The sequence below is a fragment of the Rhodoblastus acidophilus genome (assembly GCF_900187365.1).
In the GTDB taxonomy this organism is placed as follows: domain Bacteria; phylum Pseudomonadota; class Alphaproteobacteria; order Rhizobiales; family Beijerinckiaceae; genus Rhodoblastus; species Rhodoblastus acidophilus.
The window spans coordinates 1-57,671 of record NZ_FYDG01000001.1 but is presented as its reverse complement, the minus strand read 5'-3'; the positions used below and the strand labels follow the sequence as shown (position 1 = coordinate 57,671).

General features: G+C 67.2%; 46 protein-coding genes. 27 read left to right on the top strand and 19 right to left on the bottom strand.

Features of this window, described 5'->3' with window-relative positions; genetic code table 11:
* Window positions 1–48: 48 nt before the first annotated feature.
* The 8 genes from CFB24_RS00235 to CFB24_RS00200 form a co-directional block, all read right to left on the bottom strand.
* Window positions 49–2,052 (bottom strand): DUF6212 domain-containing protein, encoded by a 2,004-nt coding sequence (locus CFB24_RS00235; RefSeq protein WP_088518566.1) that lies wholly within the window; start codon window positions 2,050–2,052, stop codon window positions 49–51.
* On the bottom strand, window positions 2,045–4,660 hold the full coding sequence (locus tag CFB24_RS00230) for a glycosyltransferase (protein WP_088518565.1): 2,616 nt from the start codon (window positions 4,658–4,660) through the stop codon (window positions 2,045–2,047). The genes CFB24_RS00235 and CFB24_RS00230 overlap by 8 nt, the downstream gene beginning before the upstream one ends.
* The gene (locus CFB24_RS00225; protein ID WP_088518564.1) at window positions 4,650–5,888 is read right to left on the bottom strand and encodes a glycosyltransferase family 4 protein; all 1,239 of its coding nucleotides are present in this window, start codon (window positions 5,886–5,888) and stop codon (window positions 4,650–4,652) included. Before CFB24_RS00225 ends, CFB24_RS00230 begins: the two co-directional genes overlap by 11 nt.
* Before the next feature lie 174 nt (window positions 5,889–6,062).
* Window positions 6,063–6,872 carry a glycosyltransferase family 2 protein gene (locus tag CFB24_RS00220; RefSeq protein ID WP_088518563.1) on the bottom strand — a complete coding sequence of 270 codons (810 nt, stop codon included), beginning with the start codon at window positions 6,870–6,872 and terminating at the stop codon, window positions 6,063–6,065.
* A 26-nt stretch (window positions 6,873–6,898) separates the two neighbouring features.
* Window positions 6,899–8,029, bottom strand: coding sequence for a hypothetical protein (locus CFB24_RS00215; RefSeq protein ID WP_088518562.1), 1,131 nt, complete (start codon window positions 8,027–8,029; stop codon window positions 6,899–6,901).
* Window positions 8,030–8,042: 13 nt separating this feature from the next.
* On the bottom strand, window positions 8,043–9,173 hold the full coding sequence (locus tag CFB24_RS00210; RefSeq protein ID WP_088518561.1) for a polysaccharide pyruvyl transferase family protein: 1,131 nt from the start codon (window positions 9,171–9,173) through the stop codon (window positions 8,043–8,045).
* Window positions 9,174–9,213: 40 nt separating this feature from the next.
* Entirely contained in the window at window positions 9,214–13,413 is a 4,200-nt protein-coding gene (locus CFB24_RS00205) for a glycoside hydrolase family 99-like domain-containing protein (RefSeq protein WP_088518560.1), read from the bottom strand.
* A gap of 127 nt (window positions 13,414–13,540) precedes the next feature.
* The gene (locus tag CFB24_RS00200) at window positions 13,541–13,948 is read right to left on the bottom strand and encodes a DUF6165 family protein (RefSeq protein WP_088518559.1); all 408 of its coding nucleotides are present in this window, start codon (window positions 13,946–13,948) and stop codon (window positions 13,541–13,543) included.
* Window positions 13,949–14,140: 192 nt separating this feature from the next.
* Between CFB24_RS00200 and CFB24_RS00195 the strand changes: the two genes are divergently transcribed.
* From CFB24_RS00195 to CFB24_RS00180, 4 genes are all read left to right on the top strand, one after another.
* A complete protein-coding gene (locus CFB24_RS00195; RefSeq protein ID WP_088518558.1) occupies window positions 14,141–15,307 on the top strand; it encodes a nucleotide sugar dehydrogenase in 1,167 nt (388 codons plus the stop codon).
* A gap of 205 nt (window positions 15,308–15,512) precedes the next feature.
* The gene (gene nirK, locus CFB24_RS00190) at window positions 15,513–16,916 is read left to right on the top strand and encodes a copper-containing nitrite reductase (RefSeq protein ID WP_244593230.1); all 1,404 of its coding nucleotides are present in this window, start codon (window positions 15,513–15,515) and stop codon (window positions 16,914–16,916) included.
* A 5-nt stretch (window positions 16,917–16,921) separates the two neighbouring features.
* Window positions 16,922–17,707 carry a formylglycine-generating enzyme family protein gene (locus tag CFB24_RS00185; protein WP_088518556.1) on the top strand — a complete coding sequence of 262 codons (786 nt, stop codon included), beginning with the start codon at window positions 16,922–16,924 and terminating at the stop codon, window positions 17,705–17,707.
* Window positions 17,707–18,276 (top strand): SCO family protein, encoded by a 570-nt coding sequence (locus CFB24_RS00180; protein ID WP_158255243.1) that lies wholly within the window; start codon window positions 17,707–17,709, stop codon window positions 18,274–18,276. Before CFB24_RS00185 ends, CFB24_RS00180 begins: the two co-directional genes overlap by 1 nt.
* Before the next feature lie 107 nt (window positions 18,277–18,383).
* On the opposite strand, the gene CFB24_RS00175 is transcribed toward CFB24_RS00180, so the two are convergent.
* The 5 genes from CFB24_RS00175 to CFB24_RS00155 form a co-directional block, all read right to left on the bottom strand.
* On the bottom strand, window positions 18,384–21,650 hold the full coding sequence (locus CFB24_RS00175) for an efflux RND transporter permease subunit (protein WP_088518554.1): 3,267 nt from the start codon (window positions 21,648–21,650) through the stop codon (window positions 18,384–18,386).
* 7 nt (window positions 21,651–21,657) lie between these two features.
* Window positions 21,658–22,836, bottom strand: a complete 1,179-nt coding sequence (locus tag CFB24_RS00170; RefSeq protein ID WP_088518553.1) for an efflux RND transporter periplasmic adaptor subunit — start codon at window positions 22,834–22,836, stop codon at window positions 21,658–21,660.
* Window positions 22,837–22,942: 106 nt separating this feature from the next.
* Window positions 22,943–23,200, bottom strand: coding sequence for a hypothetical protein (locus tag CFB24_RS00165; protein ID WP_141098297.1), 258 nt, complete (start codon window positions 23,198–23,200; stop codon window positions 22,943–22,945).
* 115 nt (window positions 23,201–23,315) lie between these two features.
* Complete coding sequence (locus CFB24_RS00160) at window positions 23,316–23,669, bottom strand: hypothetical protein (RefSeq protein WP_141098296.1); 354 nt, start codon at window positions 23,667–23,669, stop codon at window positions 23,316–23,318.
* A 149-nt stretch (window positions 23,670–23,818) separates the two neighbouring features.
* Window positions 23,819–26,032 carry a heavy metal translocating P-type ATPase gene (locus CFB24_RS00155; protein ID WP_088518550.1) on the bottom strand — a complete coding sequence of 738 codons (2,214 nt, stop codon included), beginning with the start codon at window positions 26,030–26,032 and terminating at the stop codon, window positions 23,819–23,821.
* A gap of 76 nt (window positions 26,033–26,108) precedes the next feature.
* Between CFB24_RS00155 and CFB24_RS00150 the strand changes: the two genes are divergently transcribed.
* The 3 genes from CFB24_RS00150 (at window position 26,109) to CFB24_RS00140 (ending at window position 27,756) form a co-directional block, all read left to right on the top strand.
* Window positions 26,109–26,534: a MerR family transcriptional regulator gene (locus tag CFB24_RS00150; protein ID WP_088518549.1), complete on the top strand. Its 426-nt coding sequence runs from the start codon at window positions 26,109–26,111 to the stop codon at window positions 26,532–26,534.
* A 158-nt stretch (window positions 26,535–26,692) separates the two neighbouring features.
* Window positions 26,693–27,052, top strand: coding sequence for a nitrate reductase cytochrome c-type subunit (locus CFB24_RS00145; RefSeq protein ID WP_088518548.1), 360 nt, complete (start codon window positions 26,693–26,695; stop codon window positions 27,050–27,052).
* Window positions 27,049–27,756 carry a NapC/NirT family cytochrome c gene (locus CFB24_RS00140; protein WP_088518547.1) on the top strand — a complete coding sequence of 236 codons (708 nt, stop codon included), beginning with the start codon at window positions 27,049–27,051 and terminating at the stop codon, window positions 27,754–27,756. The genes CFB24_RS00145 and CFB24_RS00140 overlap by 4 nt, the downstream gene beginning before the upstream one ends.
* A 28-nt stretch (window positions 27,757–27,784) precedes the next feature.
* On the opposite strand, the gene CFB24_RS00135 is transcribed toward CFB24_RS00140, so the two are convergent.
* Window positions 27,785–28,486, bottom strand: coding sequence for a Crp/Fnr family transcriptional regulator (locus CFB24_RS00135; RefSeq protein ID WP_088518546.1), 702 nt, complete (start codon window positions 28,484–28,486; stop codon window positions 27,785–27,787).
* A gap of 86 nt (window positions 28,487–28,572) precedes the next feature.
* Here CFB24_RS00135 and CFB24_RS00130 point away from each other — a divergent pair, with 86 nt between their 5' ends.
* Window positions 28,573–29,760, top strand: a complete 1,188-nt coding sequence (locus tag CFB24_RS00130; RefSeq protein ID WP_088518545.1) for an NnrS family protein — start codon at window positions 28,573–28,575, stop codon at window positions 29,758–29,760.
* Between the two features lie 22 nt (window positions 29,761–29,782).
* On the opposite strand, the gene CFB24_RS00125 is transcribed toward CFB24_RS00130, so the two are convergent.
* Window positions 29,783–30,028: a hypothetical protein gene (locus CFB24_RS00125; RefSeq protein WP_088518544.1), complete on the bottom strand. Its 246-nt coding sequence runs from the start codon at window positions 30,026–30,028 to the stop codon at window positions 29,783–29,785.
* Window positions 30,029–30,631: 603 nt separating this feature from the next.
* Between CFB24_RS00125 and CFB24_RS00115 the strand changes: the two genes are divergently transcribed.
* The 10 genes from CFB24_RS00115 to CFB24_RS00070 are packed head-to-tail and all read left to right on the top strand — an operon-like array spanning window position 30,632 to window position 43,349.
* A complete protein-coding gene (locus CFB24_RS00115; RefSeq protein WP_088519457.1) occupies window positions 30,632–35,860 on the top strand; it encodes a 2-oxoacid:acceptor oxidoreductase family protein in 5,229 nt (1,742 codons plus the stop codon).
* Between the two features lie 7 nt (window positions 35,861–35,867).
* The gene (rsxC, locus tag CFB24_RS00110) at window positions 35,868–37,217 is read left to right on the top strand and encodes an electron transport complex subunit RsxC (RefSeq protein WP_088518542.1); all 1,350 of its coding nucleotides are present in this window, start codon (window positions 35,868–35,870) and stop codon (window positions 37,215–37,217) included.
* Window positions 37,214–38,257 carry an RnfABCDGE type electron transport complex subunit D gene (locus CFB24_RS00105; protein WP_088518541.1) on the top strand — a complete coding sequence of 348 codons (1,044 nt, stop codon included), beginning with the start codon at window positions 37,214–37,216 and terminating at the stop codon, window positions 38,255–38,257. Before rsxC ends, CFB24_RS00105 begins: the two co-directional genes overlap by 4 nt.
* The gene (locus CFB24_RS00100) at window positions 38,254–38,955 is read left to right on the top strand and encodes an RnfABCDGE type electron transport complex subunit G (protein WP_206605475.1); all 702 of its coding nucleotides are present in this window, start codon (window positions 38,254–38,256) and stop codon (window positions 38,953–38,955) included. The genes CFB24_RS00105 and CFB24_RS00100 overlap by 4 nt, the downstream gene beginning before the upstream one ends.
* On the top strand, window positions 38,952–39,641 hold the full coding sequence (gene rsxE, locus CFB24_RS00095) for an electron transport complex subunit RsxE (protein WP_088518540.1): 690 nt from the start codon (window positions 38,952–38,954) through the stop codon (window positions 39,639–39,641). The genes CFB24_RS00100 and rsxE overlap by 4 nt, the downstream gene beginning before the upstream one ends.
* Entirely contained in the window at window positions 39,631–40,218 is a 588-nt protein-coding gene (locus tag CFB24_RS00090) for an electron transport complex protein RnfA (RefSeq protein WP_088518539.1), read from the top strand. Before rsxE ends, CFB24_RS00090 begins: the two co-directional genes overlap by 11 nt.
* A complete protein-coding gene (locus tag CFB24_RS00085; protein WP_088518538.1) occupies window positions 40,215–40,550 on the top strand; it encodes a hypothetical protein in 336 nt (111 codons plus the stop codon). The genes CFB24_RS00090 and CFB24_RS00085 overlap by 4 nt, the downstream gene beginning before the upstream one ends.
* A gap of 8 nt (window positions 40,551–40,558) precedes the next feature.
* Window positions 40,559–41,401 (top strand): FAD-binding oxidoreductase, encoded by an 843-nt coding sequence (locus CFB24_RS00080; protein ID WP_088518537.1) that lies wholly within the window; start codon window positions 40,559–40,561, stop codon window positions 41,399–41,401.
* Between the two features lie 20 nt (window positions 41,402–41,421).
* Entirely contained in the window at window positions 41,422–42,432 is a 1,011-nt protein-coding gene (locus tag CFB24_RS00075; RefSeq protein WP_206605476.1) for an FAD:protein FMN transferase, read from the top strand.
* A 17-nt stretch (window positions 42,433–42,449) separates the two neighbouring features.
* On the top strand, window positions 42,450–43,349 hold the full coding sequence (locus CFB24_RS00070) for an RnfABCDGE type electron transport complex subunit B (protein WP_088518536.1): 900 nt from the start codon (window positions 42,450–42,452) through the stop codon (window positions 43,347–43,349).
* Window positions 43,350–43,451: 102 nt separating this feature from the next.
* On the opposite strand, the gene thiE is transcribed toward CFB24_RS00070, so the two are convergent.
* A complete protein-coding gene (gene thiE / locus CFB24_RS00065; RefSeq protein WP_088518535.1) occupies window positions 43,452–44,057 on the bottom strand; it encodes a thiamine phosphate synthase in 606 nt (201 codons plus the stop codon).
* Between the two features lie 67 nt (window positions 44,058–44,124).
* Between thiE and thiM the strand changes: the two genes are divergently transcribed.
* The 8 genes from thiM to CFB24_RS00025 all read left to right on the top strand — a co-directional run bounded on the left by thiM (window position 44,125) and on the right by CFB24_RS00025 (window position 54,400).
* Window positions 44,125–44,943, top strand: coding sequence for a hydroxyethylthiazole kinase (thiM, locus tag CFB24_RS00060; protein WP_088518534.1), 819 nt, complete (start codon window positions 44,125–44,127; stop codon window positions 44,941–44,943).
* Window positions 44,944–45,073: 130 nt separating this feature from the next.
* On the top strand, window positions 45,074–46,033 hold the full coding sequence (locus CFB24_RS00055) for a Hint domain-containing protein (RefSeq protein ID WP_088518533.1): 960 nt from the start codon (window positions 45,074–45,076) through the stop codon (window positions 46,031–46,033).
* Window positions 46,034–46,099: 66 nt separating this feature from the next.
* The gene (locus CFB24_RS00050; RefSeq protein ID WP_088518532.1) at window positions 46,100–47,722 is read left to right on the top strand and encodes an ABC-F family ATP-binding cassette domain-containing protein; all 1,623 of its coding nucleotides are present in this window, start codon (window positions 46,100–46,102) and stop codon (window positions 47,720–47,722) included.
* Window positions 47,723–47,928: 206 nt separating this feature from the next.
* Window positions 47,929–49,767: a methyl-accepting chemotaxis protein gene (locus tag CFB24_RS00045; RefSeq protein ID WP_088518531.1), complete on the top strand. Its 1,839-nt coding sequence runs from the start codon at window positions 47,929–47,931 to the stop codon at window positions 49,765–49,767.
* Window positions 49,768–49,868: 101 nt separating this feature from the next.
* Window positions 49,869–51,383, top strand: coding sequence for a leucyl aminopeptidase (locus tag CFB24_RS00040; RefSeq protein ID WP_088518530.1), 1,515 nt, complete (start codon window positions 49,869–49,871; stop codon window positions 51,381–51,383).
* A 27-nt stretch (window positions 51,384–51,410) separates the two neighbouring features.
* Entirely contained in the window at window positions 51,411–51,866 is a 456-nt protein-coding gene (locus CFB24_RS00035; RefSeq protein WP_088518529.1) for a DNA polymerase III subunit chi, read from the top strand.
* Between the two features lie 228 nt (window positions 51,867–52,094).
* Complete coding sequence (locus CFB24_RS00030) at window positions 52,095–53,075, top strand: septal ring lytic transglycosylase RlpA family protein (protein ID WP_088518528.1); 981 nt, start codon at window positions 52,095–52,097, stop codon at window positions 53,073–53,075.
* Window positions 53,076–53,194: 119 nt separating this feature from the next.
* On the top strand, window positions 53,195–54,400 hold the full coding sequence (locus CFB24_RS00025) for a D-alanyl-D-alanine carboxypeptidase family protein (RefSeq protein WP_244593231.1): 1,206 nt from the start codon (window positions 53,195–53,197) through the stop codon (window positions 54,398–54,400).
* On the opposite strand, the gene CFB24_RS00020 is transcribed toward CFB24_RS00025, so the two are convergent.
* Together CFB24_RS00020 and CFB24_RS00015 are read right to left on the bottom strand one after the other, a co-directional pair.
* On the bottom strand, window positions 54,397–55,125 hold the full coding sequence (locus tag CFB24_RS00020; protein ID WP_088518527.1) for a 16S rRNA pseudouridine(516) synthase: 729 nt from the start codon (window positions 55,123–55,125) through the stop codon (window positions 54,397–54,399). The genes CFB24_RS00025 and CFB24_RS00020 overlap by 4 nt on opposite strands.
* Window positions 55,122–56,021 carry a class I SAM-dependent methyltransferase gene (locus tag CFB24_RS00015; RefSeq protein ID WP_088518526.1) on the bottom strand — a complete coding sequence of 300 codons (900 nt, stop codon included), beginning with the start codon at window positions 56,019–56,021 and terminating at the stop codon, window positions 55,122–55,124. The genes CFB24_RS00020 and CFB24_RS00015 overlap by 4 nt, the downstream gene beginning before the upstream one ends.
* A 285-nt stretch (window positions 56,022–56,306) precedes the next feature.
* Between CFB24_RS00015 and CFB24_RS00010 the strand changes: the two genes are divergently transcribed.
* Window positions 56,307–56,807: a DUF4405 domain-containing protein gene (locus tag CFB24_RS00010; protein ID WP_088518525.1), complete on the top strand. Its 501-nt coding sequence runs from the start codon at window positions 56,307–56,309 to the stop codon at window positions 56,805–56,807.
* 441 nt (window positions 56,808–57,248) lie between these two features.
* On the opposite strand, the gene CFB24_RS00005 is transcribed toward CFB24_RS00010, so the two are convergent.
* Window positions 57,249–57,671, bottom strand: a 423-nt coding sequence (locus tag CFB24_RS00005; protein ID WP_176440398.1) for a transposase, incomplete at its 5' end; no start/stop codon positions are given.

Sequence of the window (57,671 nt, the reverse complement as noted above, 5' to 3'; positions counted from 1 at the left end):
GACGGTCCCTGGGCGGTTTCGCCTGGGGGCCGTTTTCGTTTGCGGGGGTCAGTCCGCCGACGCCGAGGCCGCGCGCCTCTGCGCCATTTCGGCGAATTGCGCCGCGGCGCTGGCCCAGGACTCCGCATCCTCATGCGCGAGGCGTGGATCCTTCAGGACGATGGCGATGACCTGCGGCAGGGCGCAGCCCAGCGCCCGCAGCATCCGGCGGTCGCGTTCGGAAATCATCGCGCACAGCCGGTCGAGGCCCTCGGCGTCGGGGCGAATATGAACATACGGCCCATAGGCGTCGGCGGTGAGTTCCGGCCAGACGTCGAAGCCGCCCGGCCAATCCGGCAGCTTGCGGAACTCCAGCGCCGTCGCGGTCTCCCGTTTCAGCAGCTTGAAGCGGATCGCCGGATAGAACGCGTCCGCGACATTGAGATCATAGACCGTCAGATCGACATGCGCGTAATCGTCGGCGTTGCGCAGGAAGTGATCGACCTCGACGCCCGAGCAGACCTGCGCCGGCGCGCGCGCCGCCGCCGGCTCGCTCCAGCCCTGTCCGCCTCCGGCCGGGAGGCCGCGGGCGTCGGCGGCCGGCGCGTGTGCGAAAAGGTCGAGGCGCCGGCGCTGCCGTTCGGGCAGGCGCAGGCCGGCGATAGACGTCATTTCGACCAGCGCCGGTCCCGCCCCCTCGATCAACTCGGCGGTCAATTGCAGGTCGAAGGCGGCGTCAACCGCGGGAATGGTCAGGCTGAACGTGCTCAGATCGGTCGAGCCGCCGAGCCGGCGCCAGGGCTGCAGCCCGACATCGGCGCCGTTGGCGCGCAGTTCGGCCAGGAAGCGGATGGCCTGGGCCGGATTGCGCAACAGAGTCAGGCCGATCTCCAGCACGTCGCAGCCGGGGAAGCTCAGGCCGCACAGCCGGATGGCGGCGCGCCGCTCGGGCGTGAGCGCGAGCACGGGGCGCGGCGGCTCGCCGCCGAGGGCGATGAAATCGACCGCGCCTTCGACCACGCCGACGTCGCTCCAACGGCGCGGGGCGAGATGCAGCGGGGTCTGGCTAAACGTGGCGGTGCGCCCGATGTCGGACCAGTTCCAGAACGCCGGGGCCAGCGTGCGCCGTCCGAAGTCGCCGCTGTGGAGGCGCAGCGCCAGTCCGCGCGGGACGCCGCCGCCGCCGCGCAGCGCGAGGAACGGTTCGGTCTCGGCCGGGTCGAGGCTCAGGGCCAGCGCGTCGCCGCGCGGCAGGAAGGTTTCGATCTCGATCTGCGCGGTTTCCAGCAGGTCGCCGAGCACGCCGCGCAAGTCGAGCCGCAGCCAGCCCGGCCGCAGCGCGTCGCCGTCGATCAGCCAGGAGCCGTGGACAGCGCCGGCGGTCGCCCCCACCAGCCGCACCTTGAGCCAGGCCGCGCCGGAGCAGCGCGCCTCGGCGATCCGCAATGCGAGCGCGGTGAGATTTTTCAGCGGCAGGCCCAGGGTTTGACGCTCCAGCGCCCGGCCCTCGGGCGCGGCGTGGACGGGGCCGCCGGACGCCGCCGCGCCGGACGCATAGACCAGGCGCGCCGCGCCGATCGGGCCGCTGCCCAAAACCTGCAAGGCGCTCGCCATGGCTCCGTGCAGCGTCTCGTTCTCGCGGCACAGTTCCGACAAGGCGGCGCGCGCCTGGGCCAGCGCGGCGGCGCTGGCGGCGACGTCCCGCGCCAGCAGGTCGGCCAGCCGGGCCAGCGCCGCCTCGGCGGTTTCCACGGCGATGACCGGCGGCGGCAGGGCGGGCGCGAACGCGTCGAGCGCGGGCGGCGCGCCGCCGAGCAGCGCCAGCACATGGGCGGGGAAGCTCGGCGCCGGCGTCCAGAAATCCGCCACCATGTCCGAGGCGGCGTCGCGCGTCGCCTCGACGTCGCGCGCGATCCGCAGGTCGCCGGCGTGGTCGAGTCGGGCGGCGAAGGCGCGCCAGCCGGATTCCCAGGCGCGCAAGGCGGGAAACAGATCGGGGGCGACGAGAACGGCGGGCGTCGCGGCGTCGAAAAAGGCGGCGAAATCGCGGGTGGCGACAAGAAGTTCAGGCATGGATGCGCTCGCCGGTTGAGGGGGCGTCGGGTGCGGGGGCGTCGGCCGGGGGCAGGGCGTGCGCCAGCCAATCGCGCAGGTTGGCGCTCCACGAGGCTTGCGCCTGCCGCGCCGCCGCCGCGCGCGCCAGCGTTTCGAGCCGCTGCGGCGCGCCGGCCAGTTCGCGCAGGCGCGCGGCGAAATCCTCGACGACGCGGGCGTCCGAGGTTTCGGCGATCAGAAAACCGTCCACCCCGTCCTCGATCATTTCCTCGACCGCGCCGACGCGGGTGGCGATGGGCGCGCAGCCGAAGCGCTGGGCTTCCAGAATGGTGAGCGGCGCGCCCTCGAACCGCGACGGCAGCACCACCACGTCGGCCCAGGCATAGGCGGCGTCGAGCTCGGCGGGCGCGTCGAGCGGCGCTTCGACCGGGCGTCCCATCCGCCGCGCCAGCCGCGCCTCCAGCGCCGTGGACTCGTCGAGCACGGCGCGCCCGATCACGCGCCAGTCCAAAGGCGCGCCTTCGGTCTCCGCCATGATCTCCTCCAGCCGGTCGACGCCCTTCTGCGGGTCGAGCCGGCCGATATAAAGCGCGCGCAGCCGGCCTCTCGGGCGGCGCGCCCGCCGCGCCAGCGCGCGGGCCAAGGCCTCCGGTTCGGTCGGATAAGAGGGGGCGTTGCGCGCCAGCAGGATCTTGTCGGCGGGGATTCCGCGCGCCACGCACCAGGCCCGCAACTGCTGCGAAACGACCAGGAAGCCGTCATAGACATGCTCGAAGCCGAGGGCGACATGCGGCCCGCCCATCGGATGGCCCTGCGGCGACAGCTCGACCAGATGCAGGCCGACATAGGCGCGGGCGCCTTGGCGGCGCAGCCCGGCCATCAGGCTGTGCGCCGCCAGCGAATGGGTGTTGAGCACCACGTCCATGGTGGCGAGCAGGCCGAGGCCGTCGGGGATGAAATCGTCGCGGGCGCAATTGGACGCGCCGGCGGTCTGGTAGATGCGGTCCCAGGCGTCGGCGCGCGCGCCCGGATGATCCATGAAGGCGACGGTGTCGAAAATCTCGCGCAGCTCGCCGGCCAGCGCGGCCTCGTTTTCGCGCATCACGAACAGATGCGCGTCGCAGCCGGCGTCGCGGACGGCGCGGGCGGCGTTCAGCACGACCTTTTCGACCCCGCCGAAGGCCACCAGCGGCAGGATGAAGCCGACCTGCGGCCGGGCGCGTCCCGCGCCTTCGGGCGCGACATGCGGCAGCACCGGCCCGACCGGCTCGATCAGGCTGTAGGTCGCGCGGATGTCGCGGCGCGTCCGCCGCCATTCGCGGCGCCAGTCGGATTTTTGCGGCGAGAAGGCGCGCTGCGCCTGCGCGAGATCCTCGACCACATCGACGGCGAACGCCAGCAGGCCGTCGGCGGCGACGGACAGGTCCGGGCCGCGGCATACCAGTTCGGCGCCGGAGTCGCGGAACAGGTCGGCCAGCCCCGCCGAAGATGCTGCGCGGCTCGGGTCGAGCGCGTCGTCCGCGCGCGCGATCAGCAGCGCCGCGCCATCGAGCGCGTCGGGACCGGCCGCCTCGGCCGCCGTCAGCCCCAGCCGCTTGGCGTCGGCCTCAAACCGGACGGCGACCAGCGCGCAGGTCTGCAGCAGGCGCTGCGCGCGCCACAGCGCGGCGCGGTCGAGGCGGGCCTCGGCCAGACGCTCCAGCGCGCCCGGCGCCGCGAAGACGAACAGGTCGGGAAACCATGCCTGATGCGGCGCGCGGCGCGCCCGCGCCAGACGCCGGTTGGCTTCGGCGAGGTCGAGGCTCTGGCGCCGGCGCGGATCGACGAACAGTTCGACCCCTGTCGCGCCCGGCTCGAATTTCGCAAAGCGCGGCGCCTCGCGTTCTTCCAGCCGGATCAGGCTGCGGGCCTGAAACAGCGGGGCGTGCTTGTCGCGCATGTCGGCGAGAATGGCCGCGCGCCGCCGCTCCGCCCCCGACAACATGCTTTCGGCGCGGCGCCGGTACTGGAAGCCGCAGTCGCGCGCGTGCTGGCCGCGAAAGCCTTTGCGCGCCGCCTGCAGCCAGAAGTCCCAGTCTTCAAAACCGTCGCGCATGGATTCGTCGAAGCGCACGCCGGCGTCGATCACGCGGCGCGCCACCAGGCTGCCCGCCTCGCAGAAATTCTCGCGCAAATGCGCCAGCGCGGAATAGTCGCCGGCGACCGAAAAGCTCTCGGCCCGTCCGAACGTGTCGATGTCCGGATAGACCCAGCCGATCTCCGGCTCCGCCGCGTCGAGTTGGGCGGCCATCTTGCGCAGCGCGCCGGGCGCCAGCCGGTTGTCGGCGTCGAGGAAAAACGCCGCGCGGTAATGCGGAAACAGGCGCGGCGCATGGTCGAGGCCGAAATTGCGGGCCGCGCTGAGGCCGCCGTTGCGGCGGCGCAGTGTGATCACTTTGCCCGGATGGGCGCGGGCCAGGGCGAGGCCGAGCACGCGGGTTTCCGGCAGCGGGCAGCCGTCATCGACGATCAGCGCGGCGATGGGGAAGCCGGCGTCCTGGTTCAGCACGGAATCCACCGCCTCGACCAGCAGGCCCGGCTGCTTGAACGCCGGGACGATCACCACCAGTTCGACGTCAGGCGCCATGGCGCGCCTCGGAAGCTGGGGCGTCCCAGATCGCCGCGCGCGTCAGCCGGTCATGGGCGACGATCTTGCGCAGCAGGGACTTGTAGGCGGCGATCATGGCGGCCTTGTCGTCGCGCCGCGCCATGGCGTAGCCGGCTTCGACGCGGCCCGCCGCGGCGGCCGGGTCGGCCAGCGCCGCGCGCGCCTGCGCCGCCAGCGCCGCGACGTCGTTGACCGGGGCGATCCAGGCGATCTGATGGCGAATCTGGCCGTAACATTCCAGCGCGGCGTCGGTGGCGACCACCGGGCAGCGGCGCGCGGCGGCCTCCAGCGCCACCAGCGGATGGCCTTCGAGCCGCGACGGCGCCAGCAGGAGATCGGCGGCGAACAGCCAGTCCGAGGCGTTCCGCGTGTGGCCGATCAGCCGCAGCCGGCCGTCGCGCGCCGCCTCCGAAGCTTCGAGCGTTTCGCGCAGCGAGCCGGCGCCCGCCGCGACGATCCGCGCGTGGACCGGCGCCAGCTCCGCCGCCAGTTCAGGCAGCAGGTCGGCGCCCTTGGCCGCTTCGAGCCGGCCGAGAAACAGGGCCAGGGCGCCCTCCGGCTCCAGCCCGAGCCGCGCCCGCGCCTCCGCCTGCCGGCGCCGCCGTTCTTCCGGCGACAGCGGGGCGACATCGACGCCATTGGGAATATGGGCCACCGCATGCGCCGGCAGGTTGAACATGTGCTCGAGACGGCGCGCCACCGGCCAGGACACCGCCGCCCAGGCGTGGCTCGGCTCCTGTCCGCCGACGCCGAGCATGATCGGCAGACGGCTCCATTCCGGCGTTTCCGGGCGCGGAAACAGATGGGCGACGGTCAGATGCGGCGCGCCATGTTCGGCGAGGGCCTTTTGCAGCCCGAAGGCGTAATGCGGCCAGGGCGCGCAGACGATGGCGCAATCGAAGCGGCGCGCGGCCATCACCTGTTCGACGCCATGTTTCTGGCGCCGGACATTGGCCTCGAACGTCTCGTCGTCGCGCCATTCGACGGGCCCGGCGATCTTTTCGAGGGCGGCGGCCCGAATCGCCGCATGGCCGAGACAATCGGCGGTGGTTAGCAGCGTGACGCGCATCCCCGCCGCCGCGAAAGCTTCGCACAGGTCGAGCGTATGTTTTTCCGCGCCCCCTACCGAAGTGGAAGGCAGCAGAACCAGCAGATCGAGAGCCGTTTTCCCGCGACGGATCTTGCCGGGGTCGCCGATCATTTCCATGCCTTCACTCGAATATACGTTAAGAGAACGCACAAAGCCGCATAGTCCGGCGGTGAATCTCTTAGTCAGGTCGAGCTTAAGCGCAGGCGGCGCATTGGCAAGCGCAATTGAAACATTTGACCTTCTTCCGGTTTTATTTCCTTTGCGGAATTCATTTGGCGCGCGCCCCTCGGGTCAGCAATAGGGCGGCTTGCGGCCAAGTTTTTCGAAGAAGGCTTCGAGATCGGGCGCGTAATAGGCGCGGTATTTCGCTTCCATCTCCGCGAATTCGGCCAGATAGTCCGCTTCGGTCATCACGAGATAGCGGCCGAGCCGGTGCTGGCGCAGCGCCGCCTCCGGCAATTGCAGGATTTCCGGCTGCAGGATCAGCTTGGCCCGCGCGTGGGCGCGCATATGGGCGAAGGGGCGATAGTAGTAATGAATATAGGCGAAATCGGTCGGCGCCGCCGGGCGGCCGCTGTGGGTGACGATGGCGTGGCCGCCGTGATCCATCGAGACGAAGGCGTCGCGCCGCACGAATTTCTTGTTGAAGTCCCAGCCAAAGAAGCGGTTTCGCGTGCATTGGCTGTTGGGATAGTTGTAATCGACCGCGAACAGGTCGTCGCCGGTGTCGAGCGCCGCGAAAGCCGCCAGAATCGCTTCGCGCCGCGTCTCTATCCGGCCCTCTGTCGCCTTGAGGGCGATAAACTCGTCGCAATCGAGCGGCAGGAAAAAATCGTAATGGCCGAACCGTTCGAGATTGCGGATCTGGTCGGCGAACAGGCGGCCCTTGTCGCGGTAGCGTTCGGGCCGGCGGGCGCCGTCGAAAAACCGCACGCCCCGGTCGGACCAAAGCTCGATCGTTTCCGCCAGCCGGGGATCGGACGAGCCGTTGTCCCAGACGTAGAGATTGTCGTAGCCGAAGATTTCGCCATGATGGAGAATCCAAGGCTCCAGCAGATCGGCCTCGTCCTTCTGGATCATCAGCACGGCCACTTTGGGCATGGGACTTCCTTCTCGTATGATTCAGGTTATTGCGCGCGCAAAACTTCGCCGACCGCCTGCAATTTCTCGCCGGCGGGATCGCCATGGGTCGGCATCAGGCAATTGCCGCTCTCGTCGCATTCGGACCAGGAATAGATCAGCAGCAGCCGCGCCGGGTTCTTGGCTTCCGGCGTGGCGATGAAGGCGCGGGCGCGGGCGAATGCGGCCTTGAGCTGGTCGAGGCTGGGCTTTTCAACATAGTTTTCGCAAGGCTGGCCGGGCTTGAAACGGTGTTCCCAGCGCGGCGGGCGTTCGCAGCGGGCGCGAATGTCGGCGCCGCTGCGCACCAGCGGCGCGGCCTGCGCCTTTGTTGCGGCGGCATAGGCGCGCCAGTCCTGCTCCATCGAAGGCGCGAAGGCGGCCCAGCTCTCCGGCTTGCCTGTCCGCCGCCCCGAGACATATTCGGAAATGGCCTCGGCGCCGAGCGCCTCGCGCAGCGTTTCGGCCAAAGCGGCCGGGGAGGCCAGCACGACGACATAGGGATCGCCCGATCCGTTCCCGCGCGCGAAACCGCGCAAATTGTCGAGGGCTTGGCGGACCAACCCGAGGTCGCCGCCGAACAGGCGCGCGACGTCCTGCTTGTCGTAAAACACAAACAGCAGCGGGCGGCGGGCGCCGGCGAGGTCCACGGTCTTGTAGTTGGACTCGCGCATCAGGTCGGCGATGAGTCCCGCCGCTGTCGTCAGGTCGCGGGCGGAGCCGAGGGTCGAGGTGGTGGCGATCAGCGCATAGGGGACGAGATCCTTGATCGCGGAGGCGCGATGGAAAGCGAGGCCCCGCATCATCGGCAGGCTTAAATCGACAGCGCCGCCGCTGCCGTAGGCGAGATAGGCCCAGCACAGGCCGGCGCGGCGCGCCGCCTCGATCTCGGCGTCGAAACGCGCCGGACTCGGACGCCAGACGAGGCCGCCGTCGGCCTCGAATTCGCCGTGCAGCGGCGCGAGGTCGCGGAATTTGGGGTCGGTCAGCGTGACGGCGGTGTCATGGCCGGGGTCGCCGGGCGCGTTGCTGTACCAGGCGTCCCAGCGGATGGCGCAGGCGTTGACCGGGTCCGCGCGCGATTCCGATGGGCATAGCGCGAGCAGAAGGAGGATCAGCGCCGGGAGGTTTGCGCGCAAAAAAGAACTCCGATCAGACGGCGGGCGGGGCGAAACGATGCTTGAGGCCGTTGATGTCGAGGAAATCGACATAGGAGCGCGTCAACTGTTCGCGCCGCGCCTGCAGGGCGGCGAAATCGGCGCGCGCGTAGAGGGCCGCTGCGTCGATCCGCTCGACCGCGCGAATGTCGCTGTGCGGCAGGCCGAGGAATTCACACATTTCCTTGGTGCGGGTGTCGTGACACAGCACGAAGGCCGGCGTTCCCACGCTCAAGGCGGCGATGGCGCCGTGAAACCGGGTGCCGACCACGAAATCCACTTCGCGCATCGCGTCGAGCCAGTCGTCCACCGACCAGAACACGCGGCTGCGCCGCAGCGCCCAGCCGCGCAAGGCCGAAGGATCGAGCGCGGAATCGTGGAAGAAATCGACGAGGCGGTCGGCGGCGGCCTCGGCCTCCGGGGTTCCCGGATGGTCGGCCATGGTGATTTCCTCGGCCTCGGTCTGCGCGACGAACAGCGCGTCGTAGCGCAGCGCCTCGGCGATCAGGCCGTGCAGCGTCGCCCGCATTTTCTGCGGATCGAAGGCGTGGCGCACCACGTCGCGCGAGCCGTTCACCGCCAGCCGCGTCGCCCCATCGAATGCGAGCGCGCGGATCGCCGGCGCGCCGTCGGGCTGGGCGCCGTTCATGTAATAGGAGGGGCAGCCGGTGATCTGGACATTGTCCACGCCGAGACCGGCCAGCACTTCCGCCGTGAACGGGCCGCGCACGCCGATCCGCGCGCAGCGCTCAGCGATCACCTTGACGAAGCGCTGCGTGCCCTCGGTCAGCTCGATTTTGGGATCGTAAGTGCTGGATTGCGCGCCGAGGCCGACGATGGAGACGGGCAGGGTGGTCTGCTCGATGAACCGGGCCATGCCGCCGAAATCGAAGCCGGTGTGCAGGAAATTGGCCGCCGCGATCAGGATGTGGTCGAAATTTTCCTGCACATGCGCCGGGCCTTTACGATGCGCCCAGTCGAGCGCGTCCACCGCCAGCGGCTTGAGCAGCCCGTGGGCGATGATCTGGTTGCCCGAATTGCCGCCGGTCTTGCCGAGGCGGTCGCGCAGGCCCGGCGCGTCGGCGAGGTCGAAACGGGGCGTGGCGCCAAGCAGGAATATCTTCATCTTTTTCCTTCGGACGGGGGCGGGGCGGCGCGCGATGCGCTCATGCCAGACGCCAGGATTCGCGCAGGTTGCGCCGCCAGTTCAGCACCGTCTCGCGCAGTTCGCCGGGCGCGCGCGCCGCCGCCAGCGCGCAATCCTGCGCAGCGACGATTTCCTGGTAATGCGCCGCGCGGTCGAGGGCGTGCGTCACGCTGACGTCGTGGCGGCGGTGGCGGTTGAGCGGCCGGCTGGAATAGAGGACGGGGCGGCCGGTCGCGCAAGCCTCGATATAAATGCGCCAGTCGCCGGCGCATTGCAGTTGGAACGCCTCGGGGCCGAGCCGCGCGAACACGTCCGCCAGCGCGTCCCTGCGCCAGACCACGGCGCTGGCGTTGAGGATCAGATTGCGCAGGCTGAGGAAGCGGCGCAGGAATTCGTCGGCGGGGAAGCGCCCGTCGGCGTCGAGGCCGGCGTCGCCAAACTCGCGGTAATAGCCCTTGTAATCCGGGTAGATCTGCGCGCCATCCGGGCCGATGGCGCGGGAATCGCAGAAGCACAGGGTGGCTTCCGGCTCGGCGGTCAGCCGCCCCAGCAGCGTGGCCAGGAACTCGGGGTCGCTGCTGTCGTCGGCTTCCGCGATCCAGATGTATTCGCCGCGCGCCAGATCGAGGCCGGCCTTCCACTGGCGGAACACATTGCCGGAATTGGCGTCGCGCGGCACGATGCGGATGGCGCGTTGAGCCGCGTCGGCGCTCGCCTGCGCCACGGCGAGGCTGTCGTCGGCGCTGGCGTCGTCCAGCACGATGATCTCCAGCACCGGATAAGTCTGGCGGAAGATCGAGGTCAGCCGCTCGTCGAGATAGCGCGCGTAATTGTAATTGGGCACGATCACCGACACGGTGCGGTGCGACGGCTCCACGAAGCGAAGCAGGTCGGCGCAATAGAGCCGGAAATCGAATTTCTCAGTGACGAAGGCGCGGCGGAACGCCGCCGCCTCGGGCGCGAACAATTTGGGGTCGTGCAGGAGATCGGGCAGGACCTGCGCGCATTTCGGGACGTCGGCGAAGGGCAGCACGAGGCCGAGCCGGGGATCGGAGGCGATCAGCTCGGCATGGCCGCCCGAATTGGCGAAGGCGGCGACGGGCAGGCCGACCGACAGCGCCTCCAGCGCCACCGACGGAAACGGGTCCTCGCGCGAGGTCAGCAGGAACAGGTCGGCGGCGTCGAAATAGGCGTCGATGTCGGGATTGAACGGCTCGAAATGCAGGGTTTTCAGGCCGCGCTGGGCGATGTCGAGCCTGAGCCAGGGTTCGATGTCGGGATGGATGTTCCCCAGCCACAGGAAATGCACGCGGTCGGTCAGCCGCGCCGTCTGGTCGGCGATGGCGATGAACAGATCGACGCCCTTGCGCAAGTCGGCGTGGCCGGCGTTAATCACCAGCTTGTCGTGCGGTCCCAGCCCGAGCCGGGCGCGCAGCGCGGCGCCGCCGCTGGCTTTGGGCAGATTGTACAAACCCTGCGGCCGGATCGCGGCCGGATGCGAAGCCGGGCCGAACGCCGTGTCGAGCCGGTCCTTGACGAAGGCGTTGGGATAGACCGCGGGCTGCGCGCAATCGAGGATCCGCCGGTAGGACGCCTCGTGGCCGCAGGACGACACCAGCGTCGGCAGTTCATGCACCAGCGAGCAGAAGGCGTAGCCGAGATCGCGCAACAGCGGCGCGGCGCCGCCGGAGACCACGGTGTTGGTCATGGCGTGGCGGAAACCGCGCTGGCGCAATTCGCGCAAATGCGCTTCGAGCGCGGCCCAGGGCTCGTCATGTTCGGCGCCGACGAAAGTGGGCGCCAGCGCGCGATAGCGTTCGACCATGGCGCCGCCGCCGATCAGCGCGAATTCGACCTCAAGCCCGAAGGCGCGGCGGCAGGCCTCGCCGATATGCAGCAGCAGGTGCTGCGCGCCGGAGGGAAAGCCGTCGTGGCCGATCAGCACGATGCGGCGCAGGCCGTCGCCGGAGAGCCGCTCCAGCGCCCGCGCCACCGCATTGATATAGGCGTGGCCGAAATGCACGTCGGGTTCGAGATAGGCGCCCTCGCACCATTCGTTCCAGGCGTTGATGAACACCAGCGACTCGCCGAAAAACCGCTGCGTGCGGGCGTGGGCCAGCAGCTCGGCCAGCCAGTCCTGGAAGGCGCGGGGCGAGGAGCCGGCGAAGGACATGCCCTTGCCCTGACGGCGCGCGTCATTGTCCCAGTTGGGAAAGGCGGTCTTGATCAGCGGGAAATCGTTGAACATCGCCTTGCGCGATTCCTCGACCACGCTGGCATAGTCGCGGATCGCGCCGGAGAAATGCGGATCGTAAATCTCGATCTGGTGATTGATGTTGGGAATATGGCCGCCGAGCTTGTGCGGTGGAAACTCGATGGCGCCGTCGAAGCCGAACGGGCGCGGATCGGCCGCGCCGAACGTCTGCGCCATGGTAATGACCGGATCGAGGCCGTGGCGCTGGAATTCGGCCTTCCAGGCCGCGAGGGTCGCCGCGGTGTCGGGCACGACGTCGGCGCGATAGAGGAAGAACAGCGGCCGTCCGTCCGCCGTGCGCATGTAGCGGGGGTCGCGCATGTGCCGGGCCAGATCGGCCACCAGCGCGGGCATGTCCTCGGCGCGATAATCCTGCCGCATCAGGATTTCGCTTTCCGAGCCGTCCCAGCGCCGGCTCCAGTTCTCGTTGGCCCACATCAGGCAGAACGGGAAATCGATGTCCTGATGCGCCAGCAAGGTTTCAAGCGGCTGCTCCAGCAGGCGCTTGCCGTTGAAATTGTAATAGTAGAAGCAGAAGCCGGACAGGCCGAACGCCCGCGCCAGCTCCACCTGCTTGCGGAGGATGTCCGGGCCTTCCAGCGTGTAGAAGCCGAGGTCGCGCGGGATGCGCGGCTGGACATGGCCGGCGTAGCGCGGCAGGCCGCGCGGCATGTTGCGCCATTCGGTGAAGCCGGCGCCCCACCATTCGTCGTTCTCGGGAATGGCGTGGAACTGCGGCAGGTAGAAGGCGACGATTTTCGGCGCGTCGGCGGGGCGGCGCGCCAACGGCTGTTTGTCCTCGAACAGCGGGCCGGGCGCGCAGTTGTCGGCGATCAGGTCGTGGAGGCTTTTCTCGCTGACGCCCGGCGCTGGCTCCCAGCCGAGATCCTGGCCGAGATCCATGAAATAATCGAAGGCGTTGAGCGTCCGCTGGCCCCCGAGATAGCGCCGCCGGACATAATCGACGCGAAACAGCGGCGAGCCGATGCGCCCCTCGAATTGGCCCCAGCCGTACCAGTGCGAGAACCCGTCGATGTCGGCGTCGCGGATGTCCGGATTGCCGTCGAGATAATAGGCTATGTCGAAGAAGCGGTTGGGATTGAAGATGTTCTTGTCACGGTGGCGAAGGTAATGCGCCAGCGCCGACTGCCGCGCGAAGTCGAGGCCATAGGTCTGCGCATACCAGCCCGGCTCGAACACGGCGCAAGGTTTTTCACCCGCCGCCTCGCCTGCTTCGACATAGGCGCGCAAGCCGCTGTCGCCGCCGGGATATTTGCGGCGCCGCCACGCCGGATCGAAATAGGGATTGGGTTTGAGGCCCGCCGCTTCGCCCTGCGTCAGATAATGCTGCAAAGCCTGCGCGGCGTCGGCGAAGGCCGCGCCCGATTGCAGGGCGTAAAAGGCGGGGTCGAACAGGCCCGCCGCGATAACGAAGCCCTCGAAGCCCAGCTCCGCGAGCCGCGCGCGTTCGATTTCCGGCGTGGCCGCCGGCGCGTCCTGGCCGAACAGCGCCTCGGCGGCGGTGAGCGAGAGCAGCGGCGCGGCGTCGGCGCCGTTCAGGCGCCGGTAGAGATCGGCCAGCTTGAACGCCTGCAGATCGCGCACCGTCGAGAATCGGGGCAGGGTTTTGCCGGTCTCGGGGATGACGATGTCGAATTCGTTGACGCCATCGCGTTCGAGACAGGCGCGGACCAGCGCGGCGTCGAAATCGCCCCAGTCGATGCAAAAGCCGCAGCGCGGCGCGCGGCCGGCGAATTCGGTCAGATCTTCGCGCAGGAAGCGCGTCCGCGCCCGCGCGAGGGTTCGCCCGTGTGCGACCGCCTCCACCGCGAAGCTGCGATCGACGTCGCGGCTGTCCATCACCCAGCCGATCAGGCCGAAATGATCGTCGATTTCATGCCAGGCGCCCGCGATGGGAGAAACCGAGTCGAACCATCGCGGCAGGATGTCGTCGGCGGAACTCATGCGTCTTCACCTATGGGGCACGTAGGGGAAACCCCATTCGATTAGCTTGAGCGCCGCGCCAAAGCCAGATGATTTTTTTGCATGAGCGCACAACGAAGCCGCCCGGGCTGGGCGCCGACTTGGCGTCTCAGCTCCCGGCGTAGCTCTTTTCTTCGATATATTTCGAGCCGAGCAGAAGATTGATGTCTTTTTTGACCCGCGCGCGCTCGTCATTGGTGACATAGACAGACCGCGCCAGCGCGATGAATTTGGCGCCGAAGTCCCCGTCGCGCTCGCACAGGCGGATGTCGTCCTCGATTTCCCACAACCTCTCGTTGATGGATTGCAGCCGGTCGATTTTCGCGGCGGCGTCGGCCGACAGATGGGGGAAGGCGCCGGAGAAGATGGCGTCGAGCGCCGCCAGTTCCGCTAAAACATTGACCCGTTTGGCTGAATCCTCGATGCGGGCGCGCTTGATCCGCAAAATGGTGATCTTGTCGGCGATTTCCCCTACGGAAACCGGGACGGTCAGTTCGCCCGAGAAAGCGTTGGCCATTGAATTTACTCTCAAATCAGCGATAAGCAGTGCTGCGCCACGCGCCGTCCTGCAACCGGGGCTTGCACAAACGTCATTCATGTCCGGTTTGCGCCGAGGCGTCAATGCTGCAACTGCGAGCTATATCTTGACTTGGCGGAGACCGGCGTGGGATTGATTGCCTGTCCATACGTCAACCGTTCGAGGAACCGCATGAAGATCGCTGTCGCGGGCATGGGCTATGTCGGGTTGTCGAACGCCGTCTTGTTGGCGCAGAACCATACGGTCGTCGTTCGCGACGTTTCCGCGGTGAAAGTCGAATTGTTGAAGCGGCGCGAGGCGCCGTTCATCGACGTCGAACTGCAGCAATGGCTCAGGGAGCGCAAACTCGACCTGTCCGCCACGCTCGACGCCGGGGAGGCGTTTGTCGGCGCCGATTACGTCATTGTCGCCACGCCGACCGACTACGACCCCGCCACCAATTATTTCGACACCTCCACCGTCGAATCGACGATCAGGGAGGTGCTGGCCCTCAATCCCGCCGCGGTCATCGTCGTCAAGTCGACCATTCCCGTCGGCTTCATCCGCCGCATGCGCGCCGAGTTCGGCGCCGACAACATCATTTTCTCGCCGGAATTCCTCCGCGAAGGGCGCGCGCTCTACGACAACCTGCATCCCTCGCGCATCGTGGTCGGCGAGCGGTCGGAGCGGGCCAAGGCCTTCGCCGGTCTGCTGCAGGAGGGGGCGGAAAAGCGCGACATTTCGATCATCCTGACCGATCCCGACGAGGCCGAGGCGATCAAGCTGTTCGCCAACACCTATCTCGCCATGCGCGTGTCCTATTTCAACGAACTCGACAGCTACGCGATGACGCACGGGCTGAACACGCGCCAGATCATCGACGGCGTCAGCCTCGATCCGCGCATCGGCGGCCATTACAACAATCCGTCGTTCGGCTATGGCGGCTATTGCCTGCCCAAGGACACCAAGCAATTGTTGGCCAATTACCGCGAGGTGCCGCAGACGCTGATCCGCGCCATCGTCGAATCCAACACGATGCGCAAGGATTTCATCGCGGAGGACATCGTCCGCCGCAACCCGAAGGTGGTCGGCGTCTATCGCCTGATCATGAAGGCGGGCTCGGATAATTTCCGCAGCTCCAGCATTCAGGGCATCATGAAGCGCGTCAAGGGCAAGGGCATCGAAGTGGTGATCTACGAGCCCATGCTGAAAGAGGACGAGTTCTTCCGCTCGCGCGTCATCCGCGATCTCGACACGTTCAAGCGCGAGGCCGACCTGATCCTGTGCAACCGCCGCAGCCCCGTGCTGGCCGACGTCGCCGACAAGGTTTACACGCGCGATCTGTTCGAGTCCGACTGAGCCGGTCGTTCGCCGGCGGGCTTTTTCACACGCCGCCGCAGGGCGGGCCAAATTCATCCATTTGTTTGCGCTTCCTCAATAGCCGAGGCGAGGTCCAAGTTAGGTTCCTCGTCGCAAAGGCGCGGTTGTTCCGCGCCGCTCAGGCTTCTGGAGGGCGCGGGCGATGGGTCGCGAAACGATACTGATTTCCCTTTTGGCTTCGACCATGTTGACGACGGCCGCGCTGGCCGCCAGCCGCGAGGACAACAGGGCCGAGCCGGTGGTCGGCGAGGAACAGGCTGTTCTTACCGACGCGCCGAACGCGCCGCCGGCGATCACCCGCAAGACCGCGACCAAAGTGGTCGTTCATCTCGAAGTCAAGGAAGTGGAAGGCCGGCTCGCCGACGGCGTGCGCTACACATTCTGGACCTTCGGCGGTCATGTGCCCGGAAAATTCATCCGCGTGCGCGAGGGCGATCTGGTCGAGATGCATCTCGACAACCATCCCGACAACAAGATGCCGCACAACATCGACCTGCACGCCGTCAACGGCCAGGGCGGCGGCGCGGCGGCCTCGCTCACCGCGCCGGGCCATAGCTCGGTGTTCTCGTTCAAGGCCACCAATCCCGGCCTGTTCGTTTACCATTGCGCCACCGCGCCGGTCGCCATGCATGTCGCCAACGGCATGTACGGCCTGATCCTGGTCGAGCCGAAGGAGGGCCTGCCTCACGCCGACAGGGAATATTACGTGATGCAGGGCGACTTCTACACCAAGGGCGCCAATGGCGAGCAGGGCCTGCAGCCGTTCAGCATGGAAAAGGCGATCCAGGAAAAGCCTGACTATGTGGTGTTCAACGGCTCGGTCGGCGCGATGACCGGCGACAAGGCGATCACCGGCAATGTCGGCGAGACCGTGCGCCTGTTCATCGGCGACGGCGGCCCGAACCTGACCTCCTCCTTTCATGTCATCGGCCAGATTTTCGACAGCGTCTACGCCGAAGGCAACATGAGCACGCCGACCAAGAACGTGCAGACCACCATGGTGCCGGCCGGCGGCTCGGCCATCGCCGATTTCAAGCTCACCGTGCCCGGAACCTTCATCCTGGTCGACCATTCGCTGACCCGCGCCTTCAACAAGGGCGCCCTCGGCATGTTCAAGTCGGTCGGCCCCGAGGACAAGCTGGTCTATTCCGGCAAGACGGAAGATCAGGTCTATCTGCCCGAAGGCGCGGGCGTCCGCGTCGCCGACGCCCCGGCCGCCGTCGCGCCGGTGGCGCAGAACAAGGCCGAGCGCATCAAGGCGGGCGAGGCGGTGTTCGCCAACAATTGCTCCGCCTGCCACCAGCCCAACGGCGCCGGCGTGCCGGACGCCTTCCCGCCGCTGGCCAAGTCCGACTATCTCAAGAACGACAAGGCCAAGATCGTCCAGACGGTGACGGGCGGCCTGTCGGGCAAGCTCAAGGTCAACGGCAAGGCGTTCGACGGCGTGATGCCGGCCTGGGATCTGCCCGACGAGGACATCGCCAACGTGCTGACCTATGTCTACAACAGCTGGGGCAATGGCGGCGGCGAAGTCACCCCCGCCGACGTCAAGGCGCATCGCGCCGTCAGGAAAGCGGCGGCGGAGTGACGGCGATGGCGCGGCGCGCGGCGATTCTGGCGACTTTCCTGGCGGTTTTCCCGTCGGCCCTCGCTCCCGCCTGCGCCGCGCCGGCCGGCATGGCGCCGGTGCCGGCCGGCGCCTTCACCCCCTTTTTCAAGATGATTCCGGCCAAGGGCCAGCGCGGCGCGGAGCCGCGCCCGATCGCGCTCAAGGCGTTCCGGCTCGACCGCTTCCCGGTGACGTCGGCGCAATTCGCCGCCTTCCTGGCGACAAACCCGCAATGGCGGCGCGAGGCCGCCCCGCGCCTGTTCGTCGATCCCAATTATCTCAGGCGCTGGCGCGAGGGCGCGCCCGCGGCGGGGGAAGCGCTGGCGCCCGTGACCAATGTGTCGTGGTTCGCCGCGCAGGCTTTTTGCGAGGCGCGGGGCGGGCGGTTGCCCACCACCGACGAATGGGAATATGCGCTGGCCGACGCGGGGCGCGGCCGGGACCAGGTGACGCGGATCTCGCTCGACTGGTTCGCCCGTCCGAACGGCGCGCGCCTCGGCGAGGTCGGGCAGGGGGCCGCCAACGGCTACGGACTCTCCGACATGGTGGGCCTGGTCTGGGAATGGACGGAGGATTTCTCCGCCACCGGTTCGGGCGCGGAGCAGCGCAACACGTCGAGCAAGGACGATGCGGCGTTCTGCGGCGGCGGCGCGGCGGGCGTGCGCGACCCCGCCGATTACCCCGCCCTCATGCGCTACGCGCTGCGCGCCAGCCTGAAGGCCCGTTACACGCAAGACAATCTCGGTTTTCGCTGCGCTGGAGACGAATGATGCTGCGCGCTTTGTTGGTGGCCTGGGCGATCTCGTTCGCCCTGTCCTTCCCTGTGATGGCCCATGATCATGCCGCGATGGCGCAGGCGGCGCCGAGCGGCGCCTCGCTGTTCAACCTGCCGTCGCATTGGACCGACCAGAACGGTCACGCGCTGACGCTGCGCGATCTGGCTGGCAAGAAAAGTGTGGTGGCGATGGGCTATACCTCCTGCCCCGACATCTGCCCGCTGATCGTCGCCAATATGGCCGCCATCGAAAAGGCGGCGCAGGGCCGGGGCCTGCGCTTCGTCTTCGTCACGCTCGATCCCAAGGGCGACACGCCCGAAAAGCTCAAAGCCTATGCCGAGGCGCATGGCCTCGATCCCGCCGACTGGACCCTGCTGGCCGGAAACGACAAGGCCGTGCGCGATCTCGCGGCGGTTCTCGGCGTGCGTTATCGGGCCAACGGGGAGGGCGGCTTCGACCATTCCGCCCTGCTGACGCTGCTGAATGAAAACGGCGAGGTCGTTTACCAAAAACCCGACATGCAGGTCGATCCCGCCGATTTCGTCGCGCATGTGCCGCATTAGTCGCGCCATGCCGTTGAACCCCTGAGGCCGGGGGCGCGCCCCCGACCAAGATTTGCCAATGCTTGGGAATGAAATCCGTTGCGCGAACGCCTGAGATTGTTTCGGCCTCAGGCCCTTGTTGCGCCGCCCGCAGGTCCGGCTTCGCCATGAGGCGGGGCGTCGAGAGCGGCAGGCGACGCCCTTGTCGGTCTTGCCGCCCGCTCGCCGAACAGCAGATAGAGCGCGGGCAGCGCCAGCAGGGTCAGCAAGGTCGCGCTGATCAGTCCGCCGATCACCACGATGGCCAGCGGCTTCTGCACTTCCGCCCCCGCGCCCGTCGCCAGCGCCATGGGCGCGAAACCCAGCGCCGCGACCAGCGCGGTCATCGCCACGGGCCGCAACCGCGTGAGCGCGCCCTGGCGGAGGGCCTCGGGCAGGGGCAAGCCTTCCGCCTGCAACTGCTTCACATAGGTGAGCAGCACGAGGCCGTTGAGCACGGCGATGCCGGACAGGGCGATGAAGCCGACCGCCGCCGAGACCGAGAATGGCAGGCCCGCGCTCCACAGCGCCGCGATCCCGCCGGTCAGCGCGAGCGGCACGGCGCTGAACACCAGCAGCGCGTCGCGCATCCGTCCCAAAGCCGCGAACAGCAGGAACAGGATCATGGCGAAACAGGCGGGCACGACCACCATCAGCCGCGCCTTGGCGGCGGCCAGGTTTTCGAACTGCCCGCCCCATTGCAGCCAGTAGCCCGGCGGGACCGTCACCTCGGCCTGCGTGCGCTGCTGGATTTCGCCGACGACGGACGCCACGTCGCGGCCGCGCACATTGGCGGTGACGACCACGCGGCGCTTGCCGTTCTCGCGCGAGATCTGGTTTGGCCCGTCGCGCTCGTCGAACCGGGCGATCTCCTTCATCAGCACCACAGGCGCCTTCGCTCCGGCGCCGGGCAACGGCACGGGCAGGTTTTTCAGCGCCTCGATGTCCGAGCGCAGGTTTTCGCCGAGCCGGATGGTGAGCGCAAACCGCCGGTCGCCCTCAAAGACATAACCGGCTTCGCGGCCGCCGACGGCGGCGCCGATCACATCCTGCACCGCCGAAACGCTGAGGCCGAACCGCGCCGCCGCCTCCTTGTCGATCGAGATTTCCAGGAACGGCAGCCCGTTGATCTGCTCGACCTTCACATCCTCCGCGCCCTTGGTCGCGCGCACGACGCCCGCGATCTGATTGGCGACGCGCAACATCGGTTCGAACTCGTCGCCAAACACTTTGATCGCGACGTCGCCGCGCACGCCGGCCAGCAGTTCGTTGAAGCGCATCTGGATCGGCTGCGAGAACTCGGTGACGTTGCCCGGCAGCGCCGCCACAGCCTCCGAGATCCGGCCTTGCAGCGCCGCCTTGCTTTCATGCGGATCGGGCCATTCTTCTTGAGGTTTCAAGATGATGAACGTATCCGAACTGTTGACGGGCATGGGGTCGGAGGCGACCTCCGCCGTGCCGGTCTTGGAAAAGACCAGCTTGACCTCCGGGAATTCGGCGATGGTCTTTTCCACCTGCGCCTGCATGGCCTGCGATTGCTTCAGCGACGCGCTGGGGATGCGCAGCGCGTTCATCGCAATGTTCTTCTCATCGAGCGTCGGGGCGAATTCCTGGCCGAGACGACCGAACAGCAGCAGCGCCAGCAGGAACAGGAAAGCCGAGCCCGCCGCCATGCGGATCGGCGCCTTCATGGCGAAGGCGAGCGTCGGCGCGTAGAGCCGCCGCATCGCGCGGACGATCCAATTATCCTCCTCGGTCTCAGGCGCGGGAATGGCGATGGCGATCAGCGCCGGAACCAGCGTCAGCGACAGCACGAAGGCCGCGACCAGCGCCATGATGACGGTCAGCGCCATCGGCTGGAACATTTTTCCTTCCACACCCGTAAAACTGAGCAGCGGCACATAGACCAGCATGATGATCGCCTGGCCGAACAGCGACGGGCGGATCATCTCCTGCGCCGCGCCGATCACCACGCTCATGCGCTCAGGCTGACGCAGGGCGCGGCCCAAAGCGTGGCGGCGTTCCGCCAGCCGGCGCAAGGCGTTCTCGGTGACGATCACCGCGCCGTCGACGATCAGGCCGAAGTCCAGCGCGCCAAGGCTCATCAGATTGGCGCTGACCTTGGTCTCGACCATGCCCGCAAAAGTCATCAGCATGGCGAAGGGGATCACCAGCGCGCTGATCAAGGCGGCGCGTAAATTGCCGAGCAGCAGGAACAGCACGGCGATCACCAGCAGCGCGCCCTCGGCGAGGTTTTTGGCCACCGTCCGCACCGTCGCATCCACGAGCTGCATGCGGTTGAGCACGGGCGTCAGCGCGATGTCCGGCGGCATGTTGCGCGCGATCTCGCCGATTTTGGCGTCCACAGTGGCGGCGACCGTGCGGCTGTTGCCGCCGATCAGCATCAGCGCGGAGCCGACCACGACTTCTTCGCCATTGGCGCTGGCGCTGCCGGTGCGCAGATCGGCGCCCACCGACACATTGGCGACATCCTTGACGCGAACGGGAACGCCGCCGCGCGAGGCGATGACGACATTTTCAATGTCGGACACAGTTTCCAGCCGCCCGATCGCGCGCACGACATAGGCCTCGCCGTTGCGTTCGATATAACCGGCGCCGCGGCTGGAATTATTGGTTTCGAGCGCGGCGGCGAGATCGGCGAAGGACACGCCGGCGGCGATCAGCTTGTTCGGCTCGGGCTGCACCTGGTAGAGTTTTTCCTGGCCGCCGATGGAATCGACGCCCGCTATGCCCGGAACCATCTTGACCTGCGGGCGCACGATCCAGTTCTGCACCGTGCGCAGATAGGCCGCCTGTTCAATGTCCGTGCGCAGGCTTTGGCCTTCCGGCGTCAGATAGGCGCCGTCCGCTTGCCAGCCGGCCGGCGGATTGGATTCGATCTTCTCAGGCTTGGGCTTGTAGGACAGCGTCCACATGTAGATTTCGCCAAGGCCGGTCGAAATCGGCCCCATGCGCGGCTCGACGCCGCCGGGCAGCGCCGCCTTGGCCTCCCGCAGCCTTTCGTTGACCTGCTGGCGCGCGAAATAGATGTCGGTCTTTTCCGAAAAGACCGCCGTCACCTGCGAGAACCCGTTGCGCGACAGCGAACGGGTGTAGTCGAGGCCGGTCGCCCCCGCGAGCGCGGTCTCAATCTGGAGCGTGACTTGTTTCTCTATGTCCTGCGGCGAAAGCCAGGGGGCGACCGTGTTGATCTGCACCTGGTTGTTGGTGACGTCGGGGACCGCGTCGATGGGCAGCTTTTGCAAGGCGAACGCGCCAAAAGCCGCCGCCATCAGGCTGAGGAAGACGACGACCCAGCGTTGATGGACCGAAAATTCGAGGATGCGCGAGATCATGGCCGCCTCAATCGTCGTGCGCGGCCTCGGCCTTGCCGAGTTCCGCCTTGAGAATGAAGGAGTTTTCTGAGGCGATGGTCTCGCCCGCCGTCAGCCCCTCGGTGATTTCGACAAATTGCGCGTCGGAGCGCCCAAGCCCGACGGCGCGCGCGACAAAACCCTTGTCGTTGCGCACGAACAGGCTGGTCTTGCCCTCGATGGTCTGGAGCGCGGTTTTCGGCGCCCGCAGCGCCACCGGCGTTTCCCGCACGGCGATGGCCGCGGTGACGAAGCCTCCGGGACGCAGCGCCAGGCCGGGATTGTCGACGGCGGCCAGAACCCGCGCCGCGCGTGTTTCCGGGTTGAGCACCGGCCCGATGAAGATGATTTGGCCGGACAGCGTTTCCTCATTGGGCGCGCGCAAGGAAACCTTCTGTCCCTCGCGGATGGCGTTCAGCTCGCTGGCGGGAATGGCGAGGTCGATCCAGACGCGGCTGAGATCGGCGATGGCGTAGAGTTCCGACGGGTCGTTGTTGCCGCCGACGGACGCGCCGACATCCACCTTGCGCTCGATCACGCGTCCGGCGATCGGCGCGCGCACGGGATAAAGTCCGAGATTGGCCGAAGCGTCGTCGGCGCGCAGGGCGTCGATTTCGCCGTCGCTGACGCCGAGCGACCGCAGTTTTTGCCGGGCCAGATTGAGTCGCAATTGCGCCGTGGCCGCCGTCGTCTTCGCCTGAAGATAGACCTGTTCGGCGCTGATGCGCTTGGCCCAGAGTTTTTCTGCGCGCTCGAACAAGGTCTTCTGCAAATCGCAATTGACCAGAGCCGCCTGCCATTCGCTCTTGGCGTCGGCGACTTCGCGGCTGTCGAGCATGGCGACGACTTCATCTTTGGCGACAGTCTCGCCGAGCCGCTTGCGCAATTCCGCCACCGAGCCGATCACCCGCGCCGGCACGCGGGCGATGCGGTCCTGATCGGCGATGACGACGCCAGGGGCGGACAGTTGCTCCGCTATGACGCCGGGTTCGACCCGCGTCACGGCGACGCCGGCCTTGTCGATCTGCTCCGCCGCCAGGGGGACTTCGCCATGGGCGGGAGGGGCTTCGCGCGCCTCGACGGCCTCCGCCGATTTGGCGAGCGTGAGGGCGGGCGACAAGCATAGGGCCAGCGCCAGCAGGGCGGGCCTCAGGGAAAAACGGGACATGGATCGCGTCCAATCGCTCAGGCGTCGCGGCGAACGCGCGCCATCGGATAGAGGGGAGCAGGGCGCAGGATGTCGCCCCGAGCGTGTGGCGGGGGTCGCGAAGGCTTCAGTGAAAGGTGGACGCGCCGTCGCCGCGGTTCAGGCACTGGTCGTATTTGATGCGGCAATGGGCAAGCTCATGCAGCACTTCAGACGACGGGCCGAATTGCTGCGAACAGGCCCATTTGTTTCTCTCGCAGCTTTGGACATGGTCGGCGCGGGTGAGACGGCCGGATGCGTCCGGGAGAAAACTCTCGTCGGCCCGCGCCTGCGAGGCGACGGAGAAAGTCAGAATGGCGAACAGGGCCAGGGAAGATCGGCTCATGATCATGAACTCCAACGCCGCGCGATGCGCATTGGTGCGCAGCGACGTTCGCGCCGAAGGCGCTTGAGGGGGACTGGACGTTTGGGAAATGCGGCGCGTGACGCCGCGCGCAGGTTCAGGCCGTGAGCCGAGGCGGCCGGAACAGCGATTTCGGGCGCAGCCCCGAGGGAACATCCGGTTGTGGCGCGACCAGCGATTCCGCGAGGATCAACGCCGGAGGCGCCAAAGCCTCGGCTTGACGCCAAAGCCCCGTCGAGCAGCAGCCACAGCCGGAAAAACAACCGCAAACGTACTTTTTGACCACGCTATCCGCCTGCGACGCCGAAGGCTGGAAGAACTCGAGCGGGCCGGAGACAGAACCTGCCGCATCGGGCGTCGCGGCGTCTGTCCAGGCGAGGGCCTGGGCGGGTTGGCCGACATCGTGATGCGCCTCGCCGAAAATATGCCCAAGCGCCGCCAGCGCGACCATAACGGTCGCGAGCGCAACACGAGCGAATCGGAACAGCGAGGCGCGGGTCATAGGACCATCTTGCATTCAAACCTGAATCAAAGCTTATCAAGCGTGAATGAGCCGGAATGTGGGCAAGCGTATAGAACCGCATAAGGGAGGCGGCGTCCTCACGTGTGATCGCCGTTAACGCGCAACAGCCGCAAAGCGTTCGCCGTCACAATCACCGTCGCGCCCGTGTCCGCGAGAATGGCGGGCCATAGGCCGGTCAAGCCGACGAGGGTGGTGACGAGGAACGCGGCCTTCAGGCCGAGCGCAATCGTGACATTCTGCCTGATGTTGCGTAGGGTTCGCCGCGACAGCGCGATCAGGGCCGCCACATCGCCGACCCGGCCGTGCAGAATGGCGGCGTCCGCGGCTTCCAGCGCAACGTCAGCGCCGCCGCCCATGGCGACGCCCACGTCGGCGGCGGCGAGCGCCGGCGCGTCGTTGACGCCATCCCCAATTTTGGCGACCACCAAGCCCTGCTTTTGCAGATCGCGCACAATGCGTTGCTTATCCTCCGGCATCAGTTCGGCGTGCGTTTCGACGTCGAGGCTCGCGCCCACCGCCTCAGCCGTGCGGCGATTGTCGCCCGTCAGCATCGCCACCCGGACTCCCGCGCGCTTCAGCGCGGCGACGCCGGCGGCGGCGTCCGCGCGCGGCTCGTCGCGCAGCGCAAGGACGCCGGCGGCGGCGGCGCCCACCACGAGAACCGAAACGGTTTTGCCCTCCGCGTTCAAAACGGCGATGCGCGCCGCTTGCTCCTGCGTCAGCACGGCCCGTTCCCCCGCCGCGCGCGCCGAGCCAAGAAACACGTTTTGGCCGTCGACGGTCGCCGAGACTCCCTTGCCGCTCAATCCCGCCGCAGCGATGGCGGCCGGCGCGCGCAAGCCTCGCGCCTGGGCTTCAGCCAGCACGGCGCCCGCCAAAGGATGGTTCGAGGTCGCCTCCACCGCCGCCGCCAGCGCCAAAACCTCGTTTTCGTCGCGGTCGAAGCCGATCACGTCCGTGACTTTTGGCTTGCCCTCGGTGAGCGTGCCGGTCTTGTCGAAACACGCCATGTTGACGCGTCCGAGCGTTTCGAGCACGGCGCCGCCCTTGAGCAGGAGGCCTCGCCGCGCGCCCGCCGCAAGGCTGGCGGCGATGGCGGCCGGCGTGGAAATCACCAGCGCGCAGGGGCAGCCGATCAGCAGCACGGCCAAAGCCTTGTAGATCCACTCCTGCCAGGACGCGCCCGCGACCAGCGGCGGAACCACGGCGACGAGCGCGGCGACGCCGACCACCGCCGGGGTGTAGATGCGCGCAAAACGCTCGATGAAACGCTCGGTCGGCGCCTTGGATTCCTGGGCCTCCTCCACGAGCTTCACCACCCGCGCGATGGTGTTGTCGGCGGCGGCGGCGGTCACCTCGACGCGCAAGACGCCCTCGCCGTTGAGCGATCCGGCGAAAACCCTGGCGCCCGCCATTTTGTGCACGGGCAGGCTTTCGCCGGTCACCGGCGCTTGGTTGATGCGGCTGTCGCCGGAGAGGATCACGCCATCGGCGGAGATGCGATCTCCGGGACGCGCCACAATGACATCGCCGGGGCGCAGGCTCGCGGAAGCGACTTCGGTCAGGACGCCGCCGCGTTCGCGTTGCGCCGTCGCCGGCGTGAGCGCGGCCAGCGATTGGATGCTGGCGCGCGCCCGGCGCGCCGCCAGCCCCTCCAGCATTTCGCCGACGAGGAACAGGAAGACGACGGCGGCGGCTTCTTCACGCGCGTCGATGACGAAGGCGCCGATCGCGGCGACAGTCATCAGCATTTCGATGGAAAACGGCGTTCCCTGGCGCGCGGCCACAAAAGCGCGCTGCGCGATGGGCGCGAGCCCAACCAGCAGCGCGGCCAGGAACGCGTAGGGCGCGGCGCCGGGCGCGGCCTTGCCAAGAGCATAGGCCGCAATCAGCGCCAGACCGCAGGAGAGAGTCAGGACGCCCTTGCGCGAAAGTCGAAAGGGCGACGATTTCGCCGGACCGGCTTCAGGATTGGCGGAAACGCGCCCGTCGTCATGATCGTGGCCGTGTCCATGGCCGCAGCATTGGCTGTGGTCGTGATCCTCAAGATTTGGCTTTGGAGAGTCTTGCGCCAGACGCTCAAGGCCATAGCCGAGCGCAGTGACGCGCTTTTCCAGCATTGCGAGATCGCTCTCGGCCGAATGGTGGATCACCATGGTCCCGGACGCGACCGAAACGGCGACCTCCGTCACGCCGGGGGAGCGCCGCACCGCCGTTGCGATCTTGGCGGCGCAGCCCCCGCAATCCATGCCCTCGACTCGGTAGCGGCTTTGCGTAAGCGATTGCTCCATAGGCTGATTCCCCGGGCCTCTTGTCTTCGGAGCAGGGAAGCTACATCCTCTAGTCGCTAGAGGAGCAAGCGCCATCATGAAAAAACATGCGGCCATTGGCGAAGCGGCCCGGATCACCGGCGTGAAGGCGCCGACGATCCGCTATTACGAACAGATCGGCCTGCTCCCGCCGCCGCCGCGAACCGACGCCAACCGCCGCCATTATTCCACAAACGACCTCCGGCGCCTCTCGTTCATCCGGCACGCGCGGGAACTCGGCTTCGAGGTCGAGGCGATCCGCACCCTGCTGACGCTTCAGGATGCGCCCGACCAGCCCTGCAAGGAGGCCGACGCCATCGCCCGCGCGCGCCTCGCCGAAGTCGAACACCGCATCGCGCGTCTCACCGCGCTCAAGGTCGAACTCTCCCATATGATCGCCTGCGACGGGCATGGCGGCATTCGCCAATGTCGCGTGATCGAGTCGCTGGCGGATGAGAGCCACGATCATGGCCGGCTCGACTAGCGACCGGGCGGCGCAGCGCGTAAAAAGGTGCGACAAAGCAGCCCAGGCGCCCGGCGGCGCGGCTCTAGCCTTCATTTGGCCATATCGACGCCCTAGCCCTGCCTGCGTCAGCGTCGCCACCGGCTTCTCCGGCGCGCTGACCCGGCACGGAGGGCGCGTTGGCCAGATTTCGTTCATTTTTCAGGATTTTTCCTGTCGTCGCGCTCGCCGCCGCGCTGCTGGCGCTGATCGCCTCCGGGGCCGCCGCCGAAACCGGCGAGGCGCCCGCGCCGAAGCCGCCGTTGGTTCCCCACGCGCTCGCCGGCTACAAGATGAGCCCCACCGTCAACGATTGCCTGACCTGCCATGGACCGGCCACTGCCGCCAAGGCGGCGACGAAAGCGGCGTCCGACGCGCATTTCGTCCACCGCGACGGCGCCCGCATCGACAAGCTGCTGGCCACGCGCGTCTATTGCAACCAGTGCCATCTGCCGGCGCCGGACGCCAAGCCCCTCGCTGCGACCGGAGACCGGCCATGATCGATAGCAAAACCCCCGACGCGGGCGGAACGCCGAGTGGAAAAATCGCGCGGCTGTGGCGCTGGTTCTGGTCGCCGACGGCGCGCTGGTCGCTGGGCGCCATCGCCATCACCTGTTTCGGCGCCGGCGTGATTTTCTGGGGCGGCTTCAACACCGCGCTCGATCTCGCCGACCGGCAGGAATTCTGCATTTCCTGCCACGAAATGCGCGACAATGTTTATCAGGAATTGCGCGGCACGATCCATGACAGCAACCGCACCGGCGTGCGCGCCGGCTGCGCCGATTGCCATGTGCCGCATGAATGGATTTGGAAGGTCCAGCGCAAGATCCAGGCGACGCTCCACGAGCTGCCGGGCAAAGTGCTCGGCACGATCGACACGCCGGAGAAATTCGCCGCCAAGCGGCTCGAACTCGCCACCAACGAATGGCGCCGGCTGAAGACCACCGACAGCCGCGAATGCCGCAACTGCCACAACTTCAAGCATATGGATTATTCGGTGCAGGCGAAGGCCGCCGCCGAGACGCATCAGGCCGCGTTCGCCGCCGGCAAGACCTGCATCGACTGCCACAAGGGCATCGCGCATCAATTGCCCGATCACGCGCAGGAGGCGGGGCAGGTTCTCGACGACGAACTCGCCGGCAAGGGCGAGGGAATCGCCGCTTATCTCAAGGCGCTGAAGGAAAAGGAACAGCCGGCCAAATGACGGCGCGGCGCGGCCGGCGACGGCCGCGTCATTCCGCCTCGATTCCGTTGGCGATGGCCTGCAGGCCGGCGGAATCGCGCACCACCAGGCTCTGGCGGCCGCAGTCCACCAGGCCGAACGCCTCCCAGGCGCTCAGGGTGCGGCTGACCGTGTGCAGGGTCGAAGCGGTCATTTCCGCGAGATCCTGGCGCGACAGCGGGAAGTCGATCCTGGTGCCCTCGCTGGATTTGCGTCCGGCCTGCTGCGCCAGTTGCAGCACCGCTCCGGCGATGCGCTGCTCCACCTTCTGCGTCGAAAGATCGAGAATGCGCTGCTGCGAATCCTGCAGCCGCGCCCCGAGCGCCCGCATCGTGTTGACCGCCAGTGCGGGATAGCGCGAGATCATCCCGACCCAGGCGGAATTGGGCCAGACCAGCGCCAGCGAATCCACCGCCGCCGTGGCGGTGCCGGGATAGGTCGGGCTTTGGATGGCCATGGCCACCCCGAACATGTCGTCGGGATTGACGAATCGCACCACCATTTGTTGCCCATGCGCGTTGAGCCGGTTGACCTTCAATCGTCCGTGCAGCAGCAGGAAAAATTTTTCCGCCGGCTCGCCCTGCCGGAAGGCGACGTCGCCCTTGGGGATGCGAAACGGCTGCGCGTGGCCCAGAATGTCGTCGAGAGCCGCCGCGTCCAGTCCCTCGAAGGACGGCGCTTCGGCGATCAGCGAGCGGTCGAGATGGTGCATCTGTCCTCCCGTTTGTCGACGCGCAAATTCGTCGTTTTCTCGAGGGTTTATCAGAGGATACCCGTTCCACCAAGGGAGCAGAGGCCATGACCGCGCGCCACTCGGAATCCACACGTCGTTCTTTCGCCGGGCCTGCCCTGTTCAGCATGGGGTTCCGCCCGTTTTTCCTGGCGGGGGCGCTGTGGGCCGTCGTGGCGGTGCTGGTCTGGCTGCCGCAATTTTTCGGCGAACTCACGCTGACCACCGCCTTTCATCCGCTCGACTGGCACGCCCATGAAACCCTGTTCGGCTATGGCGGCGCCGTCGTCACCGGCTTTTTGCTGACCGCCGTGCCCAACTGGACCGGACGGCTGCCGATTCAGGGCAGGGGGCTGGCGGGTCTGGTCCTGCTCTGGCTGGCCGGGCGCGCCGCCGTGCTGCTGTCGGCGAAGATCGGCTGGGCGGCGCCGGCGCTGGTCGATTGCGCCTTCCTGCTCACGGTCTGCGGCGTGATCGCCCGCGAAATCGTCGCCGGCGAGAATACCCGCAATTTGAAGGTGCTGATCTTCGTCGGCCTGATCGCGTGCGCCAATATCGCCTTCCACATCGAGGCTCATGTCGACGGCGACGCCGCGCACGCCCGCCGCTTCGGGCTGGCCGCGCTGGTTGCGCTGGTGATGCTGATCGGCGGTCGCGTCATCCCGAGCTTTACCCACACCTTTTTGGCGCGGCGCGGGCCGGGACGGCTGCCGCAGACTTTCGACCGCTTCGACGCGGTCTGCCTCGCCGTATCCGTTCCGGCGCTGGTCGGCTGGGGGTGTCTGCCCGACAACGCGACCGTCGGCGCGGCGCTGATCGCCGCTGGTTTGCTCAATTCCGCGCGGCTGGCGCGCTGGGCGGGCGAGCGCGCCGCTGGCGAACCGCTGGTCGCCATCCTGCATCTCGCCTATCTGTTCGTGCCGCTGGGCTTTCTCCTGAACGGCGTCGCCGCCGCGACCGGCGCGCTGCCGATCAGCGCCGGCGTGCACGCCTGGGGCGTGGGGGCGATCGGCGCGATGACGCTGGCGGTGATGACGCGCGCCAGTCTCGGCCACACCGGCCAGCGCCTGAGCGCGGGCCGAGCCACCCAGGCGATTTACGCGGCCGTGCTGCTGGCGGCGCTGGCGCGGATCGCCGCCGCCCTGGCGCCTGATCGCGCCTTCGCGCTGCTGCATGTCGCGGCCCTGTGCTGGCTGGCCGCCTTCGGGGGATTTATCCTGGCTTACGCCGGCGCCTTGCTGCGCCCCCGGTCGTGAGGAGGGCGGGAGACCGCGCCGATCAGGCGCTGTCCCAGTCGCGCAGCAGGCAATGCTTGGCGTAGTCGAGCGAGCCGACGAGATCGCGATGGCCGCCAGACCAGGCGAGCACCGTGGTTCCGTCCGCCTCGACGCCGACGAGCGCCGCCTGGCGCAAACGGCCCGCCTTGGCGTTCTCAAGCCACCGGGTGAGCGTTTCGATCACGTCCTCGACAGGCTCGGGGCCGGGAAAATGCTCGCCGTTCAGTCTGACGACATTCGTGGACATTCTTGAGCTCCTGGCGGGCGTAACGAATTTGTGAACGTCGCCACCATACACCGGGAGCGGCTAAAATGAAATGTGCGGCAAGATGTTTTTACGTAGTGCTACCGAGTACGCAGGGCGATGCCTCGTAACAATGGCGCAGACCAAGCTGTGTTGCTAGATATTGGCCATTCATCAGGCTTATCCGTGCTTTAGCTTTGCCTTTGGCGGAGGGGCGCGATCTGCGCGCTTTCTTGCGCATTATTGTTTTGCTTCAGCTTTTGCGGCGCGTCTCTGTAGCATTGCGGAGAGCGCCTCGAAGCCGAGAACGAAGTGAACCGCGCGGCGGAAGGATCGGCCGGCGCTTGTCCTCGAATCAAGCGGAGCGCGTTCGGTCGGCGGCGGGCTGGCGCGCCAAAGTTAATCAGCAAATTGATCTTCGTCATGGTGCGGCGGCTTGGAATGCGTCAACTTTGTAACGCGCTTCACCCCTCGGTTATCGGCTTAATCGGGGGGAATGGGTCGTGTACGTCTTAAGTCGTGCGCCCATATGTCGCAGATGAATTTGATCAAACTCTGCATAGTAAAAAATCAACTGCGCGTGGCGTGCGCGTCGAGGACAGGATGATGCTGAAGAAGATTATGGAGACACTGACGGGCGCCGCCGCCCGCGCCCCGGAGCAGCCTTCGGTGAAGTACCCGGGCGTTCGTGACGCCGTTGACGGCAACACCGCCATTATCCATGTCGAGCGCGAGGCCTCCGACGCCGCCGGCGCCTATCCGATCACCCCCTCCACCCAGATGGGCGAATACTGGGCCGAAGAAGCCGCGCGCGGGCATCTTAATGTCAGCGACCGTCCGCTGATCTTCGTCGAGCCGGAATCCGAGCACGCCGCCGCCGCGGTGACCGCCGGCATGGCCATGACCGGCTTGCGCGCCACCAATTTCTCGTCGGGGCAGGGCATCGCCTTCATGCACGAGAGCCTTTACGCCACGGTCGGCAAGCGTCTGCCCTACGTGCTGAACATGGGCTGCCGCGCCATCACCAAGGCCAGCCTCAACGTCCATGCCGGCCATGACGACTACCATTGCATCGACGACACCGGCTTCATTCAGGTGATGGCCAAGAGCGCCACCGAAGCGGCCGATCTCAACCTGATCGTCCGCAGGCTGGCGGAATTGTCGCTGACCCCGGCCATCGTCGGCCAGGACGGCTTTCTCACCACCCATCTGATCGAATCGGTCACGCTGCCCGAGCGCGAACTCGTCGCGGAATTTTTGGGCAAGCCCGACGACATGATCGAGACGCCGACCCCGGCGCAGAAAATGCTCTACGGCCCGAAGCGCCGCCGCGTGCCTTCGATCTGGGACGTGGACGTTCCCATGGCCTCCGGTTCGGTGCAGAATCAGGACGCGTATATGCAGGCGGTGGCCGCGCAGCGCCCGTATTTCTTCAATGAGGTGCAGCCGCTCGCCGACCGCTGTATGGACGAATTCGCCGAGCTGACCGGGCGCAAATATTCCCGCCTGAGCTGCTACCGCTGCGATGACGCCGACTATGTGATTTTCGGCATGGGCAGCATGGTGGTGCAGGCCGAGGCCGTGGCCGATTATCTGCGCGCCACCCGCCGGCTGCGCGTCGGCGTGGTCAATCTCACCATGTTCCGTCCCTTCCCTGGCGATCTCGTCGCCGCCGCGCTGCGGGGCAAGAAGGGCGTGGCGGTGCTGGAGCGCACCGACCAGCCGCTGGCCGAAGATCTGCCGTTGATGCGCGAAGTGCGCTCGGCGCTGCAGAAGGCGCTGGAAAACGCCATGGAGGCCGCCTATGCCGGCGAGCCGCCGCATCCGGGTTATCCCTCGCTGTCGCCGAGCGACATGCCGCGTCTCTATTCCGGCTGCTACGGGCTGGGCTCGCGCGACCTGCAGCCGGAAGGGCTGATCGGCGCGATCGAGAACATGCTGCCCGACGGCGACAAGCGGAAGTTCTTCTATCTGTCGGTGGATGTGGCGCGCGAGCCGGATCATCCCAAGGATGAGCTGCATCAGCAGGCGTTCCAGTCCGCCTATCCGAACGCCGCCAAAATGGTGGTGCGCGGCAGCGAAAACCCCAATCTGATGCCCAAGGACGCGATCACCGTCCGCATGCATTCGATCGGCGGCTGGGGCGCGATCACCACCGGCAAGAATCTGGCGATGACCCTGTTCGAGCTGCTCGGCTGGGAGATCAAGGCCAATCCGAAATATGGCTCGGAAAAGAAGGGCCAGCCGACGACTTATTATCTGTCGGCGGCGCCGGAGCCGATTCGCGTCAACTGCGAATATGTTTATGTGGACGTGGTTCTGTCGCCCGATCCGGCGGTGTTCGGCCATTCCAACCCGCTGTCCGGCCTGAAGAAGGGCGGCGTGTTCATCATCCAGAGCAATCTGGGCGAGGGGACCTGGGCCGCTTTCCCGCGCTGGGCGCAGCAGGAGATCGTCGACAAGGAGCTGCGCGTCTTCTATCTCGACGCGTTCAAGATCGCCCGCGAGGAGGCCGGCAGCGCCGAGCTGCAATTGCGCATGCAGGGCAACGCCTTCCAGGGCGCGTTCTTCGCGGCGTCGTCGGTGCGCCAGAACGCCGGCCTGAGCGAGCAGACGCTGTTCACCGCCATCGAGAAGCAGCTTGAGTCCAAGTTCGGCTCCAAGGGCGCGCGGGTCGTTCAGAACAACCTGACCGTGGTGAAGCGCGGTTACACCGAGATCTTCGAGATCAAGGAAAAGGTGGTGGGCGAGTCGGCGCCGGTCATCGCCAAGACCAGCCTGCCGATCATGCTCAAGGGCTGCCCCTCCAGCGACAAGAGCCTGTCGCCTGTCGCCGACCTGCATCGCTTCTGGGAGCAGACCGGCCATTTCTACGCCACCGGCAAGGGCAACGACAATCTGCTCGATCCGTTCATCGGCGCCTCGCTGATCCCGGCGGCGTCCGGCATGTTCCGCGACATGACCGGCATCCGCTTCGAGCATCCGGAATGGGTCGCCGAAAACTGCACGGCCTGCGGCAAGTGCTACACGGTCTGCCCCGACAGCGCGATTCCCGGCCTGGTCAATTCGGTCAGCGAAGTGTTCAACGCCGCGCTGGCGCGCGTCGAGCGCGCGGGCACGCCCACCAAATTGCTGCGGCGCGCCCTGCGCGGCGCCGAGAAGAAGCTGCGCGGTTTGGTCGGCCCCAATGACGGCGTCGCCGTGCGTCCATTGATCGACAAGGCTTTTGAAGCCACGGTCGCCGAGGCGCCGGAAGCCGAGCGCGCCGCGCTCGCCGCCGAATTCGACCTGCTCAAGGCCGAGATCGGAACCTTCGCCTTCTCCGCGACCAAGCCGTACTGGAGTTCGAAGGAAAAGAAGGGCGGCGGCGGCGGCCTGTTCTCCATCACGGTCAATCCGCTGACCTGCAAGGCCTGCGCTCTGTGCGTGGACGTCTGCGACGACAATGCGCTGAAAATGGTGACGCAGACCGACGACAGCGTCGCCGCGCTGCGCCGCGACTGGAGTTTTTGGCTCGACCTGCCGACCACCGGCAAGGAATACAGCCGCATCGAGGATCTTGATGAGAAGATCGGCGCGCTCGACACGCTGCTGCTCGACAAGACCAATTACAACGCCATGACCTGCGGCGACGGCGCCTGCCTTGGCTGCGGCGAGAAGACCGCGATCCACCTGTTCACCAGCACGGTTTCCGCGCTGATGCAGCCGCGCGTCAAAGCCTTTATCGGCAAACTCGACGGCCTGATCCAGAAGCTGGAGCAGCATGTGCGGCTGAGCCTCGCCAAGGCGGTGGATCTGTCGGACGCGAGCGCGGTCGCCCGCGCGGTGGATTCCTCGGCCCCGCACGATCTCACCCTGTCGTCGCTGGCCTCCAAGCTCAATGACGGCAAGCCGTCGCAGCCGCTCGATCCGAACTGGGTCAAGCGTTGCGCGCAATTGCTGGAAGCGTTGAAGGATCTGCGCTGGCGCTATGTCGAAGGCCCGACCCGTCGCGGCCGCGCCAATATGGGCATGGTCAACTCCACCGGCTGCACGTCCGTGTGGGGCAGCACCTATCCGTACCATCCCTATCCGTTCCCCTGGACCTCGCATCTGTTCCAGGACTCGCCGTCGGTCGCGATGGGCCTGTTCGAAGGCCACATGGCCAAGATGGCCGAGGGCTTCAAGATCGTCCGCATGGCCGAGATGGAGCTGAAGGGCGATTTCGTCGAGGAGCGCGACCGCGCCTTCTTCAACCGCTTCACCTACGAGCAGTTCTCCGACGACGAATGGGCCTTGTGCCCGCCGGTGGTCAGCCTCGGCGGCGACGGCGCCATGTATGACATCGGCTTCCAGAACCTGTCGCGCATGATGATGGCCGGCAAGCCGATCAAGGTGCTGGTGGTGGACACGCAAGTCTATTCCAATACCGGCGGCCAGGCCTGCACCTCGGGCTTCATCGCCCAGGTGTCGGATATGGCGCCCTATGGCGCGGCGCGTCACGGCAAGAGCGAAATCCGCAAGGAAATCAGCCTGATCGGCATGGCGCACCGCAGCAGCTTCGTGCTGCAGTCCACGGTCGCCCATGTGTCGCACCTGCTGGAAGGCTATATCGACGGTTTGAACTCGCGCCGGCCGGCCCTGTTCAACATCTATGCGGTGTGCCCGCCCGAACATGGCGTCGGCGACGACCGCACGGTGTCCCAGAGCAAGCTTGCGGTGGAAAGCCGCGCCTATCCGCTGTTCCGCTACGATCCGGACGCCGGCGTGGAATTCTCCGCCTGCGCCAGCCTGGAAGGCAACCCGGCGCTGGATCAGGACTGGCCGACCTATTCCTTGCAATATGTCGACGAGAAGGGCGCGAAGGCCACGCTCGACCTGCCGGTGACCTTCGCCGATTTCGCGGCGACGGAAGCGCGCTTCTCCAAGAACTTCCGCAAGGCGCCGCCGGAGACCTGGAACGACGCCATGCTGCCGCTGGCCGAGTTGCTGGATCTGCCCGCCGACGAGCGCAACGGCCGCTTCCCGTATATCTGGGCGACCGACGCCAAGGGCCGTTTGATGCGGCTGATCGTGTCGCAGGAATTGGTGAATTCCTGCGAGGAGCGGATGCAGTTCTGGCGTCAGCTCAAGGACGTCGTCGCCCAGCCGGTCGACGCCGCCGCGATCGAGGCGCAAGTTCGCGAGGAGGTGCGCGAGGAGCTGGAAGCCAGCTTCGCCGCCGCTCAGGCCGAAGCGGTCGCCGCCGCCGTCGCCGAAGCCAAGGCCGCTGCGCCTGTGGCGCCGGCTCCGGTCCCCGCGACGCCTGCTCCGGCTCCCGTCGCCGCCGCGCCTGCGGCTCCGGCGCCGATTCCCTCGACGCTGGCCGGACTGGCCGCGACGCTCGCCGCCGCTCCGGTGACGGCGCCCGCCGCCGCGGAACCGGTCAAGCCCGTCGAGGCCGCCAAGCCCGTCGAAGCGCCCAAGCCCATTGAAGCGCCCAAGCCCGTCGAGGTGGCGAAGCCTGCCGAGGCGGCCAAGCCGGTCGAGGCGGCGAAGCCCGCCGCTCCGGCCAAGCCGGCCGCCAAGGCGAAGGCCGCCGCCTCCAGCGTCGAAATTCCCCTGCCGGACTATGAGCCGGTCTGGGTGGATTCGCCCGATTGCACCGCCTGCGGCGAGTGCATCGATCAGGCGCCGGGCGTGTTCGTCTACAACGCCTCCAAGCAGGTCACCGTGAAGGACCCCAAGGGGAACAAGTTCAGCGACATTGTGAAGAGCGCGGAAAAGTGCCCGGCCGAGTGTCTGCATCCCGGTATGCCCTGGGAGCAGGAGCCCAAGCTGGACAAGCTGATCAACCGCGCGAAGAAGTACAATTGAGGGCGCGATGAAACTTTTCACCTTTCTTCGCGGCGAGGCGTTCGCCCGCGGCATTCATCCGCCTGAGCACAAGGGCACGGCGCATCAGCCGATTACGCGATTGCCGTTCGCGCCGCGCCTGATCGTGCCGCTGTCGCAAAATGTCGGGCGCCCGGCCAAGCCGCTCGTCAAGGTCGGCCAGGACGTGGTGCGCGGCCAGCCGCTGGCGGAGGCCGACGGCTTCGTGTCGGTGCCGCACCATGCGCCGGTCAGCGGAACGGTTGAGGCGATCCGCCTCAACCCGACCTCCACCGGCGTCTGGACCGAATCGGTCGTCATCAAGGCGCACGCCGGCTCCACCCAGGCGGTGGAATGGGAGGAGCCGCAAGATCTCGCGGCTCTCGACGATTCCGGCGTGATCGCGGCGGTGCAGCGCACCGGCATCGTCGGTTTGGGCGGCGGCGTGTTCCCGACCCACGCCAAGCTCAAAGTGCCGAAGGAATTCCCGGTCGACACGCTGGTGGTCAACGGCTGCGAATGCGAGCCCTACCTCACCAGCGACCATCGCATCATGGTCGAGCGCGCCCGCGACATCATGATCGGCATTGAAATGTCGCGGCGGCTGCTCGGCAATCCCCGCGCCATTATCGGCGTCGAGGACAACAAGCCCGACGCCGTCGAGGCGCTGCGCGCCGCGCTGCCCGCCAGCGGCGAGGTCACGGTCGAGGCCGTGCCGACCAAATATCCGCAGGGCGCGGGCGAAATGCTGATCAAGACGCTGCTCAACCGCGAGGTGCCGCCGGACGCGCGCTCCTATTCGGTCGGCGCCTATGTGCAGAACGTGGCCACGCTCGCCTATATGGGCGCGCTGGCCCCGCGCGGACGCGGCTTTATCGAGCGCGTCATCACGGTCGCCGGCACCGCCGTCGAGCGGCCCGGCAATTATCTGGTCCCGATGGGAACGCCGCTGCGCTTCCTGCTCGATTACGTCGGCGCGCCGCAGGAGGCCATCGAGGTGATCTATGGCGGGCCGATGATGGGGCAGGCGGTGGCCTGCCTCGACGCCCCGATCACCAAGGGCGTCTCGGGCATTCTCGTCTTCCGCGCCCGCGAGCTCGCGGCGCCGTCGGCGAAAAAGAGCTTCCCGTGCATCAAGTGCGGCAAGTGCATCGAGAGTTGCCCGATGGGCCTCAATCCCTCCACCCTCGGCATGCTCGCGGCCAAGCGCCAGTATGACACGATGGCGGACACTTATCGCCTGGGCGCCTGCTTCGAATGCGGCACCTGCTCTTACGTCTGCCCGGCGAACATTCCGCTGGTGCAGCAGTTCCGCGTGGCCAAACAGGTGCTGCGCGGCAAGCCGGAGAAGGCGGCATGACCGTTGAAATTCGTTCCGCGCCACACATCAAGGACGACGCTGGCGTGGTCAAGATCATGCGCAATGTCGTGTGGTCGCTTCTGCCCATTTGCGGCTTCTATGTCTGGCAATATGGCGTGTCCGCTTTGGCCTCGCTGGTGGTCGTCACCTGCGCCTGTCTCGCGGCGGAAGAGTTCTTCCTGCGTCTCGGCCGGCAGTCGGGCGATCTCGGCGACTGGTCGGCGACCATCACCGGGCTTCTGCTCGCGCTGACCCTGCCGCCGGGCTTTCCGCTGTGGATGGGCGCGATGGCCGGCTTCGTCGCCATCGGTCTGGGCAAGGCCATTTTCGGCGGCATCGGCCATAATCTGTTCAATCCGGCGTTGGTGGGACGCGGCTTCGCGCAGGCGGCGTTCCCGACCGCCATCGCCACCTACACCCCCTCGTTCCTGCCCGACCGCTTCACCGACTTCATTCCGTCGAGCCTGGCGCTGCCGTTCATGACGCCGGCCGACACCGCCTCCTGGGTGGCCGGTTTGAACATCGACGGCGTGAGCGGCGCAACGCCGCTGGCGCGGTGGAAGTTCGAGGGCGTGATCGCCAGCAACTGGGACCTGCTGACGTCGCTGTCGGGTCATCTGCCGGTCGGCCCGTCGCCGCTGCTGATCCTCGCTTGCGGCCTGTACCTTGCCTATCGCGGCTATCTCGACTGGCGCATTCCCGTCGCCGTGCTCGGCAGCGCCGCGCTGCTCGCCGCTGCGCTCTATCCGCTCAACCCGCAGCACTTCCCCGATCCCGGCTTCGTGCTGTTCTCGGGCGGCCTGATGCTGGGCGCGGTCTATATGGCGACCGACATGGTGACCTCGCCGGTGACGCCGCTCGGCATGTGGCTCTATGGCGCGCTGATCGGCGCGCTGACGGTGATCATCCGCTATTCCGGCGGGCTGCCGGAGGGCGTCATGTACGCCATCCTGATCGGCAACGCCGCGACGCCGATGATCGAACGGATCACCCAGCCGAAAGCGTTCGGCACGGAACCGACCAAGGAGACGAGAGCGTGAGCGCGTCGGACAACACCCCGCAGGTTGATGCAGCGGCCCATGCGACGCCGACCTTCACCCTGCTGCGCGCCCTGAGCGTCGTTTCCGCCATCTGCGGCCTGATCATCGTCGGCAGCTATCTGCTGACGCTCGACCGCGCCAAGGACAACCGCCGGCTCGCCTCCGAACGCGCGGTGATCAAGGTGCTGCCGGACGCCAAGTCCGTCAAACCCTGGCTGGCGCTGGCCAATGGCGACGTGGTTCCGGCCGGAGAGGGCGATCCGCCGACCGGCGCCGTTCGGTTCTACGCCGCCTACGACGCCAACGGCCATCTCGACGGCGTGGCGGCGGAAGGCGCCGCCAAGGGCTACGCCGACACGGTGCGCGTGATGTTCGGCTATCGCAAGGCCTGCCAGTGCATCGTCGGCTTTGGCGTCGTCTCCATGCGCGAGACGCCCGGCATCGGCGACAAGATCATCACCGACAAGGACTTCCTGGCCAATTTCAAGGCGCTGGACGTCAAGCTGACCGAGGATCTGGCCGGCCTCGCCAACGAGGTCAAGGTGGTCAAGCACGGCACGAAGGCTCAAGGCTGGCAGATCGACGCCATTTCCGGCTCGACCGTCACCTCGCGCGCCGTGGGCAAGGGCATCAACGACGCGGCGCAAATCCTGCTGCCGCGCCTCGTTCCCAAAATCGACCGATTGGAGAAGCAATGAGCGAGTCGTCTCCCCTGTTGGCTCCGCCCAGCACCTGGGAGGAGTTCACGGAAGGGCTGTGGAAGCGCAACCCGGTGTTCGTGATGGTGCTGGGCATGTGCCCGACGCTGGCCGTCACGGTCTCGGCGGTCAATTCGCTGTCGATGGGCGTCGCCACCACTTTCGTGCTCGCGGCCTCGTGCTTTCTGGTCTCGGCCTTGCGCAAACTGATCCCGAAAGAGGTGCGCATCGCCACCTATATCGTGATCATCGCCACCTTCGTGACCGTCACCGACTATGCGATCCAGGCGATCAGCCTCGACCTCTATGAAGCGCTCGGCGCCTACATCCAGCTGATCGTGGCCAACTGCCTGGTGCTCGGCCGCGCCGAAGCCCATGCGGCGCGCAATCCGCCGCTGGCGGCGACGATGAACGCCATCGGCATGGGCCTCGGCTTCACGCTGAGCCTGGTGATGATCGGCGGCGTGCGCGAAATTCTCGGCGCCGGGGCCTTCTTCGGCTTCTCGCTGTTCGGGCCGAACTTCCAGCCCTGGGTGGTGATGGTGCTGCCGCCGGGCGGATTCTTCGTGATGGCCGGCTGGCTGTTGCTGTTCTCCATCGTGCGCCGTCGCGCCCAGATGCGCGCGCAGGAGAATGAGCGCGCCCGGGCCGCCGCTGAAACTTCGGGAGCCTGTCATGGCGCGTGAATCTCTCTGGCAGATCCTGCTCACCACAATCCTCTCCGGCAATTTCGTGCTGGCGATGTTTCTGGGCATGTGTCCGTTCCTCGGCGTCACCCACAGCGTCTCCGTGGCGTTCCCCCTCGGCCTCGCCACCACTTTCGTCATCGTGATCGCCTCGCTCAGCGCCTATCTGCTGAACTGGGTGCTGGGACTCGCGCATTTGGAGTTCCTGCGGCTGATCTGCTACATCGTGGTGATCGCCTCGGCGGTGCAACTGGTTGAAATGTATGTGAAGAAGAATTACCCGCCGCTGTTTCGGGCGTTGGGCATCTATCTTCCGCTGATCACCACCAATTGCGCCGTGCTCGGCGTCGCCCTGTTCCAGACCGCGCGCGATTATGACTTCATGCAGTCGATCACCTTTGCGATTGGCGGCGGCGTCGGCTTCACTTTGGCTCTGGTGCTGCTGGCGAGCGTGCGTGAGCGCGTCGAACTCGCCGACGTGCCGGAATCGGTGCAGGGCACGGTGCTCGTGCTGATGCTGGCGGGCGTTCTATCATTGGCCTTCATGGGCTTCGCGGGATTGGGGGGCGGGGCATGATCGTCTCCCTGATCGCCGCCTTCATCCTGCTGCTCGGCTTGATGATGGCCTGGATCGAAGTGCAGCGCATGGCGCGGCATGTGGCCGAGCAGCATCCGGAAGCTGGCCCCTTGCGTCTGGTTGGCGGCGGCTGCGGCGGTCATGGCCACGCGCCTTCGCCGCTGGCGCCGAAATCGGCCGAGGCGAAATTCGCTGAAGCCAAAGCCGCCGAAGCCAAATGCGGGGAGGCCAAAGCCGCCGCGAAACCGGCCGAAGGCTGCGCCGCCTGCACCAACACTGCTTGCAAGCCCGGCGTTCTGCCGGCGGCGGCGCCTGAAATTCTTTCTCACTGAGAAGCGTCATGTCCCTGTCAGAAGCGACCGACCGGCTCTGGACGGCGACCCTCGTCGCCAACACCCGCATCACCCCGGCGAATTCCCCCGAAGACGTGCGCCGTCTGCGCTTTTCGGCGGATGGCGGTTTCTCCGGCCAGATCGGCCAGTGCCTGCGCGTGCGCGCCCCCGGCCAGTTCGGCCAGCGTTTTCACGAGCGGCTCTATTCCATCGCCGACCTGGAGCCGGCCGGCGGCCGGCTCGCGGTTGAGTTGCTGGTGCGGCGTTGCCATGTGATCGACGATTTCAACGGCGAGCGCTATGACGGCGTCGCCTCGAACTATCTGTGCGACCTGCCGGTCGGCGGGCAGATCGAATTCGTCGGCCCGCTCGGCCACCCCTTCGCCATTCCCGCCGACCGCGAAGCCGGCCTGCTGATGATCGGCATGGGCACGGGCATCGCGCCGTTCCGTGGGCTGGTGCGCCGCATCTACGACGAGTTGGGCGGCTGGAAAGGCCCGGTGCGGCTGTTCCACGGCGCGCGCAGCGGCCTGGAGATGCTTTACCAGAACCAGGAGAACGGCGACCTCGGCCTGTATTACGACCAGCCGACGTTCAAGGCGTTCGAGGCGGTGAGCCCGCGCCCGCATTTCGACGAGCCGCCGGCGCTGGACGAGGCGCTGCTCGCCCATGCCGGCGAGGTCTGGGACATGTTGCAGGACAAGCGCACCCATGTTTTCATCGCCGGTCCCGAGGCGATGCTGCCCATGCTCGACAAGGCGATGGCGCGGGTGGTCGGCTCGGCCGAGACCTGGGAAGCCTGCCGCGCCAAACTTCAAGCCGCCGGCCAATGGCGCGACGTGCTTTACTGAGCTGAGATGAGGATAGTTCGATGATGAATCGCCGCAAGATGATCTGGTCCTCGCTGGGCCTCGGCTCGGTCGCCGCCCTGGCCGGGTTCGGCGCGGTGGCCTCGGTCGCTCACGCCCGCGAGTTGAAGCCGTTCACGCTGTCGGGCCGCGCGCTCGGCACGAAGGTTTCGCTGCTGGTGTTGCATAATGACGAGGGCGCAGCGCAGGCCGCGCTGTCCGACGCGCTGGCGGAAGTGCAGGGCGTCGACAAGGTGATGAGCCTCTATCGCGACGACAGCCAAGTGGTGGCGCTCAACCGCGCCGGCGAACTGGCGCGCCCCGACGCTCGGCTGCTGGAAGTGCTGCGCTATTCGCAGGACCTGGCGGACCGCACGCATGGCGCGTTCGACGTGACGGTGCAGCCGCTGTGGGACGCCTATACCCAGGCCAAGGCGCAGGGCGGGCTGCCGTCCGCCGACACTGTGCGCACGGCCGGCGCGCTGGTGGGCTGGCGCGATCTCGACCTGTCCGAGGAAGCCGCGCGGTTGCGGCGTCCCGGCATGGCGATCACGCTCAACGGCGTGGCGCAGGGCTACGCCGCCGACCGCGCGCTGGCCGCCGTGCGCCGCCATGGAATCGAACACGCGCTGATCGACGCCGGCGAATTCGACACGCTCGGCCGCAAGCAGCAGGACAAGCCCTGGGTGCTCGGCGTGCAGCATCCGCGCGAATCCGAGCAGATCGTGATGCGGCTGGCCATGGACGGCCGCGCCCTGGCGACCTCCGGCGACTACGAAACCTATTTCACGCCCGATTTCGTCAACCACCACATTTTCGATCCGGCCACCGGCCATTCGCCGCTGGAGCTGTCGAGCGCGTCGGTGCTGGCGCCGACCGCGCTGCAAGCGGACGGCCTGTCCACGGCCTTCATGGTTTTGGGCGCGGAACGCGCGTTGGCGCTGGCCGCGACGCTGCCGGGCGTCGACGCGCTGCTGATCGGCAAGAACGGGCAGACTTTCCGCACGCCGGGCCTGCCCGCGCTGACAGCCTAAGCTGAGGGGGACGGATCGTGGAGCAGTTTGGGCAGTGGGAAGTCGTCGGCATGGCCGGCGCCTTCATGGCGGGCCTCGGCGGCTTGCTCGCGCTGATGCTGGCCGTGGCGAACAGAAGCCTGTTCGTTTACGAGGACCCGCGCATCGAGGAAGTGGACGGGCTGCTGCCCAAGAGCAATTGCGGCGCCTGCGGTCTCGCCGGTTGCCACGATTTCGCGGAAAAGCTGGTGGCGGGCGAAGTGGTCGCCGCCAAATGCACCGTGAGCAGCCCGGCGCAGATCGCCGCCATCGCCGGTTATCTTGGCGTCGAGGCCGGCGCTGTGGACAAGCGCGTGGCGCGGCTCGCCTGCGCCGGCGGCCGTCATGTCGCGTTTTTGCGCGCGAAATATGTCGGGCTTTCAACCTGTCGCGGCGCGGCTGTGGTCAGCGGCGGCGGCAAGGAATGCGGCTGGGGCTGTCTGGGGCTCGGCGATTGCGCCTCGGTCTGCCTGCAAGGCGCCATCACGCTCAACGAGCACGGCCTGCCGGTGGTCGATCAGGAGAAATGCACCGCGTGCAACGATTGCGTGGTCGCTTGTCCCAAGGGGCTGTTCTCGCTGCAGTTGGTCAAGGACAAGCTGTTCGTGGCCTGCAAGAGCCGGGCGGAGGCGGATCTCGCCGAAGCCGCCTGCGAAGTGGCCTGCACCGCCTGCGGCAAATGCGTGGCCGACGCCGCGCCGGGCCTGATCACCGTGCGCAACAATCTCGCGGAGATCGACATCGGCCGCATCAGCGAGGGGCGCCGCGAAGTGATCGACCGCTGCGCCACCGGCGCCATCGTTTGGTTCGACGACCAGGGCCGGCCGGAGCGCGGCGCCGCGGCCAAGAAAATCCTGCGCAAGGACGATCTGCCCGTGCGCGCCGACGCCGGGGTGTGATTGAGCGTCCCTTCGGCGAACCTCAGTTCGCCGAAGGGGCGCTAGACTATTGTTTCAAAGCGTTTTTCGCGTGAGCCGTGCTTCAGCTTCGCTTAAAACGCTTTAGAGGCGCCTGCGGGTGGCGGCCAGCCAGTCGCGGGCGCGACGCTCGGGATCGGGCGCGCGGGTCACATCGCTGATCAGCGCCACGCAATCGGCGCCGGCGGCGAAGACGGCGTTCGCGTTCCCGAGCTTGATTCCGCCAATGGCGATCAGCGGCCGTCCGTTCAGCCGTTCGCGCCACTGGCGCAACCGGGCCAGCCCCTGCGGCGCCCGCTCAAACGCTTTCGAGGCGGTGGCGAAGATCGGCTGCAGCGCGATCCAGTCGGCGCCGAGCGCCAGCGCGCGGTCGAGATCGTCCTCGGTTTCGGTCGAGACGCCCAGGCTGAGGCCGGCGGCGCGGAGCGCGGCGAGATCGGCGCCCGCCAGATCGTCCTGGCCAAGATGGACATGGGCGCAGCCGAGCTCGAGGGCGAGGCGCCAATGGTCGTTGACCACGAATCGCGCCCCAGCCCGCGCGCAAAGGTTTTTTGCGCGGACAATTTCGGCGCGCAGAGCTTCGTCCTCCGCGCCCTTGACGCGCAACTGGATCAGCTTGACGCCGCAGGCGAGCATGCGTTCGACCCAGGCCGAATTTTCGAGGACGAGATAGAGCGGGTCGATGGTCATCGCGCGGCTGTAGCGCCGCCGCCGCCGCCCCGCAAGAGTCCGTTGGCGAGAGGAATTGGACAGCAATATGAGCGAAACCCATCTTCTGGACGACATGCGCCGCGCGCGCCCTCTGGTGCAGGTCATCACCAATTACGTGTCGATGGATCTCGCCGCCAATGCGCTGCTGGCGCTCGGGGCCGCCCCGGCGATGATCCACGCGCCCGAGGAGGCGGCGCAATTCGCCATGATCGCCGACGCGCTGGTGGTGAATATCGGCACGATTTCCGAGACCTTTTTCAAGGGCATGCGCGCCGCCGCCGCCGCCGCGCGCACGGCGGGAAAACCTTGGGTTCTCGACCCCGTGGGGGCGGGGGCCACGCGCTACCGCGACGAGGTCGTCGCCGCGCTGCTCGAAGCGCGGCCGTCGATCATTCGCGGCAATGGCTCGGAGATCCTTGCGGTGGCGCGCGTCGCCGGCCTGAGCGCGGAAGCGGCGGCGCCCAAGGGCGTGGACAGCCTGCACGAGGCCGGGGCGGCGAAATACGCCGCCGTGGCGCTGGCGCGGCGGCTCGATTGCGTGGTCGCCGTGACCGGCGCGGTCGATCTCGTCACCGATGGCGCGCGGGTGACGCGCATCGCCAATGGCGCCGAAGTCATGACCCGCGTCACCGCCTGCGGCTGCGCGCTGTCGGCGGCGGTCGGCGCCTTCGCGGCGGCGACGCCCGACCGTTTCGCGGCGGCGGTTGCGGCGCTGGAGGCGTACGCCATCGCCGGAGAGATCGCCGCCGAGACCAGCGCGGGGCCGGGCAGCTTCCGCGTCGCCTTCCTTGACATACTGTCACGGCTCGAAAATAGCGACATCGCCGCGCGGTCGAAAACATTCGCCGAGGCGGCGTTCGGCTGAATCGGAGCTGCGGCGATCCGCAACTTGCCGTTGCGTTCGCAGATTTGTTATAAATTGTTTCAGGTCATTCGAGGCCTCAACTGAAATCGCCTCGTCAATTTATTGGCTCCCCAGAGCTGGAGCGGAAACCATGTCATTGCGCCTGGACCCTTCCGATTGTTTGCCGCCGCAGGCGGCCGCGCCGACTGACGCTCCGTTTGGCGCGCAAACCTGTTTCCTGCGCGGCACGCGGATCGCCACGGTGCGCGGCGAGGTCGAGGTGGAGGCGCTGCGCGTCGGCGATCTCGCGGTGACGGCTTCGGGGCTGCGTCCGGTGACGCGGATCGAGCGTCGCGGCCTCAATGGCGGCGATCCCGTGCGAATCCTGGCGCGGGCGTTTGGCGAGACGCCGCGCCGCGATCTCTGGCTTGGCCCAGGCCATGGCGTAGCGGCGGAGGGCGCGCTGATTCCCGTCGCGGCGCTGGCCAACGGCGTCACATTGCGGCGGGAGGCGTCGGGGCGCGCGGAAGCTTATGGTCTTGAGCTGGATGGTCCCGACATCGTGTTCGCCGAAGGTTTGCCGGTGGAGGCGGGCGCCGCGCGCGCGGATCGCGCGCTGGCGCCGGGGCGCGGCGCCGTGGTCGAGGGGCTGAAAACGCGTCTGATCGAGGCCGTGCTGGCGCAGGGCCATGGTCTGACCGACGACGCCGACCCCTGCCTGATGGCCGATGGCGCGCGGATCGAGCCGGTTCGGCTTTCGCAGGGCCGACTGGCGTTCATCACGCCGGCGCCGCGCGACGATCTCGTGCTGACGTCGCGCGTGTTCACGCCCGCGCATGTGCTGCCGGCCAGCGCCGACGACCGGGCGCTTGGCCTGTGCGTGACGCGGCTGCAGATCGACGGCGACGAGATCGCGCTCGATTCGACGGAGCTGGACGAGGGCTGGCATGCGCCGGAAGGCGCCGCCGGCGCCCCGGAGCGGCGCTGGACCCGCGGCGCGGCGCGGCTTCGGCCCGGCGCGCGCTGCGTGATCGTCGATCTCGCGCCGGGCGGGCCGTACTGGCGCGCGCCGGATGCGCCGCTCGACCCGGTGGTGGCGCTGTTCGGCTGAGATTAGCCTATCCTTCGCGGCGATTTGCGCTAGAAGGCCCTCAACTTCCAGAGGGGCCTCGCGCGTATGATTCGATTGGACGCCATCAGCAAGCAAAGCGGCACGCATCTCCTGTTCGTGGAGGCCTCGGCGTCCGTATTGCGCGGCGAGAAAGTCGGGCTGGTCGGGCCGAACGGCGCCGGCAAGACCAGTCTGTTCCGCCTGATCGCCGGGCAGGAGGCGCCCGACGAAGGCCAGGTCTCGATCGATCGCGGCGTGACCATCGGCTATTTCAACCAGGACGTCGGCGAAATGGCCGGCCACAGCGCGGTGGCCGAGGCGATGAACGGCGCCGGTCCCGTGAGCGAGGTCGCGGCGCAACTGAAGGCGCTGGAAGCCGACATGGCCGACCCCGACAAGATGGACGAGATGGATGAGATCATCGAGCGCTATGGCGAAGTCCAGCATCGCTTCGAGGAGCTGGACGGCTATGCGCTGGAGGGTCGCGCCCGCGAAGTGCTGGCGGGCCTTAATTTTTCCGACGAGATGATGGACGGCGACGTCGGCAAGCTGTCCGGCGGCTGGAAGATGCGCGTGGCGCTCGCCCGGATTCTGCTGATGAAGCCCGACGCCATGCTGCTCGACGAACCGAGCAACCATCTCGATCTCGAAAGCCTGATCTGGCTGGAGGATTTTCTCAAGGGTTATGACGGCGCGCTGCTGATGACCTCGCACGACCGCGCCTTCATGAACCGGATCGTGGGAAAAATCATCGAGATCGACGGCGGTTCGCTCAATTCCTACAGCGGCGATTACGAATTCTACGAGCAGCAGCGCGCGCTGAACGAGAAGCAGCAGCAGGCGCAATTCGAGCGCCAGCAGGCCATGCTGGCCAAGGAAATCAAGTTCATCGAGCGGTTCAAGGCGCGCGCCTCCCATGCCTCGCAGGTGCAAAGCCGCGTGAAAAAACTCGACAAGATCGAGAAGGTCGAGCCGCCGCGCCGGCGCCAGAGCGTGGCGTTCGATTTTCCGCCGGCGCCGCGCTCCGGCGAGGACGTCGCCACCCTCAAGGGCGTGCATAAGGCGTATGGGGCCAAGCGCATTTATGACGGCCTCGATTTTCAGGTGCGGCGCAGGGAGCGCTGGGCGGTGATGGGGGTGAACGGCGCCGGCAAATCGACGCTGCTGAAGCTGGTGGCCGGCGCGGCCGAGCCGGACGCTGGCGCCGTCACCATCGGTTCGGCCACCAAAATGGGCTATTTCGCCCAGCACGCCATGGAGATGCTCGATGGCGAGGCGACGATCTACGAGGATCTCGAGTCGAGCTTTCCCCAGGCCGGGCGCGGTTCGCTGATGACGCTGGCCGGGTGCTTCGGCTTTTCCGGCGACGATGTCGAAAAGAAATGCCGGGTGCTGTCGGGCGGCGAGAAGGCGCGGCTGGCCATGGCGAAAATGCTCTACGATCCGCCGAATTTCCTGGTGCTCGACGAGCCGACCAACCATCTCGACATCGCCACCAAGGAAATGCTGATTCAGGCGCTGTCGGCCTTCGAGGGGGCGATGCTGTTCGTCTCGCATGACCGGCATTTTCTCGCGGCGCTGTCGAACCGGGTGTTCGAATTGACGCCGGAAGGGCCGCATCTCTATCCCGGCGGCTATGCCGAATATGTCGCCTCGACCGGGCAGGAGGCGCCGGGCCTGCGCCATTAAGGAAATCGGCGAAATTTTAGCGAGCGAGGCTGCGCCGCGTTCACCGCTTCGCGCGATGCGCTGGGGCGCCGGCGCCTGACGCAGGGCTTTGGGTAAAATGCGACCGGCCTGTTTCAGGCAAGTTTGCACGAGAGCGGGGGAGCTAGACGGTCGACTGTCCTGGCGCCTGTCGCCGCCAGCCTGTTTTGGGAGCCGCCGCCTTGTCCATGCCCGCTTTCGCCAACGACGCCTTTGAGACCAGAGCGCCCGCCGGGGGCATGTCGGCGCTCGTCGTCGATTGCGCGGGCCTGCTCGCGCGCCATCCCGGCCTCACGCCGATCGCCGACCGGCTCGACCCGTTGTTCCGCCACCTGTTTTCCGGCGCGGCGACCGGCAAGGACGTCGCCGCCATTCTCGCCGAGGGCGTGCCGGCGCCGGCCCTGCTCGACGCGCTCGAGACGGCGATGGGCGCGACCGCGCGCAGCCTGACGCGGCGGGCGGCGGTGCTTTCGGGCGCGGCCGCCAGCCTGCCGGCGCTGGGCGCCCATTTCGTCGCCGTGATCGGCATGATTCACACGCAGGTCACCGACGCCGCGCTTAACGACATCGCCGAAGATCTTTCGCGCGAGGCGGATCTGATGAACTTGAAGGTGCTCGCCGGCATTGTCGCCGATGTGAACGGCATCGCCATCGAGATTGCGCATCTGTCGCACAACACCAGCATCGAAGCGCAGAGTTCGCACGCCATCGCCGAGTCGACCCACGACCTCGTGACCGCCATCGACGAGATTTCCCGCTCCGGCCGCGACGCGCAGGATTTGGCGCGCGAGGCGGAAGCGAGCGCGCGGGCGGGAGTCGGCGCCATGGCCACGCTGTCGGCCGCCATGACCAATATTTCCGCCGCCGCCGGCGAATCCTCCGCGCAGGTCGGCGCGCTGGAGCGCGCCTTCGACCAGATCGCCGGTTCGCTGCAGGCGATCGAGGCCATCGCCCGCCAGACCAATCTGCTCGCGCTCAACGCCACCATCGAGGCGGCGCGGGCCGGCGAAGTCGGCAAGGGCTTCGCCGTGGTCGCCAATGAGGTCAAGACCCTGGCGGGCCAGAGCGGCAAGGCGACGGTGGAGATTTCCGCGCGCATCGACGAGATGCGCCGCGCCATCGCCGGCATGACCGGCGCGATTGGCCGCACCGACGCGGCGGTGTCGCAGGGCGGCGAGGCGATCGGCGGCGTCTCCGCCCGCATGGAGGGACTATGCGACACCGTGGTCGCCGCCTCCGAGCGGATGGAGGCCATCGCGGCGGTGCTCGACTACCAGCGCCAGACCAGCGCGGAAATCGCCGCGAATTCCGAAGCGAGCGCCAAGCGCGCCAGCGACAACGACGCCATGCTCGACGTCATGGCCGCCCGCGTGCAGCAAATGAACGAGCGCTTCAACGACAAGGCCAACAACTGGTTCAAGCCGAACGCGCCGCGCTCCCTGTGCGAAATGGCCAAGATCGACCACATGCTGTTCAAGAAGCGCGTGGTCGACACGCTGCTCGGCCGCACGGAATGGCGGTCGGCGGATGTGCCGGACGGCCATCAGTGCCGGTTCGGCCAATGGTATGATTCCGTGCGGATTCCGATCCTGCGCGAAACGCCGGCCTTCATCGCCATCGCCGCGCCGCACGCGCGCATCCACGAGCTCGGCCGCGAGATTCTCGCCAAATTCGAGGCCGACGACGACGGCGGCGCCCATGCCCTCCTCAACGATCTCGACCGCGCCACCGTCGAAATGCTCGACCTGCTCGACCAATTGTCCCATGCTCTGGAAGACGAGCGCGGCGGCGTCAACCGCCGCGCTTATGAGCGTCGCCGCAGCGGCCGTCTGGGCGTGGCGACCACGGGGTCCGGGCCGCGCAATGTGATCATCCAGGATATTTCCGAAGGCGGCGCGCGGATCGGCGCCTTCGGGGTCCTGGAAAAAGGCGAGCGCGTCACGCTCGACACGGGAACCGAGACGCGCGCGGGCGTGGTGGTCTGGACCAGCGACGAGGAAAGCGGCGTGCGCTTCGATCCGCGCTGAGTTTTTCCGGCGCGCGTTTGAACCCGCGCGCCATTGACCCCTCTCGCCCCCCCGCGCATAGTGGCGCGACTCCTGAAATCCGCCCCTGCTGCGAGGTTGCAATGTCCGCTGCGCTTTCCGTCGGCGCTCTGCCGCTGTCCGACGTCCTGGCCGCGCCCGAAAAGGGCGCTCTCACCCTGATTGCCTTCGCGGGCAAGGACTTGGCGCTCGGCGCCGAGACCGCCCGCCTGCTCGGCGACGCCGCCGGGCTGGTGGCGGGTTCGGCCGAATTCGCCGGCTTCAAGGGCAAGATCGGGACGGCGCTGGAGTTTCTCGCGCCGGCCGGCCTCGCCGCGCAAAAGCTGATCGTGCTGGGAACCGCGCCCGACAAGGACGGCGAGGCCGTCGATTACCTGCGCCTCGGCGGCGTGGCCGCCGCGAAACTCGGCAAGGCCAAGCTGGCTCGGGTGATTTTCGATTTCGCCGCCCAGCCCGATGCGGCCGCCGTGGGCGATTTCGCCCTGGGCCTGCGGCTGCGCTCCTATAAATTCGATCAGTTCAAGACGAAGAAGGCCAAGAAGGACGAACCGGAGAACGACGATCCGGTCGAGGTGGCGCTGGCCGGGCCGGACGCCGGCGCGATCGGCGCGGCGATCGGCGCCGCCGCCGATCTCGCCGATTCCGTCGATCTGGCGCGCCGGCTGGTCAATCTGCCGCCGAACCTGCTCTATCCCGAATCCTTCGCCGAGGAGGCCAAGGCGCTGGAAAGCCTCGGGGTCGAGGTCGAGATTCTCGACGTGCCCGCGATGGAGAAGCTGGGGATGCGGGCGCTGCTCGGCGTCGGCCAGGGCTCGGCGCGGCCGAGCCGCGTGGTGATCCTGCGCTGGAACGGCGGCAAGCCCGGCGACGCGCCGCTCGCCTTCGTCGGCAAGGGCGTGTGCTTCGATTCCGGCGGCGTTTCGATCAAGCCAGGCGCCGGCATGGAGGACATGAAGGGCGACATGGGCGGCGCCGCCGCCGTCACCGGCCTTTTGCGCGCGCTGGCTCTGCGCAAGGCCAAGGCCAATGTGGTCGGCGCGCTCGGTCTGGTCGAGAACATGCCCGACGGCGCGGCGCAGCGTCCGTCCGACATCGTGACCGCCATGTCCGGGGCGACCATCGAGATCATCAACACCGACGCGGAAGGGCGGCTGGTGCTGGCCGACGTGCTGTGGCACGTGCAGAGCGCCTACAAGCCGGCCTTCATGATCGACCTGGCGACGCTGACCGGCGCCATTCTGGTCTCGCTCGGCCAGGATTACGCCGGCCTGTTCTCCAACAATGACGCGCTCGCCGAAAACCTGAAAAAGGCTGGCGAGGCCACCGGCGAAAAAGTGTGGCGGATGCCGATGGGCGCCGCCTACGAGAAGATGATCGAGTCGAAATTCGCCGATATCAAGAACACCGGCGGGCGCTACGCCGGGTCGATCACCGCCGCGCATTTCCTGCAGCATTTCGTCAACGACACGCCCTGGGCGCATCTCGACATCGCCGGCACGGCGATGGGCTCGCCGGCCGGCGACCTCAACCAGAGCTGGGCCTCCGGCTGGGGCGTGCGCCTGCTCGATCGTCTCGTGCGGGATTTTTACGAGGGCTGAGCCTTCGCGACGGGACACGCGGGCGACATGACCGAAGTCTGGTTCTACCAGCTGCAGCGCCGCCGGCTGGAACAGGCGCTGCCCAGTCTGGTCGAACGCGTGCGCCAGCGCGGCTGGCGCGCCGTGCTGCAGGCGGCGACGCCGGAGCGGCTGGCCGCGATCGACGATCTGCTCTGGACCTATGCCGAGGATTCCTTCCTGCCCCACGGCGCCGCCAAGGATGGCGACCCCGAGCTGCAGCCGGTCTGGCTGACGCTCGGGGCGGACAATCCCAATGACGCGCAGGTCCGTTTCCTGCTCGAAGGCGTCGCCGCGGCGCCTTTCGTCGAACAAGGTTACCAAAGGCTGATCATATTGTTCGACGGGCGCGATCCCGGTTTTCTCGACGACGCCCGGGCGCAATGGAAGGATTTGCGCCGCATTGGCGTCGCTCCGGCCTATTGGGCCGAGACCGAAGAGGGCGGCTGGCGCAAGCAGGCATGACCGGCGCCGCTGGGGGATGCGTCTTTATACGCAGGGGCTGCGTCGCACTTCCGCCGCAATCTGCTGGAGAATCCGTGACGATCACAAGTCCGTGATCCCTAGGGGGCGTGCGCCGGAAAGGCGTCTTAACCTTTTGGTAACTTTTCGCACCGCATGGTGCCGAAAGGGAATATGAGACTAAACTCCCGCGCAATGGGCGGCGCGGCGCAACGGGGATGTCAGATCCGGATGAATCGCTTCGTCACCCTCAGCCTTGTCGTCGCCGTTCTTGGCCTTGGCGGTTGCGCGCAGCAGCGGCAGGCGCAGCTCAAGACCCATGGCAAAGAATATTTCCCGGAATCCACCTATGGCCGCGCCAGCCCGCGCGTAGTGGCCGACGGCGAGGACGTGCCGAAGGGCGGCGGCCAGTATCTGGTCGGGAAACCCTATTCGGTCGCCGGCAAGACGTATGTGCCGAGCGAGCGCAAGTTCGCCGGCGTCGGTCTGGCCTCCTGGTATGGCGACGCGTTCCATGGGCGGCGCACCGCCAATGGCGAGGTTTACGACAAGGATTCGGTCAGCGGCGCCCACCCGACCATGCCGCTGCCGAGCTATGCGCGCATCACCAACCTGCGCAATCACCGCTCCATCATCGTGCGCGTGAACGACCGCGGCCCCTATCACGACAACCGCATCATGGATCTGTCCTCGCGCGCCGCCGAGGCGCTCGACTACCGCCGATTCGGCACCGCCAAGGTGAAGGTCGAATATGTCGGCAAGGCGTCGCTGGGCGGTTCGGACGACGAGAAGCTGATGGCGACGCTGCGCACCGACGGCGCCCCGGCGCGCCTCGACGATTTCGCGCTGTCGCCGACCATGGTGGCCGATCGCGCCGAGCCGCCGGCGGAACAGCCGGCGCCGGCGCAGACCGCGCGCGAGATCGAGCGCGTCGCCATGATTCAACAAGCGACGGCGCCGCGCGAATCGGTCCAGCCGGAGCGTCGTGCGGCGGAAGTCCCGCCGCCGCCGCCGCGTCCCGAGCGGCAGGCTTCCATTCATCCGGCGCCGCCGACGCCGCCGGTGAAACCTGCGACCGAACAGCCGTTGACGCTGAACGATCTGCGCCCGCTGGCCCAGCTTCCCTCGCATCCGCCGGCCCCGCCGCAGCGGCCGCTTTACCTCGGAACGACACCGGGGGCCGATACGCCGATTCGCGTATCGCGGCGCTGATCGCGCGATTGGCGATTTCCGGCGTTGGCGTGGCCTTCGCAATCGCGTAAAGATAGAGCGCGCCTGCTGCTTCGCAGCATGGCGCGGCCGATTGCAACGATTGCGAGATCGAGGGCCGCGTGAGAACGATCGCCGTCCTGTTTTTGATGTTCTGGGCTGTGGCCGGCGCCGCCGCGCAGTCCGTCTCCACTATTGTCCCGCGCGCGCTGGTGATGGACGTCGGCACCGGGGCCGTGCTGTTCGACAAGGCCGCCGACGAGCCCACCGCGCCGGCCTCACTCGCCAAACTGATGACGGCGGAGTTGGTATTCCGCGATCTCAAGGGCGGCAAGATCACGCTCGACACGGCGTTCCCGATTTCCGAACACGCCTGGAAGACCGCGCAGGGCGGGGCCTCGATGTTCGCGCGGCTCGGCTCCAGCGTGCGGGTCGAGGATTTGCTGCGCGGGCTGATTGTGCAGTCGGGCGCCGACGCGGCGATCGCGCTGGCGGAAGGCTTGGGCGGCTCGGAGGAAAGCTTCGCCGCCATGATGAACAAGCGCGCCGGCGAACTGGGCATGACGCACAGTCATTTCATCGACGCCTGGGGCTCGCCCAACGCCGCGCAGACGGTGAGCGCCCGCGATCTCGCCGCGCTCGCCCTGAACATCATCACCGCCTATCCCGATTATTACCACTTCTTCGGCGAGAAGGAGTTCACTTGGAGCAAGGTGCGGCAGCTCAACCGCAACCCCATTCTGTTCAACGAGGTCGCCGGCGACGGGCTGAAGGTCGGCAATCTGCCGGACGGCGGCTTCAATCTGGTCGGCTCGGCGGTGAACGGCGGACGGCGGCTGATCGTGGTCGTGCTCGACGCGAAAAACGCCAAGGATCGCGCCGAGGAGTCGCGCAAGCTGTTCAACTGGGGTTTCCGGGGCTTTGAGGTGCGCGACCTGTTCGCGGCTGGCGAGGAGGTGGGCGTGGCCCGCGTCTATGGCGGCGCCGCGAGCGATGTTCCGCTGGTGACCGAGGCGCCGGTGCAATTGATGGCCGCCCGCGGTTCTGCGGAAAAGTTGACCGGCAAGATCGTTTACGAAGGCCCGCTGCTGGCTCCGGTGGAGGCCGGCCGGACCGTGGCGCGGCTGAAAATCTACCATGGCGCGACGCTGGCGCTGGACGCGCCGTTGAAGACCGGCGAATCGGTGGAGCTGGGCGACCTGAGCCAGCGCGCCAAGGACGCGGCGTTCGAACTGGGCTTGCAGGTGTTCCACAAGGCGCTGAACTACGCCTTCAGCAAGACCGGCAAGAAGCCGGCGACGGTGGAAGCGTCGGCCGAGGCACGCTAAAGCGCGCCGTTCAGCGCCGCGTCGATCTCGTCCTGCGACAGGACGATCCATTCGCCCGGCGCGAGGTCGGGCGGCAGGGCCAGGCCGCCGATTCGCTCGCGATGCAGCGCCTCGACATGGTTGCCGGCCGCCGCGAACATGCGGCGGGCCTGATGATAGCGGCCCTCGACCAGGGTCAGCAAAGCCTCGCGCGGTCCGAGAACGTCGAGGCGGGCCGGCAGGACCGGGTTGGCCTCGCCCTCCAGCAGCAGCGTTCCCGAGGCGAACAGCGCGGCTTCCGCGCCTGAAAGGTCGCGGGCGAGCGTGGCGCGATAGGTTTTGGCGATTTCGGTTTTGGGCGAGATGATTCTGTGCAGCAGCGCGCCGTCATCGGTGAGCAGCAGCAGGCCGGACGTGTCCTTGTCGAGCCGGCCGACGGACGAGATCGCTGGATCGCGGCGGCGCCAGCGCTCGGGCAGCAGGCCATAGACCAGCGGTCCCGCCTCCTTATGCGAACAGGTGACGCCGACCGGCTTGTGCATCATCAGCGTCAGGCCGGGCAGGGGATCGAGCTTTTCCCTGTCCACTTCCAGCCCGGCGGCGGCGTCGAGGGCGATTTTCGCGCCGGAATCGCGCAGGGCGGCGCCGTCGAGCCAGATGCGGCCGTATCGCGCGAGCATCGCGATCTCGCGGCGCGAGCCATAGCCGAGATTGCCCAGCAGCCTGTCGAGTCGGACGGTTTTCACTTCACCGCCTCGATCACTTTGAAGCCGGCGGCTGTGGCGACAGGCGCCACCGAGCGGAATTTTTCTTCGAGCGCCGCCTCATAGGGCAGGTGGCGGTTGGCGACCAGCCAGCAGGCGCCGCCCGAGCGCAGCACTTCGGCGGCGCGTTCGATGAAGGCGAGGCCCAGGCCCTTGTTTTCGCGGCCGGCGTCGTGGAAGGGCGGGTTCATCACCACGAAATCCAGCGGTTCGGGCTTTTTCAGCCGCCGCACGTCGTCCCAGACGATTCGCGCCCGTGAATCCGCGACATTGCGGGCGCAGAGATCGACGGCGCGGCGGTCCACATCGACCATCAGCAGCGACTTGACCCGCGCCGAGGCCAGAATCCGATGCGCCAGCACGCCGAGGCCGCAGCCGAAATCGGCGCCTCGCCCTGAAAATTGCGGGAGATGGTCGGCGAGCAGGGCGGTTCCGGGATCGAGCCGGTCCCAGGAGAATACGCCTGGTTGGGTCCACAGGCCGAGCGTTTCGGACAGGCGCGGCGCCCCGGCGCGAATCGCGGCCTCGATGGCCTCGGCGTCGCCGCTGTTCCGCGTCAGGCAGATGCGATGGTGGCGCTTGGCCGATTCGACGCAGGCGCAGCCGAGATCGGCGAGATCCTTGGCCAAGCGTCCGCCGCCCTTGTCCTTGGGCGCCATCGCCAGCAGCGGCGCGCCCGGCTGCAAGGCCCGCAGAGCCATCGCCAGCACGGCGCGGCGCTCGATAGCCCCAGGCGGGGCGAGCATGGCGACATTGTCGAGGCCAACAGCCTCCTCCAGCCGCTCGGCGCCGGGGCTGAGCGGGGAGAATTGCCGGACATGGGGCGAAAGTTCAGCGAGTTCCGACGGCGGTGCGCCGAAAACATTATCGAAGGGCATGGACGTTCCTGAAGGACCGCTCGGAGTTTAGCAAATTGCGCGCCATTCAGGGGCATGAAGACGACATTCGCCCGTACATAGGGCAAGTTCACGGCGATTTCATCGTTTTTTTGGCCGTTTGCAGCGGCGGCCCTGCGCCGCGTCGCGGCAAGCTGACAGAGAGCTGAACGGCGATCGCCCGCCGCTTCAGATGGCGGTCAGCAAAACGGGCGATGGTGCGCCTCGCTTGCAGGCCTGTTTGCGCGCGGTTGCGCGACGGGCGGGAATCCGACGGGAAGGAAAGTCATGAAAATTTCGCGTGAATGGGCCACGCCCGTGACCATCGGGGCCTTCGGCCTGATGGCGGTCACCGGCGTCTTGATGTTTTTTCACCAAGCGGCCGGGCTGAACAAGCTGGCGCATGAATGGCTGGGCTGGGCGTTCGTGGGCGGCGTCGGCTTTCATGCCTGGGCCAACTGGGGCGCGTTCAAGCGCTATTTCGTATCCAGCGCGGCCGGCCGCGGCGTCATCGCTGGGTTCGCCGTGCTGCTTTTGGCTTCGTTTCTGCCGCTCGGCGGCGGCAAGAGCGCGCCGCCGCCGGTTCTGGCGATGAACGCCATCGCCAAAGCGCCGCTTACGGCGGTGGCGCCGCTGACCGGGCGCCCGGTCGAGTCGCTGGTGGCGCAATTGCAGGGCGCGGGCTTCGCCGTTTCCGGACCACAGGCGAATCTGGCCAGCGTGGCCGAAGGGCGCGAAGCCCAGAGCAAAGCCATGGCGCTGTTGTTCGGTGGCGCCAGGCGCGACTGACGCATCGGGGAGGGGCGGCCGGATCTGGCCGCTCGCCTCGCGGCTGCGATGCGTGTTCTTTGTGTAGTTTCAGGGGGATGGAGGCTTTGGCATAGCGCATCTCGAGATTTGCTTTTAAAGGTGCGCCAGGTGTTTAGACGCCTCGCTTCCGGGTGATGTGGGAGCGTTAAGGCCGCGCTTCGGAGATGCCGTGTGAGGCATCTGAGAAAGACTTTGAATGTCAGGAGTCTAAGTCAGTAGTGGCTGGGGAACCTGGAAACTCCGTAGCTCATGCTTTAACCCAATGAAATCCTTGAAATTCAATTGCCTAGGGCTACGCTGTGGGGTACTTGTCTGGGGTACTGATGAGGTACCGAGGATTAGAACCGAATGGCCGTGAGCAGACACGAATATCTCGAATGGGAGACTGTCAGGAATTCCGTGTGAAGGCGGGTTCCGTTTTCATGCCAAGCTGAACCGATCCGGGAACAGGATGGCGAATTGAGCTTTCGCCATCACCCATTCGCGCGGCGGCATTTTCCATTCTTTTTGCGCCAGGTTCAACACGAGATACAGCAGCTTCGTCACGCTGTCGTCGGTCGGAAAATGCCCGCGAGCGCGCACCGCGCGACGCAATTTCGCGTTCAAGGACTCGATGGAATTCGTTGTGTAGATGATCCGGCGCACGTCGTCGGGAAACGCAAAGAATGGAATGACTTCGCTCCAGTGACGCCGCCAGGATTGGGCGATCGCCGGATACTTTCGTCCCCAGGGCCCGTCGGCAAAGGCGTCGAGCTCCCGCTCGCCCGCAGCGGCGTCTTTGGCGCGATAGATCTGCTTCAGCGCCGAGGCGACGGCGCGCCGGTCCTTGTAGGAGACAAAGTC

Bases quoted from the DNA above. Each gene is read 5' to 3' on its own strand.
- CFB24_RS00235 (WP_088518566.1), bottom strand. From the start codon at position 2,052: ATGCCTGAACTTCTTGTCGCCACCCGCGATTTCGCCGCCTTTTTCGAC.
- CFB24_RS00230 (WP_088518565.1), bottom strand. From the start codon at position 4,660: ATGGCGCCTGACGTCGAACTGGTGGTGATCGTCCCGGCGTTCAAGCAG.
- CFB24_RS00225 (WP_088518564.1), bottom strand. From the start codon at position 5,888: ATGGAAATGATCGGCGACCCCGGCAAGATCCGTCGCGGGAAAACGGCT.
- CFB24_RS00220 (WP_088518563.1), bottom strand. From the start codon at position 6,872: ATGCCCAAAGTGGCCGTGCTGATGATCCAGAAGGACGAGGCCGATCTG.
- CFB24_RS00210 (WP_088518561.1), bottom strand. From the start codon at position 9,173: ATGAAGATATTCCTGCTTGGCGCCACGCCCCGTTTCGACCTCGCCGAC.
- CFB24_RS00205 (WP_088518560.1), bottom strand. From the start codon at position 13,413: ATGAGTTCCGCCGACGACATCCTGCCGCGATGGTTCGACTCGGTTTCT.
- CFB24_RS00200 (WP_088518559.1), bottom strand. From the start codon at position 13,948: ATGGCCAACGCTTTCTCGGGCGAACTGACCGTCCCGGTTTCCGTAGGG.
- CFB24_RS00195 (WP_088518558.1), top strand. From the start codon at position 14,141: ATGAAGATCGCTGTCGCGGGCATGGGCTATGTCGGGTTGTCGAACGCC.
- nirK (WP_244593230.1), top strand. From the start codon at position 15,513: ATGTTGACGACGGCCGCGCTGGCCGCCAGCCGCGAGGACAACAGGGCC.
- CFB24_RS00185 (WP_088518556.1), top strand. From the start codon at position 16,922: ATGGCGCGGCGCGCGGCGATTCTGGCGACTTTCCTGGCGGTTTTCCCG.
- CFB24_RS00180 (WP_158255243.1), top strand. From the start codon at position 17,707: ATGCTGCGCGCTTTGTTGGTGGCCTGGGCGATCTCGTTCGCCCTGTCC.
- CFB24_RS00175 (WP_088518554.1), bottom strand. From the start codon at position 21,650: ATGATCTCGCGCATCCTCGAATTTTCGGTCCATCAACGCTGGGTCGTC.
- CFB24_RS00170 (WP_088518553.1), bottom strand. From the start codon at position 22,836: ATGTCCCGTTTTTCCCTGAGGCCCGCCCTGCTGGCGCTGGCCCTATGC.
- CFB24_RS00165 (WP_141098297.1), bottom strand. From the start codon at position 23,200: ATGAGCCGATCTTCCCTGGCCCTGTTCGCCATTCTGACTTTCTCCGTC.
- CFB24_RS00160 (WP_141098296.1), bottom strand. From the start codon at position 23,669: ATGGTCGCGCTGGCGGCGCTTGGGCATATTTTCGGCGAGGCGCATCAC.
- CFB24_RS00155 (WP_088518550.1), bottom strand. From the start codon at position 26,032: ATGGAGCAATCGCTTACGCAAAGCCGCTACCGAGTCGAGGGCATGGAT.
- CFB24_RS00150 (WP_088518549.1), top strand. From the start codon at position 26,109: ATGAAAAAACATGCGGCCATTGGCGAAGCGGCCCGGATCACCGGCGTG.
- CFB24_RS00140 (WP_088518547.1), top strand. From the start codon at position 27,049: ATGATCGATAGCAAAACCCCCGACGCGGGCGGAACGCCGAGTGGAAAA.
- CFB24_RS00135 (WP_088518546.1), bottom strand. From the start codon at position 28,486: ATGCACCATCTCGACCGCTCGCTGATCGCCGAAGCGCCGTCCTTCGAG.
- CFB24_RS00130 (WP_088518545.1), top strand. From the start codon at position 28,573: ATGACCGCGCGCCACTCGGAATCCACACGTCGTTCTTTCGCCGGGCCT.
- CFB24_RS00125 (WP_088518544.1), bottom strand. From the start codon at position 30,028: ATGTCCACGAATGTCGTCAGACTGAACGGCGAGCATTTTCCCGGCCCC.
- CFB24_RS00115 (WP_088519457.1), top strand. From the start codon at position 30,632: ATGCTGAAGAAGATTATGGAGACACTGACGGGCGCCGCCGCCCGCGCC.
- rsxC (WP_088518542.1), top strand. From the start codon at position 35,868: ATGAAACTTTTCACCTTTCTTCGCGGCGAGGCGTTCGCCCGCGGCATT.
- CFB24_RS00105 (WP_088518541.1), top strand. From the start codon at position 37,214: ATGACCGTTGAAATTCGTTCCGCGCCACACATCAAGGACGACGCTGGC.
- rsxE (WP_088518540.1), top strand. From the start codon at position 38,952: ATGAGCGAGTCGTCTCCCCTGTTGGCTCCGCCCAGCACCTGGGAGGAG.
- CFB24_RS00090 (WP_088518539.1), top strand. From the start codon at position 39,631: ATGGCGCGTGAATCTCTCTGGCAGATCCTGCTCACCACAATCCTCTCC.
- CFB24_RS00085 (WP_088518538.1), top strand. From the start codon at position 40,215: ATGATCGTCTCCCTGATCGCCGCCTTCATCCTGCTGCTCGGCTTGATG.
- CFB24_RS00080 (WP_088518537.1), top strand. From the start codon at position 40,559: ATGTCCCTGTCAGAAGCGACCGACCGGCTCTGGACGGCGACCCTCGTC.
- CFB24_RS00075 (WP_206605476.1), top strand. From the start codon at position 41,422: ATGATGAATCGCCGCAAGATGATCTGGTCCTCGCTGGGCCTCGGCTCG.
- thiE (WP_088518535.1), bottom strand. From the start codon at position 44,057: ATGACCATCGACCCGCTCTATCTCGTCCTCGAAAATTCGGCCTGGGTC.
- thiM (WP_088518534.1), top strand. From the start codon at position 44,125: ATGAGCGAAACCCATCTTCTGGACGACATGCGCCGCGCGCGCCCTCTG.
- CFB24_RS00055 (WP_088518533.1), top strand. From the start codon at position 45,074: ATGTCATTGCGCCTGGACCCTTCCGATTGTTTGCCGCCGCAGGCGGCC.
- CFB24_RS00050 (WP_088518532.1), top strand. From the start codon at position 46,100: ATGATTCGATTGGACGCCATCAGCAAGCAAAGCGGCACGCATCTCCTG.
- CFB24_RS00045 (WP_088518531.1), top strand. From the start codon at position 47,929: ATGCCCGCTTTCGCCAACGACGCCTTTGAGACCAGAGCGCCCGCCGGG.
- CFB24_RS00040 (WP_088518530.1), top strand. From the start codon at position 49,869: ATGTCCGCTGCGCTTTCCGTCGGCGCTCTGCCGCTGTCCGACGTCCTG.
- CFB24_RS00035 (WP_088518529.1), top strand. From the start codon at position 51,411: ATGACCGAAGTCTGGTTCTACCAGCTGCAGCGCCGCCGGCTGGAACAG.
- CFB24_RS00030 (WP_088518528.1), top strand. From the start codon at position 52,095: ATGAATCGCTTCGTCACCCTCAGCCTTGTCGTCGCCGTTCTTGGCCTT.
- CFB24_RS00015 (WP_088518526.1), bottom strand. From the start codon at position 56,021: ATGCCCTTCGATAATGTTTTCGGCGCACCGCCGTCGGAACTCGCTGAA.
- CFB24_RS00010 (WP_088518525.1), top strand. From the start codon at position 56,307: ATGAAAATTTCGCGTGAATGGGCCACGCCCGTGACCATCGGGGCCTTC.